General features: G+C 71.6%; 35 protein-coding genes (1 of these 35 running past the window's edge). 14 read left to right on the plus strand and 21 right to left on the minus strand.

What is annotated here, in order from left to right; translation table 11 throughout:
- Positions 1–603, plus strand: partial view of a rifampin monooxygenase gene (gene rox / locus AB0H75_RS28475; RefSeq protein WP_367801372.1) — the 3' portion only. It extends 825 nt beyond the left edge of the window; 603 of the gene's 1,428 nt are visible here — the last part of the coding sequence; its start codon lies off the left edge, out of view; its stop codon occupies positions 601–603.
- A 171-nt stretch (positions 604–774) separates the two neighbouring features.
- On the opposite strand, the gene AB0H75_RS28480 is transcribed toward rox, so the two are convergent.
- The 8 genes from AB0H75_RS28480 to AB0H75_RS28515 are packed head-to-tail and all read right to left on the minus strand — an operon-like array spanning position 775 to position 11,357.
- Positions 775–3,858: an amino acid adenylation domain-containing protein gene (locus AB0H75_RS28480; RefSeq protein ID WP_367801300.1), complete on the minus strand. Its 3,084-nt coding sequence runs from the start codon at positions 3,856–3,858 to the stop codon at positions 775–777.
- 21 nt (positions 3,859–3,879) lie between these two features.
- Positions 3,880–5,226, minus strand: coding sequence for a hypothetical protein (locus AB0H75_RS28485; RefSeq protein WP_367801302.1), 1,347 nt, complete (start codon positions 5,224–5,226; stop codon positions 3,880–3,882).
- The gene (locus tag AB0H75_RS28490; protein WP_367801303.1) at positions 5,223–5,933 is read right to left on the minus strand and encodes a hypothetical protein; all 711 of its coding nucleotides are present in this window, start codon (positions 5,931–5,933) and stop codon (positions 5,223–5,225) included. Before AB0H75_RS28490 ends, AB0H75_RS28485 begins: the two co-directional genes overlap by 4 nt.
- 28 nt (positions 5,934–5,961) lie before the next feature.
- Positions 5,962–7,206 (minus strand): MFS transporter, encoded by a 1,245-nt coding sequence (locus AB0H75_RS28495; protein WP_367801305.1) that lies wholly within the window; start codon positions 7,204–7,206, stop codon positions 5,962–5,964.
- Positions 7,207–7,236: 30 nt separating this feature from the next.
- On the minus strand, positions 7,237–8,628 hold the full coding sequence (locus AB0H75_RS28500; RefSeq protein ID WP_367801307.1) for a serine hydrolase domain-containing protein: 1,392 nt from the start codon (positions 8,626–8,628) through the stop codon (positions 7,237–7,239).
- A complete protein-coding gene (locus AB0H75_RS28505; protein ID WP_367801309.1) occupies positions 8,625–8,936 on the minus strand; it encodes an acyl carrier protein in 312 nt (103 codons plus the stop codon). Before AB0H75_RS28505 ends, AB0H75_RS28500 begins: the two co-directional genes overlap by 4 nt.
- A gap of 46 nt (positions 8,937–8,982) precedes the next feature.
- On the minus strand, positions 8,983–10,458 hold the full coding sequence (locus AB0H75_RS28510; RefSeq protein WP_367801311.1) for an FAD/NAD(P)-binding protein: 1,476 nt from the start codon (positions 10,456–10,458) through the stop codon (positions 8,983–8,985).
- A 17-nt stretch (positions 10,459–10,475) separates the two neighbouring features.
- Positions 10,476–11,357 carry a GNAT family N-acetyltransferase gene (locus tag AB0H75_RS28515; protein ID WP_367801313.1) on the minus strand — a complete coding sequence of 294 codons (882 nt, stop codon included), beginning with the start codon at positions 11,355–11,357 and terminating at the stop codon, positions 10,476–10,478.
- Positions 11,358–11,919: 562 nt separating this feature from the next.
- Between AB0H75_RS28515 and AB0H75_RS28520 the strand changes: the two genes are divergently transcribed.
- On the plus strand, positions 11,920–14,445 hold the full coding sequence (locus tag AB0H75_RS28520; protein WP_367801315.1) for an L-tyrosine/L-tryptophan isonitrile synthase family protein: 2,526 nt from the start codon (positions 11,920–11,922) through the stop codon (positions 14,443–14,445).
- 52 nt (positions 14,446–14,497) lie between these two features.
- On the opposite strand, the gene AB0H75_RS28525 is transcribed toward AB0H75_RS28520, so the two are convergent.
- The 4 genes from AB0H75_RS28525 to AB0H75_RS28540 are packed head-to-tail and all read right to left on the minus strand — an operon-like array spanning position 14,498 to position 18,109.
- Positions 14,498–15,817, minus strand: a complete 1,320-nt coding sequence (locus AB0H75_RS28525) for an MBL fold metallo-hydrolase (protein WP_367801317.1) — start codon at positions 15,815–15,817, stop codon at positions 14,498–14,500.
- A gap of 36 nt (positions 15,818–15,853) precedes the next feature.
- Complete coding sequence (locus AB0H75_RS28530) at positions 15,854–16,672, minus strand: NAD(P)H-binding protein (RefSeq protein ID WP_367801319.1); 819 nt, start codon at positions 16,670–16,672, stop codon at positions 15,854–15,856.
- On the minus strand, positions 16,669–17,556 hold the full coding sequence (locus AB0H75_RS28535; RefSeq protein ID WP_367801321.1) for an alpha/beta hydrolase: 888 nt from the start codon (positions 17,554–17,556) through the stop codon (positions 16,669–16,671). The genes AB0H75_RS28530 and AB0H75_RS28535 overlap by 4 nt, the downstream gene beginning before the upstream one ends.
- Positions 17,557–17,614: 58 nt before the next feature.
- Positions 17,615–18,109, minus strand: a complete 495-nt coding sequence (locus tag AB0H75_RS28540) for a nuclear transport factor 2 family protein (protein WP_367801323.1) — start codon at positions 18,107–18,109, stop codon at positions 17,615–17,617.
- Positions 18,110–18,394: 285 nt separating this feature from the next.
- On the opposite strand from AB0H75_RS28540, the gene AB0H75_RS28545 reads away from it, so the two are divergent.
- The 6 genes from AB0H75_RS28545 (at position 18,395) to AB0H75_RS28570 (ending at position 26,605) form a co-directional block, all read left to right on the plus strand.
- Positions 18,395–19,312 (plus strand): LysR family transcriptional regulator, encoded by a 918-nt coding sequence (locus AB0H75_RS28545; protein ID WP_367801325.1) that lies wholly within the window; start codon positions 18,395–18,397, stop codon positions 19,310–19,312.
- A 645-nt stretch (positions 19,313–19,957) separates the two neighbouring features.
- Complete coding sequence (locus tag AB0H75_RS28550; RefSeq protein ID WP_367801327.1) at positions 19,958–21,334, plus strand: ABC transporter substrate-binding protein; 1,377 nt, start codon at positions 19,958–19,960, stop codon at positions 21,332–21,334.
- Between the two features lie 6 nt (positions 21,335–21,340).
- Positions 21,341–22,258, plus strand: coding sequence for a carbohydrate ABC transporter permease (locus AB0H75_RS28555; protein ID WP_367801329.1), 918 nt, complete (start codon positions 21,341–21,343; stop codon positions 22,256–22,258).
- On the plus strand, positions 22,255–23,088 hold the full coding sequence (locus AB0H75_RS28560; RefSeq protein WP_367801331.1) for a carbohydrate ABC transporter permease: 834 nt from the start codon (positions 22,255–22,257) through the stop codon (positions 23,086–23,088). The genes AB0H75_RS28555 and AB0H75_RS28560 overlap by 4 nt, the downstream gene beginning before the upstream one ends.
- Positions 23,089–23,101: 13 nt before the next feature.
- Entirely contained in the window at positions 23,102–24,574 is a 1,473-nt protein-coding gene (locus AB0H75_RS28565) for an alpha-N-arabinofuranosidase (protein WP_367801333.1), read from the plus strand.
- 6 nt (positions 24,575–24,580) lie between these two features.
- A complete protein-coding gene (locus AB0H75_RS28570) occupies positions 24,581–26,605 on the plus strand; it encodes an RICIN domain-containing protein (protein WP_367801335.1) in 2,025 nt (674 codons plus the stop codon).
- A gap of 6 nt (positions 26,606–26,611) precedes the next feature.
- Here AB0H75_RS28570 and AB0H75_RS28575 read toward each other — a convergent pair whose 3' ends face one another.
- Positions 26,612–27,658 (minus strand): LacI family DNA-binding transcriptional regulator, encoded by a 1,047-nt coding sequence (locus AB0H75_RS28575; protein ID WP_367801337.1) that lies wholly within the window; start codon positions 27,656–27,658, stop codon positions 26,612–26,614.
- Positions 27,659–27,889: 231 nt separating this feature from the next.
- Here AB0H75_RS28575 and AB0H75_RS28580 point away from each other — a divergent pair, with 231 nt between their 5' ends.
- Positions 27,890–29,386 (plus strand): alpha-N-arabinofuranosidase, encoded by a 1,497-nt coding sequence (locus tag AB0H75_RS28580; RefSeq protein ID WP_367801338.1) that lies wholly within the window; start codon positions 27,890–27,892, stop codon positions 29,384–29,386.
- Positions 29,387–29,392: 6 nt separating this feature from the next.
- Here the strand turns inward: AB0H75_RS28580 and AB0H75_RS28585 are convergent, their stop codons facing one another.
- From AB0H75_RS28585 to AB0H75_RS28605, 5 genes are all read right to left on the minus strand, one after another.
- Positions 29,393–30,139 (minus strand): MBL fold metallo-hydrolase, encoded by a 747-nt coding sequence (locus tag AB0H75_RS28585; protein ID WP_367801340.1) that lies wholly within the window; start codon positions 30,137–30,139, stop codon positions 29,393–29,395.
- 97 nt (positions 30,140–30,236) lie between these two features.
- Positions 30,237–31,340 (minus strand): ATP-binding protein, encoded by a 1,104-nt coding sequence (locus tag AB0H75_RS28590; RefSeq protein WP_367801342.1) that lies wholly within the window; start codon positions 31,338–31,340, stop codon positions 30,237–30,239.
- Between the two features lie 19 nt (positions 31,341–31,359).
- Positions 31,360–31,692 carry a hypothetical protein gene (locus AB0H75_RS28595; protein WP_367801344.1) on the minus strand — a complete coding sequence of 111 codons (333 nt, stop codon included), beginning with the start codon at positions 31,690–31,692 and terminating at the stop codon, positions 31,360–31,362.
- A gap of 16 nt (positions 31,693–31,708) precedes the next feature.
- Complete coding sequence (locus AB0H75_RS28600; RefSeq protein WP_367801346.1) at positions 31,709–32,107, minus strand: hypothetical protein; 399 nt, start codon at positions 32,105–32,107, stop codon at positions 31,709–31,711.
- A 43-nt stretch (positions 32,108–32,150) separates the two neighbouring features.
- Positions 32,151–32,462, minus strand: coding sequence for a hypothetical protein (locus AB0H75_RS28605; RefSeq protein ID WP_367801348.1), 312 nt, complete (start codon positions 32,460–32,462; stop codon positions 32,151–32,153).
- 173 nt (positions 32,463–32,635) lie between these two features.
- Between AB0H75_RS28605 and AB0H75_RS28610 the strand changes: the two genes are divergently transcribed.
- The 3 genes from AB0H75_RS28610 (at position 32,636) to AB0H75_RS28620 (ending at position 35,505) form a co-directional block, all read left to right on the plus strand.
- Positions 32,636–33,043, plus strand: coding sequence for a response regulator transcription factor (locus tag AB0H75_RS28610; RefSeq protein WP_367801350.1), 408 nt, complete (start codon positions 32,636–32,638; stop codon positions 33,041–33,043).
- A 64-nt stretch (positions 33,044–33,107) separates the two neighbouring features.
- The gene (locus AB0H75_RS28615) at positions 33,108–34,874 is read left to right on the plus strand and encodes a sensor histidine kinase (RefSeq protein WP_367801352.1); all 1,767 of its coding nucleotides are present in this window, start codon (positions 33,108–33,110) and stop codon (positions 34,872–34,874) included.
- Complete coding sequence (locus tag AB0H75_RS28620; protein ID WP_367801354.1) at positions 34,867–35,505, plus strand: response regulator; 639 nt, start codon at positions 34,867–34,869, stop codon at positions 35,503–35,505. The genes AB0H75_RS28615 and AB0H75_RS28620 overlap by 8 nt, the downstream gene beginning before the upstream one ends.
- A gap of 61 nt (positions 35,506–35,566) precedes the next feature.
- On the opposite strand, the gene AB0H75_RS28625 is transcribed toward AB0H75_RS28620, so the two are convergent.
- Complete coding sequence (locus AB0H75_RS28625) at positions 35,567–36,679, minus strand: NAD(P)/FAD-dependent oxidoreductase (protein WP_367801356.1); 1,113 nt, start codon at positions 36,677–36,679, stop codon at positions 35,567–35,569.
- 74 nt (positions 36,680–36,753) lie between these two features.
- On the minus strand, positions 36,754–37,230 hold the full coding sequence (locus tag AB0H75_RS28630; protein ID WP_367801358.1) for a MarR family winged helix-turn-helix transcriptional regulator: 477 nt from the start codon (positions 37,228–37,230) through the stop codon (positions 36,754–36,756).
- A 63-nt stretch (positions 37,231–37,293) separates the two neighbouring features.
- On the opposite strand from AB0H75_RS28630, the gene AB0H75_RS28635 reads away from it, so the two are divergent.
- Complete coding sequence (locus tag AB0H75_RS28635) at positions 37,294–37,824, plus strand: hypothetical protein (protein WP_367801360.1); 531 nt, start codon at positions 37,294–37,296, stop codon at positions 37,822–37,824.
- A gap of 125 nt (positions 37,825–37,949) precedes the next feature.
- Entirely contained in the window at positions 37,950–41,375 is a 3,426-nt protein-coding gene (locus AB0H75_RS28640) for an LGFP repeat-containing protein (protein WP_367801362.1), read from the plus strand.
- A 301-nt stretch (positions 41,376–41,676) separates the two neighbouring features.
- Here AB0H75_RS28640 and AB0H75_RS28645 read toward each other — a convergent pair.
- The coding region (locus AB0H75_RS28645; RefSeq protein ID WP_367801364.1) for a LysR substrate-binding domain-containing protein at positions 41,677–42,381 on the minus strand (705 nt) is incomplete at its 5' end.

The following is a 42,381-nucleotide window of genomic DNA, read 5'->3' on the forward strand; positions in this document are numbered from 1 at the left end:
GGCGACGCGGCCCACGTCCACCCGCCGGCCGGCGGGCAGGGGCTCAACCTCGGCATCCAGGACGCGTTCAACCTCGGCTGGAAACTGGCCGCCGAGGTCGCGGGCTGGGCGCCGGACGGGCTGCTGGACACCTACGAGGCCGAACGCCGGCCGGTGGCCCACGCCGTGCTGGACGACACGCGCGTGCGCATGCACCTGATGTCCGCCGAGCCGGGGCCCCGGGCGGTGGGGCGGCTGCTGGCGCGGCTCATGGAGTTCGACGAGGTGAGCACGTACCTCATCGAGCAGGTCACCGCCATCGGCGTCCGCTACGACCTCGGCGGCGGCTCCGAGCTGGTGGGGCGGCGGCTGAGGGACGTCGGGCTGGAGCGCGGCCGCCTCTACGAGCTGACGCGCTCCGGCCGCGGCCTGCTGCTCGACGGGACCGGGCGGCTCTCGGCCGAGGGCTGGGCGGATCGCGTGGACCACGTCACCGGCACCGGCGCCGAGCTGGACGTGCCCGCCGTGCTGCTCCGCCCCGACGGCCACGTGGCCTGGGCCGGCGAGGACCAGGCGGAGCTGACCGGCGTGCTGCCGCGCTGGTTCGGCACCCCCACCGGCTGACCGGGATCACCGTCCCGGACCGCCGCCCGTCCCGGGCCATCGCCCGTCCCGGGCCATCGCCCATCCCGGACCACCGCCCATCCCGGACCACCGCCCGTCCCGGGCCGCCGGGGAGCCCGGCGGTCCTGCCCGTGCGCCGCTCCCGCGGGCACGGCCTCCTGGCGCGGGTGATCACCTCATCGACGCCTGGACGGCCGACGTGACGTCGGCGATCGTCGGGTTGCCGAGAACGGTCTGCACGGTGATGGTGACCGGCCAGGTCTGGGCGATCCGGGCGGCGATGCGCATCGACTCCAGCGACCTCATCCCGTAGTGGCCGAGGTCTTCGAGGCGGCCTATCCCCCGCACGTGGAGGACGTCCTCCACCAGCTGCGCCACCTGCCGCTCCAGCGGCGTCCCCGGCATCTCGACCTCGCCGTTCGCGCGCTCGGCCGCCGCGCCGTACGCCTCCAGAGCGCGCGAGTCGCGTTTCGCGTTGTGCGTCAGCGGCATGGCGTCGATGTGCACGTAGCGGTCGGGGACCATGTAGGGGGCCAGCCGGTCCAGGAGGAACGCGCGCAGGTCCCCGGCCTCCGGGCGGTGATCGCCCTCGCCGACGACGTACGCGGTCAGCGACCTCCGGTGCCCCGGGTTCTCGCTCACCAGCACGGCGACGTCGCTCACTCCCGGATGCCTCCGGAGCGCCGCCTCGACCTCCCCCAGCTCGATCCGGTAACCGCGGACTTTCACCTGCCCGTCGTCACGGCCGAGGAATTCGAGCCTGCCGTCGGGGAGCCAGCGGGCGCGGTCGCCCGTCCAGTAGAGGCGGCTCTCGGGGCCGGCCGCCAGGCGATGCGCGCGGAAACGGGTCCGGGTCAGGTCGGGCAGGTTGCGATAGCCGCGCGCCAGGGCGGTCCCGCCGATGCACAGCTCTCCCGGGACGCCGACCGGCGACGGCTGGTCCATGTCGTCCAGCACGTACAGGTCGGCGGCGCCGACCCTGCGCCCGATGGGTACGGGCCTGGTGGCGCCCACCGGTTCGATCGTGGCCCACACGCTGGCCTCGGTGGGACCGTAGACGTTCCAGAGGGGCCGCACCCCGGCCCGCGCGAGCTCGTCGGCCAGGTCGTCGGGCAGGCTCTCCCCGCCGGTGAGCCCCGCCAGGGAGCCGGACGCGCTCCAGCCCGCCTCCATGAGCAACCGCCAGCCGCTGGGGGTCGCCTGGAAGTGGCTCGCCCCGGCGCGGGTCAGCTCCTCACCCAGCCGGACGCCGTCGGTGACGACGTCATCGGCGAGCACGGTGAGCCGCCCGCCGAAGAGAAGGGGCATGAACAGGTCGACGACGCACAGGTCGCTGGCGTAGCTGGCCCCCGCCGCCCACAGGGTGCCGGTGCCGAGGCCGATCCGCTCCCCCAGGTCCTGGAGCAGGGCGATCGCCCCCCGGTGCATCACCTCCACGCCCTTGGGCCGCCCGGTGGAGCCCGAGGTGTAGATGATGTAGGCCAGGTCGGTGCTCCGCACGGGGACGGCGGGCGGCTCCGTCCCGCGAGTGGAGATGACCTCCTTGTCGCGGTCCACGTAGACGACGGCCACATCGGCGATGTCGGTGAAGCGCCCCCAGTGAGCGCTGTCGCTGACGACGAGCTTGATGCCGGAGTCGGCGACCATCATCCGCAGGCGCTGGTCGGGGAAACCCGCGTCGAACGGCACGAAGGCCGCTCCGCACTTCATGATCGCCAGCAGGATGACGGGCAGCTCCCGGGAACGCCTCACCAGGACACCGACCGAGTCGCCGTGGCGCGCGCCCAGCTCGATGAGATGGTGGGCGAGCTGGTTGGACCGCCTTTCGAGCTCCTCGCGGCTGATCCGCCCGCCCCCGTCCAGCACCGCGGCGCGCTCGGGGGACCCGGCGAGGCCGAGGCGGACCGCTTCGTGGATGGTGGGCGCGGGCAGGACCGGCTCCGGCCCTCGCCCCCACCCGAGGATCTCCTCGCGCTCGGCCTCGGGGAGGATGTCGATCGAGCCGATCGGCCGGGACGGATCCACCGCCATCTGCTCGATCATGGTGCCCAGATGGGCCAGCAGCCGCCGTGTCGTCGTGGCGGCGAACATGCCCGGGCGGTGGACCAGGCGCAGCCGGAACTCCGCGCCGTCGCGCGCGACGAGGGTGAGCGGGAAGTGCGGACGGGTTTCGTACCGGACGTCGATGACCCCGAGACCCGCCGCCAGGTCGGCGGCCCGCAGCTCCTCGAAGACCACGGCGCTCTGGATGAGCTCGTTGCGGCCGATGCCGGGGCAGAGCCGCTGGATCTCCGGCAGCGGCAGGCCGGCATGGCGCCACGACTCCTGCCGGGCCGCCTCGTAGGCGCGCAGCCATCCGTCCACCGGGTCGTCCTGGCTGATCCGCTGCCGTACCGGAAGGGTGAGCGTCATCGGCCCGGGCGCGGCCCTCGCGTAGGCGTCCCCCAGCGGGCGGTGCACGTCCGAGCTGCCGACGACCACGTCGCGGCTGCCGGTGTACCTGCCCAGCAGCAGATGCCAGGCGCCCTGCAGGACCGTGGCGCGGGTGACGCCGCAGGCGGCCGCGATCCGGTCGAGCCGCGCGAGGAGGTCCGCCGCCGGGATCTCCAGCACGCCGGGGCCTGCCCCGGGAGCGGCCGGCTCCGGCCGGGCGATCGCGCCGAGGCCGGGCGGTTCGTGGCCGGCGAGCAGCTCCCGCCAGAAGGTCACGTCCTCGGGGCCGCCGCCGCCCTGGTCCTGCCACCAGTCCACGTACTCGCGGTAGCTCCTGGCCGCCGGGCGGGGCACGGCCCCGCCCGCGTACTCGCGTGCCACCTCGCCCAGGATGTGCTTGAGCGAGCGCAGGTCCATGACCAGGTTCGAGTACTGCACGAGCATCATCCTGGCGCCGTCCGCGGAGCGCGCGAGGGTCACCCGGACGAGTGGCGCCTCGGTGAGCTCGAAGCCCCTGTCGCGCTCGCCGGCCAGCCACCCGTCCACGTCCTCGACGGGGCCGTCCAGCACGTCCACCGGTGGCGCGGCGCCCGGCCGGGGCCGTTGCCGCGCGACGGCGTCGCTCGTCCAGTCGAAGGACATCCTGAGGATCTCGTGCCGCTCGGCGGCCGCCCGCCACGCCCGGCGGAGCCTGTCCGGGTCGAGGGGGTCGCGCAGCGTCAGCAGGAGCTGGTCCAGGTAGGTGCCGTTCCGCTGGATGGCGTGGAAGAGGGTGCCGTGCTGGATCGGCGACAGGGCGAGCGGTTCGTCGCTGGTCATCATTCTCCATCTCCTTGATTGCGCTTAATACGTGAAGACGACGCCGTATCTGGTCCTCTCGGAGCCGCCGATGACCTCCCTTCCGCCGGCGTCGTCGAGCGCGCGGGCGAAAGCCCCGGCAAAGCCGGTGCCCGAGACGAAGACCCCCCAGTTGACATCCCATGCGACGGGCGCTCCCGTGCCGGGATCGAGCACGATCTCCTTCTCCCCCGCCACCCGCTCCTGCACGACGTAGCCGTTCAGCTTCGGCGAGCCCAGCAGCGACCGCCACTCCTCGGGGCTGGTCAGGGCGCCCGGGAGCACGCCCACGCTGTTGTTGCCGAAGGCCGGTTTGAGGACCAGCTCCTCCCTGCGCGCCAGGCACTCGTCGACGAGCGCGCGCCGGTGCGCCGCGCGGACGATGGTGAAGTCCTCGCCCAGCAGCCTCGTCGGGGGGACGAGGCGGTCGACCAGCGAGCGCTCCTCGGCGGTCAGGGCGGAGCGCACGATGTCGTGGTGCAGCAGCCCCATGACGGCCTTGTTGCTGATGAGCTCCGAATCCAGGGACGTGAACAGGGCCGTCCGGCCGTATCGGTGAGCTTGCGCGAGGCCGTCGATGAGGGCGGGCCCGTCCGGCTCGTGCAGCAGGTGATCGGCGAAGAAGAAGCGCAGGACGACGTCCAGCGGCTGCGAGCCGCGCAACGTCACCTTGCCGTTGACGATGGAGAGCTGGTCGAGCTCGCCCCATTCCACGCGCAGCCCGTGGCCCCGCAGGGAGCCGACGACCTGCCCGCAGGTTCCGCCGCTGCCCGTCTCCTCGATGAGCCCCACGACGGGGTCGTCGGTCCCGACCACCGAGGAGGAGAGGGCGCGCAGGGCACCGGCCAGGGTCCCGGCCGTGTCCTGGTAACGGAGCCCGTGCTCGCCGGCGAAGCGGCCGAACGCGTCCTGCCCCAGGAGCAGCCGGTTGACGTGGGCCGACTCCACGCCGCCGATGTCGCTGCCGACGTTGAACTCGATGACCCGGAAGGACCCGTCCTGGGCGATCGCGTCGGCGCGGCCGTAGGGCTCGATCCCGCCCACGCTCCCCCGGCGGATGATCTCCGCACGGCGTGAAGGCTGCCCCTGGGCGGCGAGGAAGGACGCCGCGCCCCCGAAACACCGCTCCGGCAGCGTGCCGAGCAGCTTGAAGAGGCCGGTCAGGTCGTCGCCGAGCCGGTCCAGGGCGCCGTGGGGCCGGAAGAGCGGGCGGCCGAGCGGCCTGCGGACGAAGACCGACTCCCCCTCAAGGGCGCCGGCGGCCCGGAGCAGCTCCGGTGATCGGCGGCACCGCTCCAGGTACGCGGCCGTCACCTCGTCCCCGGTCACCGGGTGGCCGGGCGCGTGGGTCACGTCGCCTCCTTCAGCAGGGCGGCCACGAGCTCGCGATCGGCGAACAGCTCCGCCGTGGAAGCACCGATCACCACGTGACCGGCGACGCAGGACGGCGGGCACGCATGGTCCCCGGACGTGATGTGCACCTCCCCGGCGCCGGTGGGAGGCGCGCTCTCGTCACCGGCGGCGGCCAGGTAGCTCACCCAGTCCGCCTGCGCGGCGGCCAGTTCCCCGGCCATCCGCAGCACCTCGGGCGCCGCCTGCCCACCGGCCGCCAGGTGGGCGCGGAGCAGCGCGTCGGCGGCGCCGTCGATCGCCGTCCTGGTCAGCGGTGACGCCACGGGTCCGTCGTGCCCGGCCGCGCTCAGGAACGACCGCAGCGTTTCGACGGCCAGGCCCATGCTGCTCTCCTCGGGGTTGATCGCGTACAGGCGTGGCTCGCCCCGTCCCGCGCCGCCCAGGAGCCGGGCGAGCTCCCGGGCGATGGGCGCCGCGGCGCAGTAGGTCACGATCGCGGTCACGCGGCTCCCGGCCGGCTCGGCGGATCGCAGCAGGGCACGCGCGTAGGCGCCGGCCGTCAGCTCCCGCGGCCTGGCGGTGTCGAGCAGGTGGATCACGTCCGCGCCGGTCGCTTCGAGCCCCAGCCGGCGCACCCGGTGCCGCGACTGCGGTCCCGGGAAGTCCAGCGTCATCACGCACGGCGGGCCTGGGTCCTGTGAGGGCATGTCGGGCGGCTCCTTCGGGTCGGGGGTTTCAGGAGGTCGGGGTCTCGGCCGTCAGCCTCGGCGTGTTCATCGCCCACCTCGATACCGGGACGCTCAGCGCGGCGGCCGCCAGGAAGAGGGCCGCCACGGCCAGCCAGCCGCCGGGCAGCAGGACGACGGCGACCACGCCGGCCGGGCCGGCGATCCAGGTGGCCTTCGGGCCGAGGTCGTAGACGGCCAGGTACTCGGCGCGCATGCTCTCCGGGGCCAGCCCGTAACTCTGGCCCCACCCCGCCGCGGAGGCGCGCAGCTCGCCGAGGGTGAGCATCACCAGCCCGGCCAGCAGGATCCCGACGGTCCAGGGACCGGAGCCGGCGCCGGCCGCCCAGAAGGCCAGGCACGCGGCGGCGAGCCAGCACCCGGCGTGCCGCTGCGCCCGCGCGGCACCGATCACCTCCTCGGCTCCCCTGCTGACGCGTACCTGGAGGAGCACCGTCATCGCCATGTTGGCGACGAGCGTGACGGCGATGAGGACCTGCGGCGCGTCCGTTCGCTGCACCATCCAGAGCGGCAGGACGACGAACAGGATCGGCTCGTTGAGCGAGAGGATCCCGTTGACGAACGCCAGCGCGAGGAAGGGGAGGTCGCGGATCGCCAGAGGCCGGCGTGCCCGCGAGGGCCCCGCTGCCGGAGGTCTCTCCGCCGTTCCGCCGAACAGCGCCAGGAGCAGCACTTCCACCGCCAGTATCCCGGCGTTGAGGTACATGACCGCCACGTACGCGGCGGGCGTGTCCGCGGCCAGCGCCAGGCCGGCGATGCCCGTTCCGGCGGCGAGCCCGACGTTCTGCAGGGTCCGCAGGAACGCCGACACCCCCACCCGCCGGTCGCCGGCGACGATGTCACCGACGTACCTGGCCCGCCCGACGACGCTCAGGGTTCCCGCGCCCCCCAGGAAGGCCATGGCGGCCAGGAAGGCGGTCATGCCGCTCACCTGCGGGAGGGCGGCGAAGAGCAGGGCCTGGGCGAGGGAGCCGGCCAGCCACGCCCGCAGCCCGCCCACGCGGTCCGTCACCCGGCCGAGCGGGACGCCGGCCAGCAGGCCGACCGCGGCCCGCAGGGACAGACCCAGGCCCACCTCGGTCGCCGACAGCCCGACGTGGCGGGTGAAGAAGACGGTGCTGATCGCCAGGTACGCCCCCGACCCGATCGCGTACGTCAGCGCCCGCACGGTGAGCAGCCACGGGCTGCCTCCCGGGGGGATCACGAATCCCACGACGGCGCGAATGATTCTCACAGGCTCCCCTTGCTCCTGGGCCGCTGTCCCTCATTCCGGCGTGAACGTGAAGCTCGGCACGCTCGGGTCCATGCGGGCCAGCAGAGACCGTCCCGCCCGGCGCACCTGCACCACGGGCCCGTCACCGCCGTGGGAGAAGGCGCAGAGCGTGTCGGGGCGTGGCCTCGTCAGCAGGCCGCCGAACCGTCCGTAACGGAGGGCGAGGTGGTCGTCGTCCGTGCGTGCCACGGTCATCGTCCCGAAGCCGGGATGGGCGTACGCGCCGGCCAGATCGCCCTCCGCGGCCGCGTGCACGGGCCGGACCGCCGGTGCGGCGCCGGCTCGCGGGGCCGGTGGCGGGGCCGGCTCCCCGGCAGGCATCGAGGTCGTGCCGCACAGCCAGTCGATGACCCGGAACACCACGGCGCAGGGGAAACAACATTCGGGGTGCGTCGGGGAGTGGCGGCAATCGGTGTTGCACAGCAGCGACACCCCGACGCCCAGCGTCGGGAGCAGCGCCGTCATGCCGCGGGTGTCGCCGACGTTGCCCGCGTGGACGAGCAGCTCGTGCCCCTGGAGCAGGCCGGTCACCCATCCCAGTCCGTAGCCCGTCACCGTGGCGCTCGCCGGGTAGCCGACGTCGGGCACGCGGATCCGGCTGCGGCGCAGCTCGGCGAGGGCGTCCTCGCCGAGCAGGGGCGCCGATCCGCCTGTTCCGAACAGGTGCAGCCGCATGACGGCGACCATCTCCAGGCTGTCGCACGTCAGGCCCGCGATGGGCTGGGCGAGCGGGGGGATCCGCTCGTTCTCCCCGGCGACGAAGGCGCCCCGTTCCTCGTCCCACAGGTGTGGCGCGGCCACGGCGCCGCCGGCGGCGCCGAGCGGGTGTCCCTTGACGCCGATCGCCCGCAGCAGTGCCTGGTACTGCTCCTCCCAGGGGACGCCCGTGAGGCTCTCCAGGACACCGCAGGCGGCGATGTACATGATGTTGCTGTACAGGTAGGCGGTGCCGGGCTCGCGCGCGCCGGCCAGATGCGCGAGGCGGTCCAGCAGCGCCGCCCTGGTGTCGTCCGGTCCGTAGTGCAGGAGGAGGTCGTACGACGGCATTCCCGACGAGTGCGACAACATGTGGGCCAGGGAGACGTCTCGATGGCCGGCCGGCAGGAACGAGCCCGCCGGCGAGGACCAGCCGGTGACCTGCTCGGCCACCCGCTGGGCGGCCACGGCGGCGATCAGCGCCTTCGACAGCGACCCGAGGGGCACCCGGGTCGAAACGGTCATCGGCAGGCTCCGCCCGGTGTCGCGCATCCCCCAGGCGTAGGTCGCCGAACCGGCGCCGCGCGTGACGGCCAGGCTGAATCCGGGGACCCGCCAGGCGGTCGCGAGCCGGTGCAGGAGGTCGAGCCGCTCTCCCACCAGGGCGTCGATTCCGGGGTCGTTCATGCGCCGTGCGCGTGGTCGGAGTCGTCCCCCGCCGGGGCGGGCCGCAGGGCCCGCTCGCACTCCTCCCGCAGCGTGCCGAGCCGTGGGTCGGCCATGAAGGAGCGCAGGGCGATGCGCGCGCCGAGGCGGGCCTCCAGGCCCGCCAGCAGCCTGGCTGCTTGTAAGGAGTTGCCGCCGGCCAGGAAGAAGTCCGCGTCGGCCGTCGGCTCCTCGTCAGGTGCTGTGGGCCCTGAGGAGGTGGACAGGGCCGCGGCCCACTCCTCGGCGACCACCCGGTCGAGGGAGGTCTCTGCGGTTCTGTCTGTCATCTCGTCCTCATCTGTAGGGCTCATCTGCAGGGCTCATCTGCAGGGCTCACCTGTAGGGCTCACCTGCCGGGGTCGCGGCCGCCAGCAGCTCCGCCGCCACCGTGTCCGCTCCCCGGTTGACCGCGGGAAGGCTGCTGGCGTAGTAGATGTCGCCGGCGGCCAGCTCGCCGACGGCGAAGACGTCGAGGGGCCGGGCGTCGCCGGCGGGGCGGAGCCGGGCCGTGGCGGGATCGGTCCTGAGCCCGCCGTACGCGTTCCACGACGCCAGCCCGTTCCGGTCGAGCGCGGCGACCAGCCGGCCCTGCCGCCCCCGCGAGCGGGCGGGGGCGGCACGGGTGGCGTCGACGGCCACGCGCGCCGTCACGACCCGGTCTCCCGCCAGGGCGGTGAAGCGGCTGCGGCCTGCGCGGACCTCCCGCACGCCCGGGATCACGGCGAGCCGGCCCGACTCCATGGCGGACAGCAGCGTCCGGGCGGTCCGGGGCGGCATCGGACACTGCAGGCTCCGCAGCCGTGGCTTGTAGTCGTTCAGCATCAGGGCGACGTCCTCGTCCCGGAGGGCGGCGCGGATCATCCGGCCCAGAGGTGCCGGGATGCTCAGGAAAAGGGACTGCACGGCGTTCGCCTCGGGGTACGTCAGCTGGTGACGCAGGTACGCGGCCGCGGGCCGGTCGCGCCGGTACCAGTCGGTCTGGGCCCGCGCGTCGAACCCGGCGGCCGTCAGCTCCTCGTGCAGGAGGTCCCGGATCGCCTGGCGCGTGAGCCGGCCGTCGCGGTCCTTGCGCTTCTCGACGCGCTCCGGGTCGAGGCCGAAGGGCCGGTCCCTCGCCGGTGCCAGCACCTCGGGCAGGACGCCCCTCCGCGACACCATGGTGACGGGCGCGCGGTGCCCTGCCGCGAGGAGCGCCACCACGGTGTCCACCGCGGTGAGCCCGGTGCCGATGACCAGCACGGGATCGTCCGGGGCGACCTCCGCCAGCCGGTGCTTGAGGGGATACGGGTCGGCGACGAACCCCGGCGACCCGGCCAGCCGGTACGGATCCGCCGGCCCTCCCGGGCCCACGCCGAGCACCACGTGCGAGTAGGTCCGCGTGGCCCGGTCCGACGTCACGGCGTAGTCACCGTCGCGGGTCCTGGCCACGTCCAGCACGGTCTCCGGGTGGACGGTGACGCGCCATCCGCGTTCGCGGGCCGCCTCCCGGCAGGCCGCGAAATGCTCGCGGAGGTACAGCCCGAAGACCCGGCGGGGGGCGAAGTCGTCCCCCCGCGGCTCCGGGCCGCCGGGGCGGGCCCGCAGCCAGGCCAGGAAGTGGTCGCGCTGATGGTCGCGGATGGACATCAGCCCGTTCGGCAGGTTGATCAGGGCGCAGTCCAGGTCGTCCGCGAACGCGCCGCCGTGACCGAGGTGGGCGGGCTCGTAGACGCGGATGTCAAGGGCGGCGTCGCCGTCCCCGGCCTGGGCGAGCAGGCTGTCCAGCAGGCTGACCGCTGTCGCGCCGCCGCCGATCATCGCGATGCGCATGGCTTCCCTCCGTCCTGCTACGCGGCCGTGAAGCGGCCGACGGCACCGGAGCGCAGGGAGGCGACGTCCGCGTCGCAGAAGGCGTCCACGTACGGCCGGTACTCAAGGATGTGCGTGCCGGCGAGCCGGTCCTGGTGGTCGAGGAGGAAATGGAGTTCGTCGCGGTCCGCCGACCAGGCGCGGCCGTTGAAGATCTCGACGCCGACGAAGCGGGTCTTGTACAGGTCGCCGGCGGTGTAGCAGGAACCGAGGTAGCAATATCGGAGCCCGCGGCTCTGGAACTCCCGCAACGCGCTGCTCATCATGTAGTTGCCGATGCTCCGGTCCCGGTACCGCGCGTCGTAGACGGGGATGCCGTACTGGGCCAGGCCGTGCCCGACGAAGACGGGGACGAGCCCGGCGGGCGAGCCGTCACGCGTGTCGGTGAAGGTCAGCACGTGCGTGGCGAAGGGCGAATCCAGCATTTCCCCGAACCGTTTTCTGCGGTAGTCCGCGTTGACCTTCTGCCGGTCGAAGTATTCGTCGGCCAGGCTCCTCCATGCGGGCGACCACCGGAAATCCCGGCGATCCAGCAGTTCGCCGTCGATGCCGGCACAACGGCGCTCGACATAGCGGACGCGGCCGGTGGCCGTATATTTCTCCAGATCGACGCGGACACTTCTCGTCAGATAGAACCTCGACAGGTCGAGCGCGCCCGGCAGGAAACCACTCTCATAGGCGACACCGGCCTGCTCGCCGTCCTCCAGAAACGCCCAGACCTGGTACGGGAAGACGTACGCGGCATAGTTCGGAGCACATTCGGAGAAAATGATCTTCATAAGTCCTCCTCGTCGCCTGAAGGGCGGCCGCTCGGCGCGCCCTAGCAGTCTGCCTCCTGGATCAGGGAGGAAACAGGACATCGGCGGACATTAACCGGTCATTTACTGCCAACTTTCCCGCCCGTCGAGCCACATGTCCGGCGAATGTCCGGCGAATGTCCGATCATTGTCCTGGCGGCCGTTGACGTAGCACGGTAAACCGTTACTTCCGGCCCTGTCGAGGTTGGCGGTAATCGCGCGGACATTGGCAGCAATCGCACCAAAAACGGTGCCGCACTCCGTCAGGCTACGAAGAGCGCGGACATCCTCTCCTCGACGAGGCTTTCGGGCGCCGACGAGACCGCCATCTCCGAGCGCCTTCACCCCGGCGCTCCGGGACGCATCGGCTTTCGGCGGCCATTCGCGCGCGCCTGCCCGGCGCGTATGGCGAAGCCCGGCACATCCAGACGGCCGCTACCGCTCCGCATTCCCACTCCGGAGGCTCCGAGTGCTCCACGACGCACCCGAATGTCATGCCATTCCCGAAGAAGCACCGCACCGCGACACCGGAGGACTGGCCGAACTGATCGAGGCCGATCCCATGTTGCGGCTCTACTGCGTGCCGGGAGACGCGCGACCCGGTCGTGCGGAAAGCGCCTGGCACGTGTCACACGTGTCGCCGCCGGGGGACGGCTCTCTGGCCCCCTTCCTCACCCACCTCGTCCATCCGCCGGTACGCGTGTTCCGCGTCATGCTGGACCGGTACGGCCTGTGCCCGCGGCTGGGCCACGAGATCGCCGCCGACGGCCGCGCCACCGGGCGCGTGGTCCTCGCCGGCGCCGAGAGCGCCTCCGCCGAGCGGGCCCGGCGGGCGTTCGGGCGGCTCCGGTCCGACCTGCACCGCATGACCGAACGGTTCGCCGTACGGCAGGGGCTCGACGCCGGCGACGCCCGCGCCGCCGTGGACGGGACGATCGCGCGGGACCTGCGGTTCCTGCGCCCCCGTACCGTCGCCCTGCTGCGGCACGACCTCGCCCACGGCGTCACCCGGGAGCAGGACGACGTCCTGCGCGAGGTGCTCGACCGGGTCGGCAGGCAGGCCCGTGCCCGCCACGCGGATCCCCGCGTACGGCAGCCGGCGGTCGTCCTGGACGTCGACCTGTGCGCGCTGGACCCGCGCGAACGCGCGCTGAAGGCCCTGCGCGCCCTCGCCGCTCCACGGCCTGGAGCGCCCGGGGGCATCGGGGAGTTCGCCGAGCCGGAACGCCTCCGGATCCTGCCCACCGACCAGGGGCCGAGCTGGGCCTCCTTCCTGGCCCGGCACGATCTCGAAGCACGCTATCCCCGGGTGGCCTGGCACCGGCTGTTCGAGGAGTTCCGCACGCACCTGTACCGTCCGTGGGAGGGCCTGCGCCAGGACACCCCGGTTCCCGGGTTGTCGCGGTTCGTGACCCGCGTCAACGAGCTGGGCGGACGCGTGGTGTTCAACACCGGGCGGCGTGACCGCGTCCGCACGCAGACGGAGTACGCGCTGGCGCGAGCCGGCGTCCACCGTCCGCACCTCCTCATGCTCCCCGACGACCGGGTACGCCCGGTACACGAGCTGAAGGCGGAGAACCTGCGCACCCTGCGGCGGCTCGACGTCGTCGCGATCTTCGACGACCTGCTGCTGAACCGGCGGGCCATGGCCAAGGACTTCCCGTCGGCCCTCGTCGTCGCCGTGAGGCTGCCGGGCTTCGCCCCCGAGGCCGAGACGCCTGGCGACGGCGCCCCGGTCGTCCACGGTTTCGAGCTCACCCCCGACACCGGGCTGACCGCGCCGCCGCGCAGGCCGCCGAGGCTGTCGCACGCCCGTTCCCTCCTCAAGCTGCCCCTGGCCGACATGACCGTGCACGAGCCCGCCCGCCATCACGCCGTCCACCTGACCACGCGCGAGTCCCTGGAGGTGGTGGACCGGCTGGTCGCCGCCGCCGACGCGGCCGCGGCCCGCACCAGCGAGACGGCGTTACGGCGCTTCCCCGCCGCGACCGGCACCGCGACCGGCGCCGCCGCGACCGAGACGGCCGTCAGCCGCATCCACCACGTCCTGACCCGCAAGCAGTTCCGCAAGGGCCCGTCGGAGTACTTCTCCCTGCGCACGGCCGGCCCGCTGCTGCGGGACTTCGTCGAACGGGGCGCGCCCGTGCGGGTGGTCACCCTGGGCTTCCCGCTCAAGTTGCACTACAACGGCCTCAAGACCTCGGGACGCCTGCCGGATCTCAGCGAGCTGGGCGCGCTGGTCAGGCTCAGGGAGCTGGCACGGGCCGTCGAAGGCGTCCACCCGCCGGGCGCCGACATCATCGTGCTCACCGACGGTGACCACTTCCGCCCCCGGCCCGAGGCGCTGCTGCGCGGCTATCACGACAAGCTCGACGAGTACCTCGGCCTGATCGGGGGCCGCGACCTGATCCGGATCGCGAACCTCAGCGAGGTGGCTCGGGAGCACCTGGGCCCGGGCCCGCTGCGGCGGCACGCGCACCTCGTCGAGCGGTACGCGCGGTCGCTCGCGGCCGAACTGGCCGCACTCGACGTCACCACGGCACCGCTCGAAGCGCTCGCGCGAGCCGACGCGGCCTGCCGCGGCCTGCTGCGCGGACGCGCTGACGGCAACGCCACGATCCGGTTCGCGCCGCTGTTCCGCTCGCTGCTCTCCAGCGTCGGGCTCCCGCCGGCGCCCCCGGGCCTCCCCCCACGTTCCTGGGCCGCCCGCCTGTACGCCGACGTCTTCGACGTCACCGATCCCGAGGCCGGTCCGGAGGTGCGGCGGGGCCGGCGGGCCCTGCTGGCCACCACCTGGAGCGTGACCATCCGCTACCTGGCGGTGACCCAGGCCGACAGCGAGGTCGGCTGCGACGAGGCGCTGTTCTTCCCCGGCCGCGTCCGGCTGACCCCCAATCCCCGGCCGGGCAACCTGGGCTTCGCCTGGCTCGGCGGGGCCTGCGTGCTGCCGTGGCACGCCACCGCGGCCGTGGACGCCGACGGGCACCTGTCGACCGACTTCGCGATCGCCCTGTCGGACCAGGGCTTCGTCCCCGTCCACTCGCCGCTGCTCGGCCCCGGGCAGCCGTGGTTCATGGCCCCCGTCACCTCGACCCGGGGCGCCGGACTGGACCCGGCGCTCCTTTCGTCCATCCGGCTGCGACGCCAGTGAGCGGCCACGAGCCGCGGGCAGGACGACCGGAGCCCAGGGGCCGCACGAGCGGTCAGTCGGCGTAGGCCAGCTCGGCCCTGGTGATGGACGCGCCGTTCACGGTGAAGGTGTAGTAGGCCGCGAACCCGCCCGTGCCGCCGGGGGCGAAGCGGACCAGGAGGCGCTGGTGACCGGGCCGGCTCTCGACGACCCTGAGGACGGTCAGCGTGCCGCCGATGACCTCGCCCGCGGCCCAGGCGCGGATCGCGGCGCGGCCCTGGATGCGCCGTCCGACGTCGATGACCTGCGCGTCCGGGGCGAACGATTCCGTCAACGCGTCGAGATTCCCGCCGTTGACCGCGTCGACGTAGGCCCTCACCGGCGCCGTCAGCGTGCCTTCCCGCGGCTTGTCTGAGCAGGCGGCGGGGACTTTCGCGGGATCTTCGGCGGACAGCTCCCGCCCGACGGCCTTGATGTTCTCCTGCACGATGGTCGGGAGGTCCGCGACCGGTGGATGGCCCGGGTAGGCGCGGTCCAGCTCGCTGACGATCGACTCCTGCTCGCCGGGGGTGATCGTTCTGCCCTGGGGCGAGTCCGGGGTGACGGCGGGGCGAACGAGGCCACGGAATCGCTGCAGGTACCGGCGCTGGCCGTCGATCACCGCCCGGGCCGGGCCCGGGGCGCCGTGCCCCGGGTACAGGGTCCCGGCCCCGGCGAAGCGCCGCTCCAGCCGGTCGAGGATCTGGAGCCAGCCGCAGCTGTTGCCCTCGATCAGGGCGGGTGTGACCTTGCTGGTCGCCAGATCGCCGGAGAACAGGTCACCGGTGTCGGGACGGTAGTAGACGGTCGCGACATCGGACTCGCCCCCGGTGTACGTGGCGGTCTCGAAGCGCAGGCCGCCGGCCCGCAACGCCGTGCCGTCCTCGAAGGTCCGGTCGGCATAGGTGAGGTCGGCGGGAAAGGCGGCGTTCGCCGAGCGGGCCAGGGGATAGAAGCCGCGCTTGTCCTCCCGCATCGCCTTGTCGGTCGCCCTGGACGCGTGGATGGGCGCCTCGGGGAAGGCCTCGTGGAAGGCGCCGGCGCCGCCCACGTGGTCGGGATGGGAGTGGGTCAGCAGGATGGCGGCGACCGGTTCGCCGGTCTTCCTGATCTCCGCCACCGCCTTGCGGGCGTCGGCCGGCGTGCGCAGGGTGTCCACGAGCACCAGGCCCTCCGGCGCCCGGATCCAGTAGGTGTTGACGGAGCCGGGGCCTGGGGAGGCGAAGCGGCCCGGCTGCGCCGTCCGCGCGCCGGGCGCCTCGGGCTTGTCGTCGTTCGAGCAGCCCGCCGGCCCTGCGGTCAGGCACGCGGCGGCGGAGGTCGCGGCCAGGAGGCGCCGCAGTCTCTGGTTCATCTGGAGCTTTCGTGATGCCGGGACGGAGGAGGAGGCTCAGCGGAACTCGTCCGCGTGGGCCTCGGCCCACTCTTCGAACGTGCGGGGCGGACGCCCGGTCACCTTCTCCACGGTGGGGTAGATCCGGGACTCGTCGAGGGTCCCGTCGCTGTAGAAGCTGAAGAACGCCTGGATGTACTCCTCCGGCACACGTCCGGACATGTCGGCTCGGGCCTCCTCGTCCGTGAGGGCGTGGAAACGCAGATCGCGGTGGAGCACCTTGGCCAGGACGGCCAGGCGCTGGGCGGGCAGGAGCCGTTCCGGGCCGCTCAGCTCGTGGACGCGCTCCTCGTGGCCGGGGTCGAGCAGGGCCCGGACGGCGACGGCCGCGATGTCGTAGGGGTCCACGGAGGCGATGGGCACGTCGCCGAAGGCGTCCTTGACGACGTCGCCCTGGCGTAGTTGGGGCAGCCAGCGCAGGGCGTTGGACATGAAGGCGTTCGGGCGCAGGAACGTCCAGGCCAGGCCGGACTCGCGGACCGCCGCCTCGGAACGGATCATGAACGCGGAGATGGCGTTGCGGGTGTCGGCGGCGACGGCGGCCAGGCTGGACAGCAGCACCACCCGTTCCACGCCCGCCCGCCGCATCCGGGCCAGCAGTCCCGGCATGTCGCGGTAGCCGGGCAGCAGGAACACCCCGCGGACGCCGTCGAGTGCGGGCACGAGCGAGTCCGGCTGGTCCAGATCGCCGACGGCCTGCTCGACCGGCAGCTCGGCGGGCGCGCGCACCAGCGCGCGGACCGGCGCTCCGGCCCGGTGCAGGGCCCGGACGACCTCGCCACCGACGTTTCCGGTGGCCCCGGTGACGAGGATCATCGCAGGGTCCTTCCGAAGTGGGCGGCCGCGGTGTCCGCCGCGAGCGTGACCTGTGGCTCCTGGTCGTAGAAGTCGAACTGGCTGCCCTCCGCCCAGAGGATCGCCCTGGGCCCGGCGAGCCCGGCGTGGAAACGGCGGGCGCCGTCGGGGATGGCGGCGTCCTCGCTGTGCACGAGCATGGTGGGCTGGGTGATCTTCGGGGCCAGGGCGATGGAGTCGTAGGTGAGCCAGTCCTCCCAGGCCATGACGGCGAACCGGTTGGGCCAGGCCGGGATGCCGCCGCGGGCCGGGTTGAGGTAGAAGTCGATGTCGTACGGCATGGCCGCGCGCGCGTCGGTGGTGCTGACCACCGGGACGTAGTCGATCTCGCCGGTCTCCGCGAACCGGGCCCGCGCCCTCCGGGCGGTCTCGATCCTCTCGGCGACCGCCTCCGCGCCCCCGTAGGCGGCCTCGCAGATGGCGGCGTCGTGCAGCCACGGCGCGACCAGCGCGAGGGAGCCGATGCGGGGATCGTGGGCGGCGTTGTCGGCCATGTACATCGCCGCCGCGCAGATCCCCAGCGCGCCCAGCCGGCCGGCGTCGATCGCCGGGTGGGCGGCCAGGAACGTCACCGCCTGCTGGATGTCGCGAACCTTGCGCGCGGGGTCCTCCACGTCGCGCGGCTCGCCTCCGGACTCGCCGAAGCCGCTGAAGTCGAACGACAGGGCGGCGTATCCGCGGTCGGCCAGTTGTTCGGCGTACCTGTCGGCCATCAGCTCCTTGACGCTGGTCCAGGTTCCGGCCACCACGATCCCCGGAGCCGGGGTCCCGGAGCCGGGCAGGAACAGGTTGCCGGTCAGGGTGGCCGTACCGCTGGGAAAGGTGACTCTGTGCTGGGTCGTCACTGACGGTCCTCTCTCAATGATCAGTCGTACGGGTGAGGTCGGCGCGGGTTCCGGTGGATCACCGCGCCGCGAGCGCCGCCAGCGCCATCAGCTCCTTGTTGCCGTCGGCCCAGGCCGCCGTCATCACGACGCCGCTGATCCTCCAGCCGCCGTCAGCGCGGATCAGGTCGAACCGGTAGAAGCCGCCAAGCGTCCACAACGAGGCCCCCAACGGGTCCGTCAGCCGGTGCGTGGCCTGGAATGAAGCGGTGCACACCGCCGTGTCGCCCTCCAGCGTGACCAGGTGGTTGGCGATCAGGTGCTGGGTGGCGTCGAACCCGCCCAGCACCTGGCGCCAGGCGTCCACGATCTGCCCCGGCGACAACACGGCCGGCTCGCCGCCGTTCAGGCTGGTGTAGTCCAAGCGCACTTCATCGGCGAACACGGCCTCCAGCGCCTGCCACTCGCGCCGGTCGGCGTGCCACGCCATCCGCGTGCACACCTCGACCACGGCCTGGCGCTCCACGAGGTGAAGCAGGTCGGCCCCGGCGGTGGGGTGATCAATCGTGCTCACTGAACCTCTCTCATCACAACGTTGGTCCTGAAGACGACGGCTCCTGGGGCAGGCGGCGCCCGCAACCGCCAGGGCATGGGCCGGCGAAGGCGAGGCAGCACTGCTCGCGCGGGCCCGGGCCCGGGCCCGGCGCCACGACGTCGCGGCCGACGGCACGATTCTGGACGCGGCACCGCCGCTGGGGGAAACAACGAAGCACTGGGCCCGCCACCGCGGATCGTTGTGGCCGCCGGCGCCCTCCACGAGCGACCAGTGCCTTCACCCCGAGCGACTAGTGTTTTCGCCATGAGCGACATCGATCTTCGGCACCTGCGTTCGTTCCTGGCGGTGGCGAAGGAGCGGTCCATGACCCGGGCCGGGACGGCGCTCCATCTGACGCAGCAGGCGGTCTCGACGCACGTGCGGCAGTTGGAACGCTCCCTGGGCGTCGTCCTGCTGGTACGCACCTCGCGCGGCGTCCTGCTCACCGCCGCCGGGGAGGAACTCGCCACAGCGGGCGCGACCCTCCTCGACGACGTCGCCCACCTGGCCGAACGCGTGCGTGCGGTGGCCGGCGCGCAGGCCGGCACCCTCCGCCTGGCCTGCTGTCCCACCGCCGCCTCCATGTTCGCCGTCGAGGTGGCCGACGCTCTCGAAGCGGCGGTCCCCGGTCTGCGGGTGACGTTGAACGGCGTGCCGACCCCCAGGCACGAGCTCGAACTGCTGGGCGACGGGCGCGCGGACGTGGCTTTCATGTGGCTGCCGATCGGCGGCACCGGGCTGCACCACGCGGTCGTCCGCAGCGATCCCCGCGTGGTGGTGGTGTCCACCCGCCATCCCCTGGCCGACCGCCCGGCCGTGACCCTCGCCGACCTCGCCGACGATCCGGTCATCCGTCCCGACGTCCTCACCTCCCCGGAGGCGGAACGGTTCTGGCTCGCCGACCCCCGGCCCGGCGGCGGCCCCGCGCCACGCGGCCCGCTCGTGCCCAGCGTGGAGGACTGCCTGCTGGAAGTCGGCCGGGGCCGCGGCGTCTGGCTCGCCCCGCAACCGCTGCACGCGTTGACGTCCGTCGGCAACCTGCGCTGGATCCCGATCTCGGATGCCGAGCACTTCGACCTCGCCGTCGTCTGGCCCGACCGCGCCCCCCAGCCCCTGGTCACGCGCCTGATCGCCGAAGTCCGCCACGTCACCGGCCACGACCGGCGACACCACGCCGCGTGAAACCTCGCCCCGGCCGTCCCCGGCCGGGGATACGGCCGAGGCCGTCTGATGGGGGTTCGTCCCCCGGTCAAGCTACCCAGTGCCACCAGCACCGCGTTCGACCGCTCTGCGCATCGTCTCCTCGGGGTCGGCGACGTACACCTGGGTCAGCGCCGGGGTGAACGGCCAGTCGGCCTTACGGTCAGCGACCATGAGCAACGAGCCGCCGATTTCGACTTCGGCGTGGATCAGCGTTCCGTCCCCGGCGTAGAAGCCGGGGGCGCGGGCTTCCGCTCGGTCGCGCCGAAGGCGGCGACGAGGAATCCGTTGACGGTGTTCGCGGCCGGTTTCCTGCCGCGACAACGGCCAAAGGGCATCCTGCCGGGTCCAGCTCGCCGGCTTGGACAGCGCCCCGAGGCACGAGCAGAAGGAGGTGACCGGCGTGCCGGGCCGCGAGGCGAGCCGGCCCCGCGCCCCGGCCGGCCGGGTCCGCCTGGACGCGCCGCCATCTCCCCGCGCGACAAGGCCGGGTCAGCGATGGCAACGATAACAACGTGGATTTCTCCATGAAGAACCATGCTTGACGCATCAGAATGGCATCGTTAACAATCGGAGCGATCGGCCGTCCTCGTATCGTCGGCACCTTCCCGGACCCAAGGAGAGACCATGGTCCGCTCGTCTCAACTGGTAGCGCTAACATCGCGCCGTGACGTCCTGCGCGGGCTGGGAGGGCTGGCCGCGGTCGGCACGCTGGCCGCCTGCGGCGTGCCCGTGGAGTCGGACAAACCCGCCACGCTCGGATCCTCGGCCGCCCCGTCGGCCGCGCAGGCCCGCGGCGAGGTCACCCTGTGGATGCGCGACGACGACCTGCTGAAGGTCTTCCGTACGGTGGTCCCGGCCTTCAACAAGGAGTACCCGAACGTCAAGGTCAACCTCAAAGGCGTGGACATCGCCACCAAGCTCCCCCCGGCCCTGGTCAGCGGCACGGGCCTGCCGGACGGCTCGTTCTGGGAGGACGACCAGCTCGGCCAGCACGCCGACCACCTGTACGACCTGACCGCGCTGATGAGCAAGTACCGCTCCGACACGGTGCAGTTCAAGCTCGACGTGCTCACCCACGACAACCGGCTGGTCGGCGTCCCCTGGGACACCGACCCTGGCCTGCTCTACTACAACGAGGAGGTACTGACCGCGGCCGGCGTCGATCCCGCCTCGCTGACCGGCTACGACGAGCTGCTGGCCGCCGCCCGTACGATCAAGGACAAGAATCCCCAGGCCCGGCCGATCCCGCTGGAGCAGGACAACACGCTGGGCATGGTGTGGTACACGATGTTCCTGAACCAGCAGCAGGGACACGGCCTGGTGGATCCCTCCGGCAACCTGACGCTGGACGGCGAGGCCTCGCGGCGCGCGCTGACCTGGATCAAGACGGTCGTGGACGAGGGGCTGGGAGCGCGGCAGAAGTTCGCGAGCACCGCCCAGATCACCATGCTCGACGAGGGCGTCATCTCGCTGGTCCCGTGGGCGCAGTGGTTCATCTTCATCCCGCAGTCGGGGCTGAAGAAGACGACCGGCAAGTGGCGCGTGACCAACCTGCCCGCCTGGTCGGCGGGCGGCGCGCGCAGCGGGCTGATGGGCGGCAGCTCCTTCGTCATCCCCGGCAAGGCCAAGAACCCCGAGCTGGCCTGGCTGTTCTACGAGTTCGCCGTCTACCGGCCCGAGGGCTACCGGACGGTGTTCTCCAAGAACGCGGTCTACCCGACCGGGCTCAACACGGTGGTCCCCTCGGTGAGGTCGGCGCTCGACCCGGCCAAGCCCCTGGTGGACAGGCTGCCGCAGCTCGGCGGCGTGGACAACTGGGCGATCAGCACCAGGGCGGCGCTGGACATCCCGCCCGGCTACACCGCCCCCACCTGGTACGGCCAGGCCGCCAAATACCTGGGCGCCAACCTCCAGCGCCTGATGGACGGCAAGATGTCGGTGGACGACGTGATAGCGCGGTCCACCGCCGACATCAAGAAGAACCTGATCGACAGGAACTGAGCGGCCGTGTCCACACTGACGGCCGAGCGGCGGGCGTCCGCCGTCCGCGTCCCCCGGGCCCGGCGCGGGCCGCGTACGGGATGGCGGGGCCTGCTGCTGGTCTCCCCGTTCCTGGTGTTCTTCGCGGCCTTCACCGCCTACCCGCTCTCCTACGCCTTCCAGCTCAGCTTCCTGGACTGGCACGGCGGCGCGACGTTCCGGTGGGCGGGCCTCGGCAACTACTCCTACCTGCTGACGAACGCCGACTTCTGGGCGGCGCTGGGCAACACGGGGCTCATCTGGCTGCTGATCGTGCCGCTGCAGACCGTCGGCGCGATCGCCGCGGCGGGCGCGCTGTCACGGGCCGGGCTCCGTTTCAAGGGGCTGCTGCGCACGGCGGTGATCATCCCGTACGTGACCCCGCTCGCGGCGATGGCCCAGGCGTTCATCCTGATCTTCGACCGGGACTACGGCGTGGTCAACCACCTGCTCGGGCTGGTCGGCCTGCCGCCGGTCGAGTGGCTGACCTCGACGGAGTGGTCCAAGGTGACGATCGCGCTGCTGGTGCTCTGGAAGTCCAGCGGGTTCGCGCTCATCGTCATGCTGGCCGCCGTCCAGGGCATCCCCGGCGAGGTCTACGAGGCCGCCGCGCTGGACGGGGCCGGGCCGCTGACCACCTTCTGGAGGATCACCGTGCCGCTGATGCGTCACGCCATCGCGTTCTTCGTGGTCATCTCGACGCTGGGCATCTCGCAGATGTTCCTGGAGCCGTACGTGATGACGGACGGAGGGCCGTACAACAGCAGCACCACCAGCGGGCTGTACCTGTTCCAGCACATCGGGGCCTCCGACCTCGGCACCGGGGCGGCCAACACGTTCCTGCTGGTCGTCATGGTGCTGGCGCTGTCGGTCGCGGCGGTGCGCCTGTTCAGGGAGTCGAAGTGAGGCTCGCGCGCCGCGGCGGCGGGTACCTGCTGCTGGCGGCGGCCGTCGTGGTCTTCCTCTATCCGATCTGGTGGATGGTCGTCTCGGCGTTCAAGCCGGGGGCGAGCATCCTGAACGACCCGCTGGGCGCGGGGCCGTTCACCCTGGACAACTTCACGGCCATGTTCGAGGTGGTGCCGATCGGCCAGGCGCTGGGCAACACGGCCCTGGTCGTGGCGGCCAAGAGCGCGCTGACGATGATCCTGTGCCCGCTGGCCGGGTACGGCTTCGCCAAGTACGGCTTCCGCTTCAAGGAGGCGCTGTTCGGCCTGGTGCTGCTGACGCTGATGCTGCCCGTGTTGTCGCTGGTCATCCCGCTGCTGCTGGAGATGAAGCAGCTCGGGTGGATCAACACCTACCAGGCCCTGGTGCTGCCGGGCGCGGTGGACGCCTTCAGCGTCTTCTACATGCGCCAGGTGATCAGCCAGGTGCCGGACGAGCTGCTGGACGCCGCGGCCATCGACGGCGCGAAGGTGCTGCGGACGTTCTGGTCGGTGGTGGTGCCGGTGATCCGGCCCGGGCTCGCGGCGCTGGCCGTGCTGACCTTCTTCAACGTCTACAACGACCTCGTCTGGCCGATCGTGGCGGTCAACGACGAGAGCAGGCAGACCGTCTCGGTGCTGCTGGCCAACCTCGCCACGAACGTCACCGGCGCCCAGACCGCCAGCGGCTTCGAGCTGTGGGGCCAGCTCATGGCCGCCTGCACGATCGCCACCGTCCCCACCGTCGTCGTCTTCCTGCTGGTCCAGCGCCATTTCATCAAGGGCCTGCTGGCCGGCAGCAGCAAATAGACAGGAGCCGTCCTTGCTCACCGCTGCCATCACGCTCAGCACCTCCTTCCATCGCGGGCCTCTGGACCGCCGCCTGTTCGGGTCGTTCGTCGAGCACATGGGCCGATGCGTCTACACCGGCATCTACGAGCCCGGCCATCCCGCGGCCGACGAGCACGGCTTCCGCACCGACGTCGCCGACCTGGTACGCGAGCTCGGCGTCACGCTGGTGCGCTACCCCGGCGGCAACTTCGTCTCCGGCTACCGCTGGGAGGACGGCATCGGCCCGGTGGCCTCGCGGCCGCGGACGTTCGAGCCCGCCTGGCGCGGGATCGAGCCGAACGAGATCGGCACCGACGAGTTCCTGGGCTGGGCCGCGCGTACCGGGCTGAGCCCGATGATGGCGGTGAACCTGGGCACGCGCGGCATCCAGGAGGCCGCCGACCTGGTCGAGTACTGCAACAGGCCGACCGGCACCCGCTGGTCCGACCTGCGCCGCGCCAACGGCAGGGCCGAACCGTACGGGGTGCCGCTGTGGTGCCTCGGCAACGAGATGGACGGCCCGTGGCAGATCGGCCACACCAGCGCCACCCGGTACGGCGCGCTCGCCCGCGAGGCGGGAAAGGCCATGAAACTCGTCGATCCCGGGATCGAGCTGGTGGTCTGCGGGAGCAGCAACCGGGAGATGCCGACGTTCGGCTACTGGGAGGCGGAGGTCCTGGAGCAGGCCTACGACGTGGCCGACTACCTGTCCCTGCACGCCTACTACCTCAACGACGGGGAGCGGGCCGGGTACCTGGGCTCGGGCGCGGCGCTGGAGGCGTTCATCGGCGACGTCGTGGCCACGGCCGACGCGGTCGGCGCCCGGCTGGGCCGCAGGAAGCGCGTCAACCTGTCCTGCGACGAGTGGAACGTGTGGACCCGCGACCCCTTCGTGGACCTGACCACCCGCGAACCGGACGTGGCGGTGCCGATCACCGAGCACGTCTACACCCCGCTGGACGCCGTCGTGACCGGCGACCTGCTGGTGGCGCTGCTCAACCACGCCGACCGCGTCCGCATCGGCTGCCTGTCGCTGCTGGTCAACGTGAGCGCGCCGATCCTGACCGAGCCCGGGGGCCCGGCCCGCCGGCAGACGATCTTCTACCCGGCCGCGCTCACCGCCCAGCTCGCCCGCGGCGTGAGCCTGCACACCCGGGTGTCCGCCCCGGAGATCGCGACCGTGCGCCACGGCGACGTGCCCGCCGTGGCCGCCGCCGCCACGTACGACGAGAACTCCGGCGAACTCGCCCTGTTCATCACCAACCGCGGCGACGTGCCCGCGCGGGTGCGGCTGCGCCACCTCGGCCCCGGCACGCTGGCCGTCCAGGACGCCTGGACGCTCGCCGCGGGCGGCAGCGGCGTGCCCCTCTCCTTCACCCAGCACGTCAACGACGACGACGGCGGGATCGTCCTGCACCTGCCCGCCGAATCCTGGACCGCCCTCAAGAGCCGTCGAAAGGACTGACCCCCCATGAGGCGCTTACCCCTGCTCGCCCTCCTCCTGCTCGCCCTGCTGCTCCCCGCCGTCCCGGCCCAGGCGGTGACGACCGGCAACGGTTCCCTGGTCTACTCACCGCCCGCCGGAAACTCCTTCGACCCGGCGGGCACCACGTACGCGAAGATCATCTCGCTGAAGAGCGACGGCACCCTGCTCGTCACCTACGACCAGCTCGTCTACGTGAACGGCGTGCAGGTCTACCCGATCTACCGCAGCACCGACGGCGGCGCCACCTGGACGCACCTGTCGGACGTGGTGCCCAGCCAGACCTTCCCCTCGCTCACCCTGACCTCCCAGCCCTTCCTGTACGAGCTGCCGCGCCAGGTCGGCTCCCTGGCCGCCGGGACCGTCGTCCTCGCCGGGATGATCATGCCCGCCGACCGTTCCAGCAGCAGGATCGTGCTGTACAAGAGCACGAACAAGGGTGCCACCTGGACCTACCACAGCACCGTGGACACCGGCGGCCCCGCCGTCTACGACCCGAGCCCCACCTCCACCACCAGCACCGTCTGGGAGCCCTCGCTCAACCTCGACCCCTCCGGCAACCTCGTCTGCTACTACTCCGACGAACGCCAGAAGTCGGCGGGCGTCCTGCAGGCCGTCGTCTACCGCCGCTCCACCGACGGCGGCCTGACCTGGGGCCCCGTCACCAACGTGGCCGCCGTCGGCAACAGCAGCGACCGCCCCGGCATGATCACCGTCACCCGGCTCCCGAACGGCAAGTACCTGGCCACCTACGAGGTCGTGAACCGGCCCAGCCAGAGCCTCAACACCGCGGTCAACCACTTCAAGATCTCCGACGACGGGCTGACCTGGCCGAGCGGCCTCGGCACCCCGATCAGACTGGCCGACGGGCGGGGCATGGGCTCCTCGCCGTTCGTCCGCTGGGTGCCCGCCGGAGGCCCGAACGGCATGGTCGTCGTCGCCTCCAAGTGGGGCCTGGACAGCGCCGGGAACATCAACGGCGGCCAGGACTTCTTCGTCAACTACAACCTCGGCCAGGGACCCTGGGAGCGGCTGCCGTACGCGGTCACCTACGACGCCTCCGACACCCAGGGCGGCTTCTTCTCGGGCTTCGCGCAGGGCTTCGACACCAGCCCCGACGGCCTGACCCTGTACCAGGCGACCAACGTCGAGAACACCACGACCCACTACAACGACATCCGCGTCGGGACCATCCCGCTCAACGCCGACCACTACGAGGCCGAACGCGCCACCCGTAACAACACCTCGCTCGTCACCCACGCCGACGCCTCCAACGGCTCGAAGGTCGGCAACATCAACTACTCCGACAGCTACGTGCAGTTCGACGTCAAGGTGCCCGCCGCGGGCACGTACACGATCAACGTCCGCTACGACAACGGCACCGGCGCGACCAGCGGCCACGCGGTCAGCGTCAACGGCGGCAGCGCCTTCACCCTCTCCTATCCGCCGACCGTGGACTGGGGGCGGTTCCGCTGGGTGCAGTTCAGCAGGTCGCTGAACGCGGGCACGAACACGATCAGGTTCACCTACAGCGGCACGTACGCCGAGCTGGACGCGATCGACGTCTACCGGCCGGGCGTGGCCGTGGGCGGGGAGTTCAAGCTGGTGAACCGGAGCAGCGGCAAGTACCTGGAGATCCTCTCGGCGCTGACCACCGACGGCGCGGGCGCCGGGCAGTGGGGCGACACCGACCATCCCACCCAGATCTGGCGCGTCGCCGGGAGCGGCCCCTACACCTTCACCAACAAGAACAGCGGCAAGCTGCTGGAGATCCCCTCGGCCTCGACCGCCGACGGCACCCAGGCCGTCCAGCGGGCACTCACCGGCCACGCCACCCAGACCTGGCGGCTCGACCCTGCCGACTCCGGCTACTCCAAGGTGCCCAACGCCAACAGCGGCAAGCTCCTGGAGATCTACCAGAACTCCGCCGCCGACGGCGCCGTCGCCGACCAGTGGAGCGACACCGGCTGCGCCTGCCAGCAGTGGAGGCTCGTCAAGGAGGGCATCCAGTAGCCGTCGTCACGGCGCCGGTGCGGTGCTCGCGCGCCGTACCAGCGTCGGGACCACGAACGGCACCGCCACGCCCGCGTCCTGGCTCTCGCCCGCGTCGTCGTCCTGCCCGTCGATCAGCCGCAGCAGCGTCTCCACCGAGCGCCGGCCCACCTCCTCGTGATCCGGCCTGACCGTGGTCAGTGGCGGGATCAGGTATCCGGCCTCGGGAATGTCGTCGAACCCGACGACGCTCACGTCCTCCGGCACCCTGATCCCGCGCTCGTTGAAGGCCCGCAGCAGCCCGAGCGCCATGTGGTCGTTGGCGGCGAACACCGCCGTCACGCCCTGGCGCTCGGCCAGCTCCAGCCCCGCCTGGTAGCCAGACTCCGCGCTCCAGTCGCCCGGGACGACCTGGGGCGCCGGGCGGCCCGCCCGCTCCAGCGTCGCCCGCCACGCCTCGATGCGCGCCTGGGCGTCCATGCGCTCGCGCGGCCCGGAGACGTGCCACACCGTCGGATGCCCCAGCCGCAGCAGGTGCTCGACCGCCACGCGCACGCCTTCGGCCTGGTCGATGCGTACGGTCGGCACCGAGTCGTCGGGCGCGGCCTCGACCGCGACGGCGGGCAACCCCCCGGGCAGGCTGTGCAGCGCGCTGGTGGCCGCGGTCTGCGAGGCGAACACGGTGATCACCCCGGCCACCGTGTGGCTGGTCAGATCGGCCATCGCCTCGACGATGCTGCCGCGGTCGAAGCTTTCCGGGGTGGCGATCGTGACCCCGTAGCCCGCGGCGCGGGCCGCCCGGCCGATGCCCAGCAACGTGGAGGCCGGGCCGAACAGCACCGAGTCGAAGCTGATCACGCCGATCGTGTGCGCCTGCCTGCGGACCAGCCCGCGGGCCATCAGGTTGGGCCGGTAGTCGAGCTGCCGGATCGCCTCCAGCACCCGGCTGCGCGTCTCCTCGCGTACGTTGGGGCGTTCGTTGAGCACGCGCGACACCGTCTGCGGGGACACCCCGGCCAGCCGCGCGACATCGCTGATCACCGCGGGACGCCCGCCCCGCCGGACACCTGCCACCTGACCCCTTCCCCGTGATCGACCCTCGCTGAGAACGATATCAGCGCCCCGGCGCCTCCCCTTGACCAGCGCTATGGCATCCACCTCAGCGTTCACGTTGTCACTGAACCTGCTAAACGACGACAACAGCACCGCCTCATACCCACCGAAACCCCCGGTTATGGGCTTGACCGCGCAAATGGCATCGTTAACAATTGCCTGACCGGCACCCCGAACACCTGGAGTTCACCCGTGCACACGGCACACCTCACGATCGACCCCGCTTTCAAGGTCGCCCCGGTCAGCAGGCGCACCTTCGGCACGTTCGTCGAGCACCTGGGCCGGTGTGTCCACACCGGCATCTACGAGCCCGGCCATCCCACCGCCGACGAGGACGGCTTCCGCCGTGACGTGCTGGAGCTGGCCCGCGAGCTGGGCATCTCCACCGTGCGCTACCCCGGCGGGAACTTCGTCTCCGGCTACCGCTGGGAGGACGGCATCGGCCCGCGCGAGCAACGCCCCCGCCGCCTGGACCTGGCCTGGCACAGCACCGAGACCAACGAGGTCGGGGTGGACGAGTTCGTGCGCTGGTGCCGCAAGGCCCAGGTGGAGCCGATGATGGCGGTCAACCTGGGCACCCGCGGCATCGAGGCCGCCGTGGACCTGCTGGAGTACTGCAACCACCCCGCCGGCACGGCGCTGTCGGACCGGCGGGTGGCCAACGGCGCCGAGGAGCCGCACGGCATCCGCATGTGGTGCCTGGGCAACGAGATGGACGGCCCCTGGCAGATCGGCCACAAAACCGCCCGCGAGTACGGCCGGCTGGCCGCCGAGACCGCCCGCGCCATGCGCGCCCTCGATCCCGGCCTGGAGCTGGTGGCCTGCGGCAGCTCGTCCTCGGCCATGCCGAGCTTCGGCGCGTGGGAGGCCGAGGTGCTGCAGGAGACCTACGAGCTGGTCGACTACATCTCCTGCCACGCCTACTACGAGGAAAAAGACGGCGATCTGGGCAGTTTCCTGGCCTGTTCGACCGACATGGAGTACTTCATCCGCTCCGTGGCGGCCACCGCCGACCACGTCGGCGCCCGGCTGAAGTCCCGCAAGCGGATCGACATCTCCTTCGACGAGTGGAACATCTGGTACCTGTCCCGTTTCCAGGGCGCCGCCCCGCCCGCGGACTGGCCGGTCGCGCCGCCGCTGCTGGAGGACCACTACCACCTGGCCGACGCGGTCGCCTTCGGCGGGCTGCTGATCACCCTGCTGCGCAACAGCGACCGGGTGCGGGCCGCCTCGCTGGCCCAGCTCGTCAACGTCATCGCCCCGATCATGACCGAGCCCGGCGGGCGGGCCTGGAAGCAGACCACCTTCCACCCGTTCGCGCAGGCCAGCCGGTACGCGGCCGGCGACGTGCTCCGCGTCGAGCCGGTCTCACCGACCTACGAGAGCGCCGACCACGGCGAGGTCCCCTTCCTGCACGCCGTGGCCACCCACACCGAGGGCGAGGGCACCACGGTCTTCGCGATCAACCGCGCCACCGACGCCCCGCTGTCCCTGCGGATCGACGCCCGCGCCCTCGGCGGCGGCACGCGTGTCGTGGAGGCCACCACGCTCACCGACCCGGACGTCTACGCCCGCAACACCGCCGACCACCCCGACCGGATCGCCCCCCGCCCCAACCCCGACATCGAGCACGACCCGCTGACGGTCCTGCTGCCCCCGGTCTCCTGGAACGTGATCAGGCTCGGCTGAGCCCCCCTACGAACCCCCGAGCGTGACAGTGAGCCCTTCCTCGGCCGCCAGCACCTCACCGTCGAACTCCTTCCGGGCGGCGGCCACGGAGGCGGCCCTGTCGTTGCCCGGCCAGAAGTGGGTGAGCATCAACCGGCGGGCGCCCGCGCGGCGGGCCCAGTGACCTGCCTCCGTGGAGGCCAGCAGGTTGCGGGTGGGGCGGTCGGCCTCGCCGTCGCGGTCGGTGGCCTCGACGATGAACAGGTCGGCGTCGCGCCCGAGCTCGGCGAGCGCGGGGGCCGGGCCGGTGTCGCCGGTGTAGGCCAGGGCGACCCCGCCGGCCTCCACGCGGACGCCGGAGGTGGGCACGTAGTGCGGCAGCGGCAATCCGGTGAGGGCGAACGGCCCCACTTGATGGCTCCCGGGCAGCGGATGCACGTCGAAGACCGCGTGGAGGTCGGCGTCGGGCTCCAGAGCACCGATGCGGTCGAGCACACCCGGTGGGCAGTACAACGGCAACCGCGGAGCGCCGGGGTCGCCGTAGAACCGCATCCGGAACAATCCGTGCAGGTCGATGCAGTGGTCGGGGTGCTCGTGGGTGACGACGACGGCGTCCACCGCGCCGTCGGGCCAGTGCGCGAGCAGCCGCGGCAGCGTGGCGTAACCCAGGTCGAGCAGCAGGCGGTAACCTTCCCAGTCCACCGCGAAACCGCTGCAGGCACGGCCCGGCTCGGGAAAGGCGCCACAACTGCCGAGGACGGTCACTTCTCGCATCCGCACAGGATGCCAGTTCCAGCCGGCCATGAACGGAGGCGGCCCTCATCCGGCACCAGGGCCGCCCGTGCTCCTCCCCCTCGGCCACAGCGGGAGATCAAGCACCACAAAGACCATTCGGTGAGCCGGCGTCCTGTGCCGCGAGGCCCGCTTCGATCGCCCGGCGTTCCGCTTCGGTGGCGGGGCGCCCTTGTGGGGCCCTGAGTTGTTCGCGGGCTTTCTTGAGCTGGGCCACCGCGGTTTCGAGGTCGCGGTGGGTGACGGCCTGGCGGTCATCGACGGCGGCGCGTTCGGCGGCGGCGAGGACGGCGAGTTTGATGTCCCGGCCGCTGAATCCGTCAGTCGCGGCGCAGAGCCGGGCGAGATCCACGTCGGGGTCGAGGGGGAGGTCGGGGACGAGGAGTTTGCTCCAGATGGCCGCGCGTGCTTTGGGGCCGGGCAGGGTGAAGTGGAAGTGCCGGACCCGTGATTCGAAGGCACGATCGTAGTTGGCGACGAGGTTGGTGGAGAAGACGACGACGCCGGTGAACTGGTCGAGGCACAGGACGATCTGGCTGCGCATCGAGTTGATGGCTTGCTCCGACCCCTGGGTGACGTCGGTGAGGCGCCGCGAGAGCAGGGAGTCGGCTTCGTCGATGAACAGCAGCGCGCCCTGACGTTCGGCGGCGTGGAAGGCCGCCTTGACGTTCTTCGGGCCGTCGCCGTGGAACTTGCTCTCGATCTCCGCGTAGCCGGCCATGATGATGGGCGTTCCCAGCCGGGCGGCGATCGCGTGTGCGGCAAGGGTCTTTCCGGTGCCGGGCGGGCCGTGCAGGTTGAGCGCGACGCTCGGCGAGGGTTCGATCCGCCGTAGTCCCCACTGCCCGTAGATCTTGGATCGGAGCCCGAGGGCGGCCACCGCGGTCAGCAGCGCATCGGCCTGGTCAGCGGGTATGACGAGCTGGTCGAACCGGTACCGCGGCGGTTCCGCGACGTACTGCCGCGCCCGTTCCTCGATGGTCTCGGTCTCGGCGGGCTGGTCGCCGCCGGCCCGGGAGGCGGGCGGCCGGGGCGGGTTCCTGCCGACGTGCAGGATCAGCCGCTCGGTACGGGTGTGCCGGGCCAGGTCGTCGAAGGCCCGGGCGAGCCGGGTCCGGGCGACCGCCGCGACCGTTTCTGGCACGTCGTCGGGGATGCCGTCGAAGAACAGGGACGGTGGCATCGGCTTCTCCTGTGAGGCGTCATGGGTAGATCACCAGGCGCCGGTTCTGGTGATGGGCGGCGAGTTCGGCGTCGATGCCACGGGACGTGATCTGGCGGACGTCGGTCTCCACCTGTTCCGTGGCGGTGTTGAAAACGCCCTGGACGGTCCGGTACTGGCCGTTGGCCATGAGGTCCTGCAGCGTGAACCCCACCCGCTCCCGATCGGCGGTGTTCAGGACGTTGCCGTACAGGCGGCTGCGACGCTCGCGGAACCATTCGGCGATCTGGCGGAACTTGAGGATCAGTTCCACCACCAGTTGCACGACGGTGAGCGCGGCCACCGCCGTGAGCAGGATGGTTTCGATGACCATGCGAGGGCCCTCCGGCTCAGTTGATGATCAGGAGTGGGGTGTCGCCGAAGGCGTCGGTGAGTTCCTCGTCGAACTCGTCCACGAGGAGCCGCGTCGCGCACGGCGTGCCGTCCGGGGCACAGACCAGCTCGCCGGCGGAGTCCAGGAACATCAGCGTGACCTCCGTCCCGCCTTGGGGGCGGGGCGTGCGCAGGATGCCGCCTCGGGCGGCGGCGTTCCCCGGGGGCCGGTGGGCCACGAACCAGCCGATGGCCTCGGCGTATCCCAGGCGCCGGTCGGGGTGAGGGGGCAGGGAGATCCCGTGGACGAGGTCCCGGACGGCGGTGAGCCGCTGGATGAGTTTCCGGGTTCGCGGATCGGCTCTCTCCGGGGAGTCGGGTTCGGCGGGTGCGTCGCGCTTGTCGCGTCGGCTCATACGGCATGCCTCTTCTTGGGAAGGGGAGGGTGAGTTGTCGTGCCTACAGGCGGTGGATCACGACCCGGGCGGTGCGGTGCGTCTGGGCGAGGTCCCAGCCGAGGCGATCGGACTCGATGGTGCGGTACTCGGCCCAGTGGTTCGTCCGGGTGTTGAAGACGCCTTGCACGGTCCGGTAGGAGCCGGACGCCATCAGGTCGACGATCGTGGCGGCGACGAGGTCGCGGTCGAGGAACACGGCGCGACGAGCCCGGAACCAGGCCATCACCGCCGGTAGCGTGAGGACGGTGACGTGGACGGCGCCGGCCACGGCCGCGCCGCCCAGGAGGCTCCCGATCGCAGCCAGGATGATCATCGTGATGGGTTCCATTGATCCTGCTCTCTGTGTCGAGCCGTCGTGAGCGCACCAGGACCGGCCGAGGCGGTGCGCCCGTACGATCGCGTCGTCACGGTTCATGGTGTGCGCTGGAACAGCGGGGCGACAGCGGGCTAGCACGCATCCGTTCCGGCGCCCGCGGGGCGACACTGATGCCGTTCCAGTGGACCGGAAACGCGCGGAATAGAGCGGAGCAGGACATCAGTGCATCAGAGCTGACGGTGCTGATCGTCGATGACGATCGGTTCTTCCGGGAGATGGCCGCAGCGCTGCTGGACGGGCAGGGCCTGGTCGTCGTCGGCGATGCCGCGGACGGCGCGGCGGGTATCGAGCAGGCGTGCCGGCTGCGGCCGGACGTGGTGCTGCTGGACATCCAGCTGCCCGACCTCAGCGGCTTCGAGGTGTGCCGGATCCTGGTCGACGCCGGTCTTCAGGTGGTGCTCTGCTCGGCACGCGAAGCGTCGGCGTACGGGCCGCTGGTGGCGCGATCAGGTGCTCGGGGTTTCATCTCCAAAACGGTGCTGTCCCCGCAGGAACTGACACGCATAATCGAGTCCTGACTTCACCTCCAACGGTGCTCGGCCAGGAACGCGTCAGCGGCCGTCCGCGGGATTCGGAGGGATCGTGAGCAGCAGGCTCGGCTCACTGTGGGTGGTGCCCATCGCCGCGGCGGTGGCGGCGTTGGGCGTGGCCGGCATCGGTATCGCCGCCGGTGAGGCGAACGCCGACCCGTTCCGGGTCGCCCTGCACGCGGCCGCCGGGACGCTGTTCCTGGCGGCGGGGCTCATCGCGCATGTCCGGCGGCCCGCCAACCCGATCGGACTGTTGATGATCGCGGTGAGCGGGGGATTCTTCGCCGAGGACCTTCAGTTGTCGCCGGTGCCGTGGATCCACACGATCGGCGAGCTGACGGTCGCGGGGTCCAGCGGGTTCCTCGTGCATCTGGCGCTCGCGTACCCGACCGGGCGGATCAGCTCGACGGTCGGCCGGGTGGTGATGTGGACCGCCTACACCACGATGGTCGCCCGGGGCGTGCTCAACGCCCTGTTCACCGACTGGCGGCGGCACTCGACGGAGAACGCGCCCGGGCTGCTGCTGATCGTGCACAGCGACACGATCACCAGGATCTCGACCACCGGCACGCATGTCGTGACCGTGCTGGTCGCCGGCGCGCTGCTGCTGATCCTGCTGCACCGGTGGCGGCACGCCGAGCCTCTGCTGCGGTCGCTGCTGATGCCCGTGATCATCATCATGCTCGCGGTCGCGTTCGTGTCGGCCCTGGGCACGACCCTCAACCTCGACCCGGCGTTGCACCACTCGCTCCTTCGCGTGTACGACGTGGTGTTCCTCCTGCTGCCGGTCGGATTCCTGGCCGGGATGCTGCGGCTCCACCTCGGGCGAAGCGCCGTCGTGCGGCTGCTGCACCAGGTGCCCGAGGCGGAGACGCCCAAGCAGTTGCAGAGCATCCTCACCCGCACCCTGCATGACCCGTCACTTCAGATCGCCGTCCAGGCCCGTGACGGCCTGATCGACGTGAACGATCTCCCGCTCGACCCCGGCACACGATCGGTCACCCCTTTGAAGACCCGGGCCGGCCTCGACACGGCCGTGATCGTGCACGATCCGCTCCTGCACGTGAACCAGGACGTGCTCGACGCCGTCGCCGCGGCCGCCGAGCTGCATCTCACCAACCAGGAACTGACCGTCCGGCTCGCTCAACAGCTCAAAGAGGTGGAAGCCTCCCGTACCCGGATCGTCGAGGCCGCCGACGCCGAGCGCAAGCACATCGAGAAGAACCTGCACGACGGCGCCCAGCAGTACTTTCTCGGCGCGATCACCGGCATACGCGTGGCCCAGCGCAGAATCCTGGCAGACCCGCAGGCGGCCGGCGAAGTCCTCGACGAGGTCGCCGCGAAGCTGACCGAAGCCCATGAGAAGGTCAGGGAACTGGCCAAGGGTCTCCACCCGGCGATCATCACCAGCGCGGGGCTGACCGCCGCGCTGGAGGCACTGGCCGCCGACCAGACACTGGCCGCCGACCAGGACACCGTTGTGACGGTGAACGCGCCGCGGCTGGATCGGCTCGACGAGCACATCGCGGTGACCGCCTACTACGTGACCGCTGAAGCCGTGGCGAACGCGCTCAAGCATGCCGCCGCCCGCACCGTCACGATCGCGGTGACCCATGCGGAAGACCGTTTGACCGTCCGGGTGACCGACGACGGCCGGGGCGGAGCGGACCCGGCGCGCAAGGGCATGGTCGGGATCGCCGACCGAGTCGCCGCGGTCGGCGGCAGTCTGCGCGTGCACAGCCCGCTCGGCTCCGGCACCGTCATCGAAGCGATCCTGCCGACCCGGCCCGACCGTGAGGACACCACCACCCATGCCTAGAGTTGTGCTGGCCGACGACCACGCCTTCTTCCGGGAGATGCTCTCCCGGTCCCTGCGCGAGGAGGGCATCGACGTCGTCGCCGAGGCCGGCGACGTCCCCTCCCTGCACGAGGCCGTCGCCCGTTTCGAACCCGACGTCGCCGTGATCGACGTGCGGATGCCCCCCAACGGCACCACCGACGGCCTCCAGGCCGCCGTGGAACTGCGAGCGCGCAGGCCGCACCTCGCGACCCTGGTGCTCTCCGCCCACAAGGAGACCGCCCACCTCGCGGCCCTGCTCGACGGAGGGCGGGCCCGAAGCGTCGGCTACCTGCTCAAGGACCGCGTCTCCAAGGTCGAGGAGTTCGCAGCCGCGATCCGCGACGTCGCGGCGGGCAAGTACGTCGTGGACCGCGACGTCGTGTCGGCCATGGTCGCAGCTCGCCGCCGCCGCATCACCCACCTCACCCCACGAGAGGTCGAAGTCCTCGCCCTGATGGCCGAAGGTCTCTCCAACGCCGCGATCGGCGAACGCCTGCACCTCCAACGCGGCGTCGAAGCCCACATCCGCAACATCTTCGTCAAGCTCGACCTCCCCGAGGCCCCCAGCTACAACCGGCGCGTCCAAGCCGTCCTGCAGTACCTGCAATGACATCCGCCACGATGAAGTGATCGCTCCGGCTCGCCGGGAGGCCCCTGAGCGCCGGCCGCTCTCAGGCCGCCGCCGGCGACAGCTCGCAGACGATCCCGAACAGCTCCGCGAACCGCCCGGTGAACAGGTCACGCCCCTTGTAGTCGGCGACCGCGTCCGCCGTCAGCACGATGGGCCCCTCGGGCGAGGGCAGCTGGCCGACGCCGCCGCCGGGCCCGAGCGGCAGCAGCACGAACGGCAGCGGCGACGGCCGGTGGACTGCGGAAGGCCGCTCGCCGCGCAGCTCGGCGAGGATGTTCGCGGCCACGACCTCGGCGTGGCTCATCGCGTTCCCGGCCATCTTGGCCTCGGGGAGGGCGGTGATGTCGCCGATCGCGTACACGTGCTCGTGGCCTTCGACGTTGAGCGTCTCGGTGACCCGTACGTACCCCTCGGGCGTACGCGCCCCAGCCAGGTCCCCGGTGAGATAGCTCGTGTCGACCCGGACCCCGTACGCGCGGAACCAGATGTCGGCCGCGAGCTCCCCCGACGTGGACGCCACGGTGAACGCCCCGGCCCGCCCCGGCTCCACGGGCGGCGGCGCGGTCAGAGCCGTTCCGAGCAGCACCTCCACCCCCAGCCCGTCGAGCTGCCGGGCCAGCTCCGCCCGCACCTCCGCCTCGAACCCGGGCAGCAGCTCCGCCCCCGGGTCGACGATCGTGACCCGCTTGTCCGGCCACACCTCCTTGATCTCCCCGGCCAGCTCCAGCCCGACCGGTCCGGCCCCCGCGATCAGCACCCGTCCAGCTCGCGCCAGCTCACCGTGCACCCCCCGGACCCGCTCCAGCCCCTCACTGGCCAGCTCCCCCTCCAGCTTGAACGGCGAGGGGTACCTCGACCCGGTGGCCAGCACGATGAAGTCGGCCTCGATCCGCTCCCCGGACGCCAGCACCACTCCGCGGGAGTCGACCGACACGGCCCGCCCCCTGACAACGCGGCCGCGCTCCAGCAGCCGGTCGTAGGGGAAGAACATCTTCTCGGCCCACTCCGGCCGCGCGAGCGCCCGCATGGCGACGGCGTTCTGCACGAACGCGTCCTTGGGCTCGATGAGGACGACGTCCGCGTCCCGGTCCAGCGCCTTGGCGGCGGCCGCGCCGCCGTAACCACCACCGATGATCGCCACTGTACGGCTCATGATGCGCGCTCCTCCCATGTAGTTCGCTACACGAACCATATTAGTTCGTGGCACGAACCGCAAGTGCCCGCCCCTCATGGCCTCGCGTTGGGCGCCCCGGTCCCGGCCCCGGCCGCCGCCCCTTCGCCCGACAGGAGGCCGTCGATGAGGGCCTTGAGCGTCCTGGCGTCGTCCGGGCCGAGCCGGTCCAGCAGGTGGCGTCGGGTGGCCGTCTCCAGTGCCGGCAACGTCGCGTCGATCACGTGCCTGCCCGCCGGGCACAGCGCGACCTCCACCCCGTTCGGCACCTTGCCGCGGGCCACGTAGCCGCGGTCGGCCATCCGGGTCAGCAGGTGCGACAGCCGCGTCCGATCCCAGCCGAGGGCGGCGGCGAGGGCGTTCTGCCGCAGACTCCCGCCGGACTCGTGCAGGCAGACCAGGACGCTCAGCTCCGGCTCGGAGACACCGGACGCCGCCGTGGTCTCGGCGATGACGGCGGCGCGGACCATCTCATGGGCGCGTTTCCACCGCAGCCACAACTCGGTCGCCTCGCCCGGCCCAAGTGTTGACATATCAACAGTCTACTTTCTAGTGTTCGTCCCGACCACATTGCTCGATGTGCAAGGACTTCTCCGATGCTCGATCCTCGACGGCACTACGCCGGCCTGCGCCTGGTGGCGCTGCTCCCCCTCCTGCTGTTCCTCCCCGCCGTGATCGCCTTCTTCACGGACCCGGACGTGGCGTGGGGAGAATACCTGGGCGTCTTCTTCCACCTCTCGATCCTCTTTCTGGTGTCGCGCCTGGAGGCGGCGCCCTGGGCCAAAGCCGCAGGCTACGCCTGGGTGGCGCTCGACGTGCTCGCCGGCGTCCTCATGATCAACGCGGTCGAGTACGACACAGCGTGGGCGGTCCGGCTCGGCGGCCACGTCCTGGCCGGCGTCTGGATCGTGGCGAGTTCCCTGGTCAGCCGTTCCTGGCCCGTCCGCGTGGTCGGCGTCATCACCGGCGTCTGGCTCGCCGGCTACTCCTTCGTCGGCACCCTTCTCGCCGAGGAGTTCCTGCGCCCGGCCGGAATCATGATCCTGGTCTGGTTCGCCCTCCTGGCGATTTTCCACCGCGACGATCCCGGCCACCCGGTGGCACCGACCAGCCCAGCGCCGGCCTGACGCGCGCGGTACACCCACAGCCGGCGGGGCCGATCGCGCTCGGCCGACCGGTCTTGGAGCCGCTCCGGCACTTGAGTATGGGCCTACTCTGGTCGCAGGTGTGTCCGGATTTCACCATAAGCCCTATGATCACCCGAATCCTCACGCTGCTCGCCCTGCTCGCCGCCATGCTGGCGGTGACCGGTCCGCCGGCCAGGGCGGACACCCCGCCGGACGGCGCGTGCGCGATCACGCCGGTCGGCCTCATCCACGACCGGTGGGACCTGCTGGAGGGCAAGGACGGCCCGCTCGGCTGCCCCACCGGCCAGGAGCAGGACGTGCCCGGCCGCAACGGCAGACGCCAGGACTTCGAGCACGGCCAGATCGCCTGGTCACCCGACCAGGGCAAGGACCTCACCGTCGCCGCCTACCAGCGGGGCAGGTCGGCGGTGGTGGAGCTCGGTCCCAGCGACCCGTTCAGCTACGACTCCTTCCTCGTCCGCTGGGACTTCGGCGGCCAGAACCTGGGCCAGGAGGCCGCCAGGTTCGCCACGTCCACGACCGGCTCGCACGTGATCGATCCCGACAGGAACGGCGACTACGTCTTCGTCGTGGAGGGCTGCGACAAGCCCCGCTACGGGTCGTCCAAGTGCCGCCAGGGCTGGACCATCCCGGTCGCCGCGCACGTGGACCTGGCTGTCGGCACCCACGACGGCGTCCCGCCCAAGTGCTTCGTCGGCGACTTCGAGGGTGAGATCTACAGCAAGTGGTACAGCCTCGGCCACGAGAACGGCCCGCTGGGCTGCGCCACGGGACCGGCCGTCGACGTGCCGGGCCGGCACGGCAAACGCCAGCCGTTCCAGCGCGGCGAGATCGTCTGGTCGCCCGACCAGGGTGAGCACCTGACGGTCGCGGCCTACCTGCTGGGCAACAGGGTCAGCGTCGACTGGGGGCCGACCACACCGTACACCTATGACTTCTTCCAGATCCGCTACGACAAGGACGGCGCGAACCTCGGCCAGGACGAGCTCAAGGCCAGGCTCATATCCCCCGCCGACGGCGACCTCGGCCGCTGGACCAGGCGGCTCCAGGGCATGGGCGACTACTCCTTCGTCGTCCAGGGCTGCGACGAGGGCGGCTTCCTCGGCGGGGCGGCGTGCAAGCAGGGGTGGACCGTCCCGGTCCACGTCCAGCTCCAGGCCCTGCCGGGCCAGGCCGCCTGCAGGCAGCAGGCCGGCGGGCTGATCGGCGAACGCTGGCAGGAGCTTCGCGGCTCGGCCGGCCTGCTCGGCTGCCCGACCGGCCAGGAGCAGGACGTGGACGGCCGGCGCGGCAAGCGGCAGGACTTCCAGCACGGCCAGCTCGCCTGGTCACCCGAGCAGGGCGAGGCCATGGTGGTGGCCGCTTACCAGCAGGAGGGCCTGGCCGTCTTCGAGTGGGGCCCGAGCAACCCCCGCTTCACCTACGACACCTTCCTCGTCCGCTGGGACAGCAACGGCAAGAACCTGGGCCAGCAGGAGGTCAAGGGTTCCGGGGTCAGCGGGAAGATCCGGGTGGGGCTGCCGCCCGCGTGGGGGCCGATCACCTTCGTCGTGGAGGGCTGCGACAAGAACGTCACCGGCTCGCACTGCAGGCAGGGCTGGACGATCCCGGTCGGCTTCACGCCCACCCCGTTCAGCGAGGACGTGGACTTCTCCGCGATGGCCGCGACGACTCCCGCGGCGGCCCTGGCCACCCACGACGACCGCACCAGGGCCGTCGTGAAGCAGCTCGCCTGCCAGAAGATCATCGATCTGGACGGCACGCAGCCCGGCGAGGACGAGGCCGCCGCCCTGGTCACCCGCCTGACGAGGGCCGAGCTCGACGGCAACGGCGACGCCTGCCCCGGCGAGCTGCCCAACCGCCTGCTGGTCAACGAGGTCCTGCGCGACATGCCCACCAAGCCGGTGGGGACCGACAGCGACGACTGCCCGGTGGAGAAGAAGACGATCGGCGACTACGACACCTTCCTCAAGGGCCTGGTCTACATCGCCTACAAGCAGCGGACGCTGCTCGACCCGGACGTCTGGCGGAAGATCACCCACGAGCTGCTGACGATGAACGGCCCGCACCGGGTCAGCGAGGAGGGCAAGTCGATCTGCGCCTTCGTCTCACCCGAGTCGGAGAACCACCTCCTGCTCATCGAGAGCGCCCGGTACCTGACCAACCAGATCTTCTTCGCCGAGACGCGCAACGCCATCTGGGACAACCACGTCAACGGCATGGACGTCTACCTGCTGCGTTTCCTCCAGACCATCGCCCAGCACGACTTCCTGGAGTTCAACGCGCGGCCGTACCAGCGCTACTCGCTGAACGGGCTGCTGAACCTGTACGACTTCGCCGAGCAGCCGCGGATACGGGCGGCGGCGCGGATCGTGCTGGACTACACGACCACGAAGTTCGCCGTGTCGAGCAACAAGCTGCGCAGAGCCGGGCCCTTCCGGCGGCTGGTCAAGCACATCGACCCGGTCAACAAGAGCTACTTCAGCAGCGACTCCGACCCGCAGACGGGTTTCTTCCTGCTCTACACCGGCCTGACGGAGTTCACCGCGGGCAAGCTTCCCGGCGCGTGGCGCATCGAGGCGTCCATCGCCGGGCTGTCGGCCTACCGACCGCCGCGGGCCGCCTACGAGCTGGCGATGGACAAGGGCACGCCGTACGAGGAGCGCTTCTACCACGGCGACCGGCCGAAGATCCATCCCGATGCGGACGAGGCCGAGGGAGGCGTCGAGATCTACTCCAGCTCGCCGTCATTCATGATCACCGCGGGTGGGGTCTTCCTCAACAGCGGGTACCGCAGTGACGAGCTGACCGGGTTCCTGCACCGCGGCAACGCCCAGTCGACCACGCTGATGCCGACCGCGCTCAACCTGGAGTTCGCCGACCTCGTCCGCTTCGAGGGCGGCCGCCGTCCCGGCCACTCCCCCGAGGACCGGGATGTCGTCAACACGTGCGTGTCCGGGGGTTTCGCCTGCGGCCTGCACGGCGTGGTGCCCGAGCGCTGGCAGCGGTGCGTGGGGCCGGAGTCCAACGGGCAGTGGCTGCTGCTCGACTCCGACAAGTGCGGCGGGATCGGCTTTCACCTGGCGATCCAGATGAACCGGAACGGCGTCCAGCCGGGGGTCTACGAGAACGCCGGGTTCTTCTACGCGCTGGAGAAGACGAAGATGCCGTTCAGCACCTTCGCCGCCAAGGTCAAGGAGCTCAACACCGGCCTGCCGGAGAACCTGGACGTCACCACGCCCTACACCTTCAGCGCCCCGGACGGCCACACCTACCGGTTCCAGCTGCACCGGTTCGGCGACAAGTACCTGAACCGGATCCTGGAGATCGACGGGGTGAGACAACCGGACAGCCTGACCGGCTGGCCGCTGGCCGACGGGGAGTTCCTCCGCGCCTCCGGCCACGACGGCCTCATCAAGGTGTTCCGGCCCGGCTGCGCGAGTCCGCTGACGCTGGACTTCCGCGACCTGCTCCGCCCGTCGGTGACCGAGCCGGCCGCGCCCGACCCGTCACCGGTCTGCCCCGGCTAGGGCGAGCGAAGGTGTGGTGCGTCGCGGACGTCGTACGGAAAAGAAGACCGCCATTCCCGCCGCGGCGGCTCCTCGTCGGGACGACCGGCCCACTCGGCCCTCACCCTGCCCGAACCGGCAGGTGCTTTGTGAGACCGGCACCTCGGGCCGGAACCGGCGATTGCCGGCTACTTGCTGCGCCACATTCGGACCGATCCCCCAGAGGCCACTGAACGGCGTTGCTGGTGCGCCTCGTCTCCGGATCTCGTACCGGTATCACCAGGCGTCCGGCATCCTCAGCAGCAGGTCCTGCCGCGCGGGTTCAGAGGTGCGCGGTGCCGAGGTCGCGGATCACCTGGGCCAGCGCCCGCACCTGCTCGGACTCGGCGTCGCTGCGCCAGACCAGGCCCCATCGCAGGCGCGGGGCGTCGTGCAGGGGCAGGAACAGCACGTCGGGGCGGGCGTGGTAGCGGGCGGCGTGGGCGCCCATCGGCTGGACGGCCTCGCCGGTGCCGACGAGCATGAGGATGTCGTCCATCTGCCGCACGGCCGGGCCGCGCGGGACGGGCCGGCCGCCCGGGGTGTGGAAGGGGTTGAAGACGTCCTCCCAGTACTCGGGCAGGGCCTCGGCCGGGCGCAGGACGCCGAAGTCGGCCAGGCTCTCGATCGAGACCGACGAGCGCGTGGCCAGGTGATGTCCGGGCGCGGCCAGCAGCACGCGGGGCTCGGTGAAGACGACCGGGCCGACGCTCACATCGGGCTCGCGTACCGGCAGCCAGCAGATCAGCGCGTCGATCTCGCCGTCGCGCAGCGGCGCGAAGGGGCGGACGAACCCGTTGTAGCGGACGCGCAGCCCCCAGTGCGGGTGGCGGGCGCGGAAGGCGTCCCAGAAGGGACGCAGCTCGTGGGCGTTGCTGGGCAGCGTGCCGACACGCAGCACCCGGTCCTGGCCCTGGGCGGCCAGCCGGGCCCGTCGCGTGCTCTCGCGGAGCTGGTGGTAGGCCAGGCGCAGGTCGCCGTAGAGCTG

This window comes from Nonomuraea sp. NPDC050783 (assembly GCF_040802095.1).
In the GTDB taxonomy this organism is placed as follows: Bacteria; Actinomycetota; Actinomycetes; order Streptosporangiales; family Streptosporangiaceae; genus Nonomuraea.

What these genes read in the sequence shown, in the direction of transcription:
- AB0H75_RS28620 (WP_367801354.1), top strand. Translation starts at nt 34,867, where the DNA reads ATGCCTAGAGTTGTGCTGGCCGACGACCACGCCTTCTTCCGGGAGATG.
- AB0H75_RS28480 (WP_367801300.1), bottom strand. Translation starts at nt 3,858, where the DNA reads ATGATGACCAGCGACGAACCGCTCGCCCTGTCGCCGATCCAGCACGGC.
- AB0H75_RS28590 (WP_367801342.1), bottom strand. Translation starts at nt 31,340, where the DNA reads ATGCCACCGTCCCTGTTCTTCGACGGCATCCCCGACGACGTGCCAGAA.
- AB0H75_RS28630 (WP_367801358.1), bottom strand. Translation starts at nt 37,230, where the DNA reads ATGTCAACACTTGGGCCGGGCGAGGCGACCGAGTTGTGGCTGCGGTGG.
- AB0H75_RS28570 (WP_367801335.1), top strand. Translation starts at nt 24,581, where the DNA reads ATGAGGCGCTTACCCCTGCTCGCCCTCCTCCTGCTCGCCCTGCTGCTC.
- AB0H75_RS28530 (WP_367801319.1), bottom strand. Translation starts at nt 16,672, where the DNA reads ATGATCCTCGTCACCGGGGCCACCGGAAACGTCGGTGGCGAGGTCGTC.
- AB0H75_RS28525 (WP_367801317.1), bottom strand. Translation starts at nt 15,817, where the DNA reads ATGAACCAGAGACTGCGGCGCCTCCTGGCCGCGACCTCCGCCGCCGCG.
- AB0H75_RS28505 (WP_367801309.1), bottom strand. Translation starts at nt 8,936, where the DNA reads ATGACAGACAGAACCGCAGAGACCTCCCTCGACCGGGTGGTCGCCGAG.
- AB0H75_RS28640 (WP_367801362.1), top strand. Translation starts at nt 37,950, where the DNA reads ATGATCACCCGAATCCTCACGCTGCTCGCCCTGCTCGCCGCCATGCTG.
- AB0H75_RS28600 (WP_367801346.1), bottom strand. Translation starts at nt 32,107, where the DNA reads ATGAGCCGACGCGACAAGCGCGACGCACCCGCCGAACCCGACTCCCCG.
- AB0H75_RS28635 (WP_367801360.1), top strand. Translation starts at nt 37,294, where the DNA reads ATGCTCGATCCTCGACGGCACTACGCCGGCCTGCGCCTGGTGGCGCTG.
- AB0H75_RS28625 (WP_367801356.1), bottom strand. Translation starts at nt 36,679, where the DNA reads ATGAGCCGTACAGTGGCGATCATCGGTGGTGGTTACGGCGGCGCGGCC.
- AB0H75_RS28610 (WP_367801350.1), top strand. Translation starts at nt 32,636, where the DNA reads ATGCCGTTCCAGTGGACCGGAAACGCGCGGAATAGAGCGGAGCAGGAC.
- AB0H75_RS28605 (WP_367801348.1), bottom strand. Translation starts at nt 32,462, where the DNA reads ATGATCATCCTGGCTGCGATCGGGAGCCTCCTGGGCGGCGCGGCCGTG.
- AB0H75_RS28585 (WP_367801340.1), bottom strand. Translation starts at nt 30,139, where the DNA reads ATGCGAGAAGTGACCGTCCTCGGCAGTTGTGGCGCCTTTCCCGAGCCG.
- AB0H75_RS28490 (WP_367801303.1), bottom strand. Translation starts at nt 5,933, where the DNA reads ATGCCCTCACAGGACCCAGGCCCGCCGTGCGTGATGACGCTGGACTTC.
- AB0H75_RS28510 (WP_367801311.1), bottom strand. Translation starts at nt 10,458, where the DNA reads ATGCGCATCGCGATGATCGGCGGCGGCGCGACAGCGGTCAGCCTGCTG.
- AB0H75_RS28500 (WP_367801307.1), bottom strand. Translation starts at nt 8,628, where the DNA reads ATGAACGACCCCGGAATCGACGCCCTGGTGGGAGAGCGGCTCGACCTC.
- AB0H75_RS28550 (WP_367801327.1), top strand. Translation starts at nt 19,958, where the DNA reads ATGGTCCGCTCGTCTCAACTGGTAGCGCTAACATCGCGCCGTGACGTC.
- AB0H75_RS28515 (WP_367801313.1), bottom strand. Translation starts at nt 11,357, where the DNA reads ATGTCCTGTTTCCTCCCTGATCCAGGAGGCAGACTGCTAGGGCGCGCC.
- AB0H75_RS28595 (WP_367801344.1), bottom strand. Translation starts at nt 31,692, where the DNA reads ATGGTCATCGAAACCATCCTGCTCACGGCGGTGGCCGCGCTCACCGTC.
- AB0H75_RS28545 (WP_367801325.1), top strand. Translation starts at nt 18,395, where the DNA reads ATGAGCGACATCGATCTTCGGCACCTGCGTTCGTTCCTGGCGGTGGCG.